The sequence below is a fragment of the Streptomyces similanensis genome, from assembly GCF_039543625.1.
Classification (GTDB): Bacteria; Actinomycetota; Actinomycetes; order Streptomycetales; family Streptomycetaceae; genus Streptomyces; species Streptomyces similanensis.
Map to the genome: position 1 here is coordinate 1 of NZ_BAABKC010000019.1, position 55,947 is coordinate 55,947.

56 protein-coding genes, 2 tRNA genes and 3 pseudogenes (1 of these 61 only partly in view) are annotated in these 55,947 nt (G+C 69.9%); 33 read left to right on the plus strand and 28 right to left on the minus strand.

Features of this window, described 5'->3' with window-relative positions:
• The 6 genes from ABEB07_RS06955 to pknB form a co-directional block, all read left to right on the plus strand.
• On the plus strand, positions 1-398 hold a 398-nt coding region (locus tag ABEB07_RS06955), incomplete at its 5' end, for an FHA domain-containing protein (RefSeq protein ID WP_345667459.1).
• A 10-nt stretch (positions 399-408) separates the two neighbouring features.
• Positions 409-933, plus strand: a complete 525-nt coding sequence (locus tag ABEB07_RS06960; RefSeq protein WP_176149746.1) for an FHA domain-containing protein FhaB/FipA — start codon at positions 409-411, stop codon at positions 931-933.
• A 140-nt stretch (positions 934-1,073) separates the two neighbouring features.
• Positions 1,074-2,618 (plus strand): Stp1/IreP family PP2C-type Ser/Thr phosphatase, encoded by a 1,545-nt coding sequence (locus tag ABEB07_RS06965; protein WP_345667460.1) that lies wholly within the window; start codon positions 1,074-1,076, stop codon positions 2,616-2,618.
• 27 nt (positions 2,619-2,645) lie between these two features.
• Positions 2,646-4,085 carry an FtsW/RodA/SpoVE family cell cycle protein gene (locus ABEB07_RS06970; RefSeq protein WP_176149745.1) on the plus strand — a complete coding sequence of 480 codons (1,440 nt, stop codon included), beginning with the start codon at positions 2,646-2,648 and terminating at the stop codon, positions 4,083-4,085.
• On the plus strand, positions 4,082-5,566 hold the full coding sequence (locus tag ABEB07_RS06975; RefSeq protein WP_345667461.1) for a penicillin-binding transpeptidase domain-containing protein: 1,485 nt from the start codon (positions 4,082-4,084) through the stop codon (positions 5,564-5,566). The genes ABEB07_RS06970 and ABEB07_RS06975 overlap by 4 nt, the downstream gene beginning before the upstream one ends.
• 171 nt (positions 5,567-5,737) lie before the next feature.
• Positions 5,738-7,759 carry a Stk1 family PASTA domain-containing Ser/Thr kinase gene (pknB, locus tag ABEB07_RS06980; protein WP_176149743.1) on the plus strand — a complete coding sequence of 674 codons (2,022 nt, stop codon included), beginning with the start codon at positions 5,738-5,740 and terminating at the stop codon, positions 7,757-7,759.
• 97 nt (positions 7,760-7,856) lie between these two features.
• Here pknB and ABEB07_RS06985 read toward each other — a convergent pair whose 3' ends face one another.
• From ABEB07_RS06985 to ABEB07_RS07005, 5 genes and pseudogenes are all read right to left on the minus strand, one after another.
• Entirely contained in the window at positions 7,857-8,594 is a 738-nt protein-coding gene (locus ABEB07_RS06985; protein WP_345667462.1) for a class E sortase, read from the minus strand.
• A gap of 15 nt (positions 8,595-8,609) precedes the next feature.
• On the minus strand, positions 8,610-9,707 hold the full coding sequence (locus tag ABEB07_RS06990) for a class E sortase (RefSeq protein WP_176149741.1): 1,098 nt from the start codon (positions 9,705-9,707) through the stop codon (positions 8,610-8,612).
• The gene (locus ABEB07_RS06995) at positions 9,704-10,342 is read right to left on the minus strand and encodes an aminodeoxychorismate/anthranilate synthase component II (protein WP_345667463.1); all 639 of its coding nucleotides are present in this window, start codon (positions 10,340-10,342) and stop codon (positions 9,704-9,706) included. Before ABEB07_RS06995 ends, ABEB07_RS06990 begins: the two co-directional genes overlap by 4 nt.
• Positions 10,339-10,537 (minus strand): annotated as a pseudogene (locus tag ABEB07_RS07000) (hypothetical protein). Before ABEB07_RS07000 ends, ABEB07_RS06995 begins: the two are co-directional and overlap by 4 nt.
• Positions 10,538-10,596: 59 nt before the next feature.
• Complete coding sequence (locus ABEB07_RS07005) at positions 10,597-11,382, minus strand: DUF881 domain-containing protein (protein WP_176149739.1); 786 nt, start codon at positions 11,380-11,382, stop codon at positions 10,597-10,599.
• A gap of 171 nt (positions 11,383-11,553) precedes the next feature.
• Between ABEB07_RS07005 and crgA the strand changes: the two genes are divergently transcribed.
• The gene (crgA, locus tag ABEB07_RS07010) at positions 11,554-11,808 is read left to right on the plus strand and encodes a cell division protein CrgA (protein ID WP_164587738.1); all 255 of its coding nucleotides are present in this window, start codon (positions 11,554-11,556) and stop codon (positions 11,806-11,808) included.
• A gap of 374 nt (positions 11,809-12,182) precedes the next feature.
• Here crgA and ABEB07_RS07015 read toward each other — a convergent pair whose 3' ends face one another.
• Positions 12,183-13,124, minus strand: a complete 942-nt coding sequence (locus ABEB07_RS07015; protein ID WP_345667464.1) for a rhomboid family intramembrane serine protease — start codon at positions 13,122-13,124, stop codon at positions 12,183-12,185.
• 147 nt (positions 13,125-13,271) lie between these two features.
• The gene (locus tag ABEB07_RS07020) at positions 13,272-13,823 is read right to left on the minus strand and encodes a peptidylprolyl isomerase (RefSeq protein WP_345667582.1); all 552 of its coding nucleotides are present in this window, start codon (positions 13,821-13,823) and stop codon (positions 13,272-13,274) included.
• A 337-nt stretch (positions 13,824-14,160) separates the two neighbouring features.
• Between ABEB07_RS07020 and ABEB07_RS07025 the strand changes: the two genes are divergently transcribed.
• The 3 genes from ABEB07_RS07025 (at position 14,161) to ABEB07_RS07035 (ending at position 16,511) form a co-directional block, all read left to right on the plus strand.
• A complete protein-coding gene (locus ABEB07_RS07025; RefSeq protein WP_164589077.1) occupies positions 14,161-14,862 on the plus strand; it encodes a DUF5324 family protein in 702 nt (233 codons plus the stop codon).
• A 178-nt stretch (positions 14,863-15,040) separates the two neighbouring features.
• Entirely contained in the window at positions 15,041-15,847 is an 807-nt protein-coding gene (locus ABEB07_RS07030; RefSeq protein WP_176149737.1) for an SAM-dependent methyltransferase, read from the plus strand.
• Between the two features lie 76 nt (positions 15,848-15,923).
• Positions 15,924-16,511: a hypothetical protein gene (locus ABEB07_RS07035; RefSeq protein ID WP_176149736.1), complete on the plus strand. Its 588-nt coding sequence runs from the start codon at positions 15,924-15,926 to the stop codon at positions 16,509-16,511.
• On the opposite strand, the gene ABEB07_RS07040 is transcribed toward ABEB07_RS07035, so the two are convergent.
• Positions 16,503-16,709: a glycosyltransferase gene (locus tag ABEB07_RS07040; protein WP_425588966.1), complete on the minus strand. Its 207-nt coding sequence runs from the start codon at positions 16,707-16,709 to the stop codon at positions 16,503-16,505. The genes ABEB07_RS07035 and ABEB07_RS07040 overlap by 9 nt on opposite strands.
• Before the next feature lie 1,201 nt (positions 16,710-17,910).
• Between ABEB07_RS07040 and ABEB07_RS07045 the strand changes: the two genes are divergently transcribed.
• Entirely contained in the window at positions 17,911-18,804 is an 894-nt protein-coding gene (locus ABEB07_RS07045) for a helix-turn-helix domain-containing protein (RefSeq protein ID WP_345667466.1), read from the plus strand.
• Between the two features lie 37 nt (positions 18,805-18,841).
• Here ABEB07_RS07045 and ABEB07_RS07050 read toward each other — a convergent pair whose 3' ends face one another.
• Both ABEB07_RS07050 and ABEB07_RS07055 read right to left on the minus strand, forming a co-directional pair.
• Positions 18,842-19,681 (minus strand): SAM-dependent methyltransferase, encoded by an 840-nt coding sequence (locus tag ABEB07_RS07050; protein WP_343235954.1) that lies wholly within the window; start codon positions 19,679-19,681, stop codon positions 18,842-18,844.
• A gap of 189 nt (positions 19,682-19,870) precedes the next feature.
• Positions 19,871-20,104, minus strand: coding sequence for a DUF397 domain-containing protein (locus ABEB07_RS07055; RefSeq protein ID WP_176149734.1), 234 nt, complete (start codon positions 20,102-20,104; stop codon positions 19,871-19,873).
• A gap of 544 nt (positions 20,105-20,648) precedes the next feature.
• On the opposite strand from ABEB07_RS07055, the gene ABEB07_RS07060 reads away from it, so the two are divergent.
• The 5 genes from ABEB07_RS07060 to ABEB07_RS07080 all read left to right on the plus strand — a co-directional run bounded on the left by ABEB07_RS07060 (position 20,649) and on the right by ABEB07_RS07080 (position 23,565).
• On the plus strand, positions 20,649-20,897 hold the full coding sequence (locus ABEB07_RS07060; RefSeq protein ID WP_176149733.1) for a hypothetical protein: 249 nt from the start codon (positions 20,649-20,651) through the stop codon (positions 20,895-20,897).
• Positions 20,898-21,071: 174 nt separating this feature from the next.
• Positions 21,072-21,248: a hypothetical protein gene (locus ABEB07_RS07065; RefSeq protein ID WP_176149732.1), complete on the plus strand. Its 177-nt coding sequence runs from the start codon at positions 21,072-21,074 to the stop codon at positions 21,246-21,248.
• A 133-nt stretch (positions 21,249-21,381) separates the two neighbouring features.
• Entirely contained in the window at positions 21,382-22,632 is a 1,251-nt protein-coding gene (locus ABEB07_RS07070) for a helix-turn-helix domain-containing protein (RefSeq protein ID WP_345667467.1), read from the plus strand.
• A 97-nt stretch (positions 22,633-22,729) separates the two neighbouring features.
• Positions 22,730-23,107, plus strand: coding sequence for a hypothetical protein (locus tag ABEB07_RS07075; RefSeq protein WP_345667468.1), 378 nt, complete (start codon positions 22,730-22,732; stop codon positions 23,105-23,107).
• Positions 23,104-23,565: a hypothetical protein gene (locus tag ABEB07_RS07080; protein ID WP_345667594.1), complete on the plus strand. Its 462-nt coding sequence runs from the start codon at positions 23,104-23,106 to the stop codon at positions 23,563-23,565. Before ABEB07_RS07075 ends, ABEB07_RS07080 begins: the two co-directional genes overlap by 4 nt.
• 259 nt (positions 23,566-23,824) lie before the next feature.
• On the opposite strand, the pseudogene ABEB07_RS07085 reads toward ABEB07_RS07080, so the two are convergent.
• Both ABEB07_RS07085 and ABEB07_RS07090 read right to left on the minus strand, forming a co-directional pair.
• Positions 23,825-24,037: pseudogene (locus ABEB07_RS07085) on the minus strand (helix-turn-helix domain-containing protein); the annotation flags it as partial.
• Positions 24,038-24,412: 375 nt separating this feature from the next.
• A tRNA-Ala gene (locus ABEB07_RS07090) sits at positions 24,413-24,485 on the minus strand.
• 183 nt (positions 24,486-24,668) lie between these two features.
• On the opposite strand from ABEB07_RS07090, the gene ABEB07_RS07095 reads away from it, so the two are divergent.
• Entirely contained in the window at positions 24,669-25,217 is a 549-nt protein-coding gene (locus tag ABEB07_RS07095) for a helix-turn-helix domain-containing protein (RefSeq protein ID WP_176149729.1), read from the plus strand.
• Positions 25,218-25,295: 78 nt separating this feature from the next.
• On the plus strand, positions 25,296-26,984 hold the full coding sequence (locus tag ABEB07_RS07100; protein WP_345667470.1) for a serine/threonine-protein kinase: 1,689 nt from the start codon (positions 25,296-25,298) through the stop codon (positions 26,982-26,984).
• A 111-nt stretch (positions 26,985-27,095) separates the two neighbouring features.
• Here ABEB07_RS07100 and ABEB07_RS07105 read toward each other — a convergent pair whose 3' ends face one another.
• Together ABEB07_RS07105 and ABEB07_RS07110 are read right to left on the minus strand one after the other, a co-directional pair.
• Positions 27,096-28,526 carry a hypothetical protein gene (locus tag ABEB07_RS07105; protein WP_425588967.1) on the minus strand — a complete coding sequence of 477 codons (1,431 nt, stop codon included), beginning with the start codon at positions 28,524-28,526 and terminating at the stop codon, positions 27,096-27,098.
• A gap of 249 nt (positions 28,527-28,775) precedes the next feature.
• A complete protein-coding gene (locus tag ABEB07_RS07110; protein WP_003999697.1) occupies positions 28,776-28,904 on the minus strand; it encodes a DLW-39 family protein in 129 nt (42 codons plus the stop codon).
• A 325-nt stretch (positions 28,905-29,229) separates the two neighbouring features.
• Between ABEB07_RS07110 and ABEB07_RS07115 the strand changes: the two genes are divergently transcribed.
• Positions 29,230-29,595, plus strand: coding sequence for a DUF6344 domain-containing protein (locus tag ABEB07_RS07115; protein ID WP_345667472.1), 366 nt, complete (start codon positions 29,230-29,232; stop codon positions 29,593-29,595).
• 192 nt (positions 29,596-29,787) lie between these two features.
• Here ABEB07_RS07115 and ABEB07_RS07120 read toward each other — a convergent pair.
• From ABEB07_RS07120 to ABEB07_RS07130, 3 genes and pseudogenes are all read right to left on the minus strand, one after another.
• Positions 29,788-30,054: pseudogene (locus ABEB07_RS07120) on the minus strand (SCO3870 family protein).
• Between the two features lie 132 nt (positions 30,055-30,186).
• Positions 30,187-31,230, minus strand: a complete 1,044-nt coding sequence (locus ABEB07_RS07125) for a helix-turn-helix domain-containing protein (protein ID WP_345667473.1) — start codon at positions 31,228-31,230, stop codon at positions 30,187-30,189.
• Positions 31,227-31,847 (minus strand): hypothetical protein, encoded by a 621-nt coding sequence (locus ABEB07_RS07130; RefSeq protein ID WP_345667474.1) that lies wholly within the window; start codon positions 31,845-31,847, stop codon positions 31,227-31,229. Before ABEB07_RS07130 ends, ABEB07_RS07125 begins: the two co-directional genes overlap by 4 nt.
• Before the next feature lie 638 nt (positions 31,848-32,485).
• Between ABEB07_RS07130 and ABEB07_RS07135 the strand changes: the two genes are divergently transcribed.
• The gene (locus ABEB07_RS07135) at positions 32,486-33,385 is read left to right on the plus strand and encodes a nuclease-related domain-containing protein (RefSeq protein WP_345667475.1); all 900 of its coding nucleotides are present in this window, start codon (positions 32,486-32,488) and stop codon (positions 33,383-33,385) included.
• On the opposite strand, the gene ABEB07_RS07140 is transcribed toward ABEB07_RS07135, so the two are convergent.
• Entirely contained in the window at positions 33,358-34,047 is a 690-nt protein-coding gene (locus ABEB07_RS07140) for a YdcF family protein (RefSeq protein WP_345667476.1), read from the minus strand. The two genes, ABEB07_RS07135 and ABEB07_RS07140, sit on opposite strands and share 28 nt — an antisense overlap.
• Positions 34,044-34,838 (minus strand): GntR family transcriptional regulator, encoded by a 795-nt coding sequence (locus tag ABEB07_RS07145; RefSeq protein ID WP_345667477.1) that lies wholly within the window; start codon positions 34,836-34,838, stop codon positions 34,044-34,046. Before ABEB07_RS07145 ends, ABEB07_RS07140 begins: the two co-directional genes overlap by 4 nt.
• 154 nt (positions 34,839-34,992) lie before the next feature.
• On the opposite strand from ABEB07_RS07145, the gene ABEB07_RS07150 reads away from it, so the two are divergent.
• The 13 genes from ABEB07_RS07150 (at position 34,993) to ABEB07_RS07210 (ending at position 42,948) form a co-directional block, all read left to right on the plus strand.
• Positions 34,993-35,322, plus strand: a complete 330-nt coding sequence (locus ABEB07_RS07150; RefSeq protein ID WP_345667478.1) for an SCO3933 family regulatory protein — start codon at positions 34,993-34,995, stop codon at positions 35,320-35,322.
• A gap of 2 nt (positions 35,323-35,324) precedes the next feature.
• Positions 35,325-36,665 carry an FtsK/SpoIIIE domain-containing protein gene (locus ABEB07_RS07155; RefSeq protein WP_345667479.1) on the plus strand — a complete coding sequence of 447 codons (1,341 nt, stop codon included), beginning with the start codon at positions 35,325-35,327 and terminating at the stop codon, positions 36,663-36,665.
• Positions 36,666-36,679: 14 nt separating this feature from the next.
• On the plus strand, positions 36,680-36,859 hold the full coding sequence (locus ABEB07_RS07160) for a hypothetical protein (RefSeq protein WP_345667480.1): 180 nt from the start codon (positions 36,680-36,682) through the stop codon (positions 36,857-36,859).
• Between the two features lie 5 nt (positions 36,860-36,864).
• A complete protein-coding gene (locus ABEB07_RS07165; protein ID WP_345667583.1) occupies positions 36,865-37,539 on the plus strand; it encodes a DUF2637 domain-containing protein in 675 nt (224 codons plus the stop codon).
• Positions 37,540-37,558: 19 nt separating this feature from the next.
• On the plus strand, positions 37,559-37,744 hold the full coding sequence (locus tag ABEB07_RS07170) for a mobile element transfer protein (protein ID WP_164582488.1): 186 nt from the start codon (positions 37,559-37,561) through the stop codon (positions 37,742-37,744).
• A gap of 16 nt (positions 37,745-37,760) precedes the next feature.
• Positions 37,761-38,072 (plus strand): SpdD protein, encoded by a 312-nt coding sequence (locus ABEB07_RS07175; protein WP_345667481.1) that lies wholly within the window; start codon positions 37,761-37,763, stop codon positions 38,070-38,072.
• 5 nt (positions 38,073-38,077) lie between these two features.
• Positions 38,078-38,626, plus strand: coding sequence for a GGDEF domain-containing protein (locus tag ABEB07_RS07180; RefSeq protein WP_345667483.1), 549 nt, complete (start codon positions 38,078-38,080; stop codon positions 38,624-38,626).
• 17 nt (positions 38,627-38,643) lie between these two features.
• Positions 38,644-38,883, plus strand: a complete 240-nt coding sequence (locus tag ABEB07_RS07185; protein ID WP_345667485.1) for a hypothetical protein — start codon at positions 38,644-38,646, stop codon at positions 38,881-38,883.
• A 91-nt stretch (positions 38,884-38,974) separates the two neighbouring features.
• A complete protein-coding gene (locus ABEB07_RS07190) occupies positions 38,975-39,157 on the plus strand; it encodes a hypothetical protein (RefSeq protein WP_345667486.1) in 183 nt (60 codons plus the stop codon).
• Positions 39,154-40,218, plus strand: a complete 1,065-nt coding sequence (locus tag ABEB07_RS07195; protein ID WP_425588968.1) for a DNA cytosine methyltransferase — start codon at positions 39,154-39,156, stop codon at positions 40,216-40,218. The genes ABEB07_RS07190 and ABEB07_RS07195 overlap by 4 nt, the downstream gene beginning before the upstream one ends.
• Positions 40,215-41,606 carry a replication initiator protein RepSA gene (gene repSA / locus ABEB07_RS07200; protein ID WP_345667488.1) on the plus strand — a complete coding sequence of 464 codons (1,392 nt, stop codon included), beginning with the start codon at positions 40,215-40,217 and terminating at the stop codon, positions 41,604-41,606. The genes ABEB07_RS07195 and repSA overlap by 4 nt, the downstream gene beginning before the upstream one ends.
• Positions 41,603-41,791 (plus strand): helix-turn-helix domain-containing protein, encoded by a 189-nt coding sequence (locus ABEB07_RS07205; protein ID WP_345667489.1) that lies wholly within the window; start codon positions 41,603-41,605, stop codon positions 41,789-41,791. The genes repSA and ABEB07_RS07205 overlap by 4 nt, the downstream gene beginning before the upstream one ends.
• Positions 41,791-42,948: a tyrosine-type recombinase/integrase gene (locus ABEB07_RS07210; RefSeq protein WP_345667490.1), complete on the plus strand. Its 1,158-nt coding sequence runs from the start codon at positions 41,791-41,793 to the stop codon at positions 42,946-42,948. The genes ABEB07_RS07205 and ABEB07_RS07210 overlap by 1 nt, the downstream gene beginning before the upstream one ends.
• A gap of 55 nt (positions 42,949-43,003) precedes the next feature.
• On the opposite strand, the gene ABEB07_RS07215 is transcribed toward ABEB07_RS07210, so the two are convergent.
• The 9 genes from ABEB07_RS07215 to dnaA form a co-directional block, all read right to left on the minus strand.
• A tRNA-Ile gene (locus ABEB07_RS07215) sits at positions 43,004-43,080 on the minus strand.
• 126 nt (positions 43,081-43,206) lie between these two features.
• On the minus strand, positions 43,207-43,944 hold the full coding sequence (locus ABEB07_RS07220; protein WP_176149726.1) for a DUF3566 domain-containing protein: 738 nt from the start codon (positions 43,942-43,944) through the stop codon (positions 43,207-43,209).
• 18 nt (positions 43,945-43,962) lie between these two features.
• A complete protein-coding gene (gyrA, locus tag ABEB07_RS07225; RefSeq protein WP_176149725.1) occupies positions 43,963-46,557 on the minus strand; it encodes a DNA gyrase subunit A in 2,595 nt (864 codons plus the stop codon).
• Between the two features lie 42 nt (positions 46,558-46,599).
• Entirely contained in the window at positions 46,600-48,684 is a 2,085-nt protein-coding gene (gene gyrB / locus ABEB07_RS07230) for a DNA topoisomerase (ATP-hydrolyzing) subunit B (RefSeq protein ID WP_345667492.1), read from the minus strand.
• Positions 48,685-49,077: 393 nt separating this feature from the next.
• A complete protein-coding gene (locus tag ABEB07_RS07235; RefSeq protein ID WP_345667493.1) occupies positions 49,078-49,710 on the minus strand; it encodes a DciA family protein in 633 nt (210 codons plus the stop codon).
• On the minus strand, positions 49,707-50,864 hold the full coding sequence (recF, locus tag ABEB07_RS07240; protein WP_176149723.1) for a DNA replication/repair protein RecF: 1,158 nt from the start codon (positions 50,862-50,864) through the stop codon (positions 49,707-49,709). Before recF ends, ABEB07_RS07235 begins: the two co-directional genes overlap by 4 nt.
• Positions 50,865-50,916: 52 nt before the next feature.
• Positions 50,917-51,792 (minus strand): phosphogluconate dehydrogenase (NAD(+)-dependent, decarboxylating), encoded by an 876-nt coding sequence (gnd, locus tag ABEB07_RS07245; protein ID WP_164586605.1) that lies wholly within the window; start codon positions 51,790-51,792, stop codon positions 50,917-50,919.
• A gap of 188 nt (positions 51,793-51,980) precedes the next feature.
• Entirely contained in the window at positions 51,981-53,111 is a 1,131-nt protein-coding gene (dnaN, locus tag ABEB07_RS07250; RefSeq protein ID WP_164586607.1) for a DNA polymerase III subunit beta, read from the minus strand.
• Positions 53,112-54,154: 1,043 nt separating this feature from the next.
• Positions 54,155-55,947 carry the 3' portion of a chromosomal replication initiator protein DnaA gene (gene dnaA / locus ABEB07_RS07255; protein WP_345667494.1) on the minus strand. The gene runs 271 nt beyond the window's last position, so only the last 1,793 of its 2,064 coding nucleotides appear in the window; its start codon lies beyond the right edge, outside the window; the stop codon is at positions 54,155-54,157.

Genomic DNA, 55,947 nt, shown 5'->3' on the forward strand with positions numbered 1-55,947 from the left:
CCGCCGCGCCGCCCGCGGCCGCGCCCCCCATGCCGTCCGTGCCCCGGCCCGGCGGCCGCCCCGGCGGGTACGGCTATCCGCCGGCCGCCGCACCGCGGCCCCCGCAGGCCGGCGGCCGCACCCGCTACTGGATCGAGATCAACGGCACCCGCCATCAGATCTCCCGCCCGACGCTGGTGCTGGGTCGCAGCACCGACGCCGACGTGCGGATCGACGACCCCGGCGTCTCGCGCCGGCACTGTGAGATCCGGACCGGAACGCCCTCGACGATCGCGGATCTCGGGTCCACCAACGGCATCGTGGTGGACGGGCAGCACACCACCCGCGCTACGCTCCGCGACGGCTCGCGGATCGTCGTGGGCAGCACCACCGTTATCTATAGGCAAGCCGAAGGGTGAACCGGGGGCAATGTCAGAGCTGACCCTCACGGTCATGCGGCTGGGTTTCCTGGCCGTACTGTGGCTGTTCGTGATCGTGGCCGTGCAGGTCATCCGCAGCGACCTGTTCGGTACGCGCGTCACCCAGCGGGGGGCCCGCCGGGAGGCGGCCCGGCCGCAGCAGGCCGCCGCGCGGCAGGCGCCGGCGCAGCCCCCGCAGCAGCGCGACCGCCAGGGCGGCGGAGGCCGCCAGCGCCGCAACGCCCCCACCAAGCTCGTGGTGACCGAGGGGACCCTCACCGGCACCACGGTCGCGCTCCAGGGCCAGACCATCACCCTGGGCCGCGCGCACGACTCCACCATCGTGCTGGACGACGACTACGCCTCCAGCCGCCATGCCAGGATCTATCCGGACCAGGGCGGCCAGTGGATCGTCGAGGACCTCGGTTCCACCAACGGCACGTACCTGGACCGGTCCCGGCTGACGACTCCGACGCCGATCCCGCTGGGCGCGCCGATCCGCATCGGCAAGACCGTCATCGAGCTGCGGAAGTAGTGCTACGTCATGAATGAGCGCGAGCGGAGCGAGCACGCAGCGGCGGCCGGCACCCTGGGCCGCGGCGCGCTCCCGACCGGAGGGTGGGCAGTGTGGCTCGACACGATCGGCTGTACCCGGAGCCGACGGGCGAGGTGCGCATGAGTCTGTCACTGCGCTTCGCCGCCGGATCGCACAAGGGCATGATCCGCGAGGGCAACGAGGACTCCGGCTACGCCGGCCCCCGGCTGCTCGCGATCGCCGACGGCATGGGCGGCCAGGCCGCCGGCGAGGTCGCCTCCTCCGAGGTGATCTCCACCATCGTCCCCCTCGACGACGACGTCCCCGGCTCGGACCTGCTCACCTCCCTCGGCACCGCCGTGCAGCGCGCCAACGACCAGCTGCGCGCCATGGTCGAGGAGGACCCCCAGCTGGAGGGCATGGGCACCACGCTCACCGCCCTGCTGTGGACCGGCCAGCGCCTCGGCCTGGTGCACGTCGGCGACTCGCGCGCCTACCTGCTGCGCGACGGCGTGCTCACCCAGATCACCCAGGACCACACCTGGGTGCAGCGTCTGGTCGACGAGGGCCGCATCACCGAGGAGGAGGCCAGCACCCACCCGCAGCGCGCCCTCCTGATGCGCGCCCTCGGCAGCAGCGAGCACGTCGAGCCGGACCTGTCCGTGCGCGAGGTCCGCGCCGGCGACCGCTACCTGATCTGCTCCGACGGCCTGAGCGGCGTCGTCTCCCACCAGACGATGGAGGAGACCCTCGCCAGCTACCAGGGCCCCCAGGAGACCGTGCAGGAGCTGATCCAGCTCGCACTGCGCGGCGGCGGCCCCGACAACATCACCGTGATCATCGCCGACGTCCTCGACCTGGACACCGGCGACACCCTGGCCGGCCAGCTGTCCGACACCCCGGTCGTGGTCGGCGCGGTCGCCGAGAACCAGAACCACCTGCACGACAACGGCATCATGCAGACCCCGGCCGGCCGCGCCTCGGGACTCGGCCGGCAGGTTCCCGGACAGGGCGGCGGCGGCGAGTTCGGCCCGCCCGGCTCCGGCGACGACGCCGGCTACGCCCCCACCGGCGGCTTCGCCGGCTACGGCGACGACGACTTCGTCAAGCCGCGCAAAGGCCGCCGCTGGCTGAAGGTGTCGCTCTACAGCGTGCTCGCCCTCGCCGTCATCGGCGGCGGCCTCTACGGCGGCTACCGCTGGACGCAGACGCAGTACTACGTCGGCGCCCACGAGGACCACGTCGCCCTCTACCGCGGCATCAGCCAGGACCTCGCCTGGGTGAAGCTGTCCAAGGTGGAGACGGAGCACCCCGAGATCAGGCTCACCGACCTGCCGGACTACCAGCAGAAGCAGGTCAGGGCGACGATCACCGAGGGCAGCCTGCAAGAGGCCCGCAAGAAGGTCGACGAGCTGTCCGTGCAGGCCTCCGCGTGCCGCAAGGAGGCCGAGCGCCGCGCCGTCGAGAGCCAGAACAAGCCCAAGCCGACCACGAGCAAGGCCGGCGTCACGGGAACCACTCGCACCGCCTTCACGTCCAAGGCGACACCGGCACCGAACCAGTCGACGTCGAAGTCCCCGTCGTCACCGTCTCCGTCCACGTCCGCGACCGCGCCCACACCCAGCCCAGGCCCCACTCTCTCGGAGGAAGAGCAGAAGGTCGTCTCGGCGTGCGGTAAGCAGTAGGCAAGCCGTGAGAGGCCCTGTCACACGATGAGCAGTACTTCCAACCCGTCGACGCACCACACGTCCACGATCGGCGCCATCGGCGCGCCGAGCCGCCGCAACACCGAGCTGGCGCTGCTGGTCTTCGCCGTCGTCATCCCGGTGTTCGCCTACGCCAACGTGGGCCTGGCCATCGACGGCTCGGTGCCCTCGGGCCTGCTGAGCTACGGCCTGGGCCTTGGTCTGCTGGCCGGCGTCGCCCATCTCGTCGTCCGCAAGTTCGCCCCGTACGCGGACCCGCTGCTGCTGCCGCTGGCCACGCTGCTCAACGGGCTCGGCCTGGTGTGCATCTGGCGGCTCGACCAGTCGAAGCTGCTCCAGTCGCTGCCCAACTTCTTCACCGCCGCGCCGCGCCAGCTGCTGTACACCGCGCTGGGCATCGCGCTGTTCGCGGTGGTGCTGATCTTCCTCAAGGACCACCGCGTCCTGCAGCGCTACACCTACATCTCGATGTTCACCGCGCTGATCCTGCTGGTCCTGCCGCTGGTCCCGGGGCTCGGGGCCAACATCTACGGCGCCAAGATCTGGATCAACATCCCGGGCCTCGGCTCCCTCCAGCCCGGTGAGTTCGCCAAGATTGCCCTGGCCGTCTTCTTCGCCGGCTACCTGATGGTGAAGCGGGACGCGCTCGCCCTGGCCAGCCGCCGCTTCATGGGCCTCTACCTGCCGCGCGGCCGTGACCTCGGGCCGATCCTGGTCGTCTGGGTCATCTCGATCCTGATCCTGGTCTTCGAGACCGACCTCGGCACCTCGCTGCTGTTCTTCGGCATGTTCGTGATCATGCTGTACGTCGCCACCGAGCGGACCAGCTGGATCGTCTTCGGTCTGCTGATGTCGGCGGCCGGCGCGGTGGGCGTCGGCTCCGTCGAGCCGCACGTCCACCAGCGGGTGGAGGCGTGGCTGAACCCCCTGCACGAGTGGAAGCTCAGCCGGCAGGGCGTCTACGGCCACTCCGAGCAGTCGATGGAGGCCCTGTGGGCCTTCGGCTCCGGCGGCACCCTCGGCAGCGGCTGGGGCCAGGGCCACTCGGACCTGATCAAGTTCGCCGCCAACTCCGACTTCATCCTCGCCACCTTCGGCGAGGAGCTGGGCCTGGCCGGCATCATGGCGATCCTGATCGTCTACGCCCTGATCGTGGAGCGCGGCGTGCGCACCGCGCTGGCCGCCCGCGACCCGTTCGGCAAGCTGCTGGCCGTCGGCCTGTCCGGCGCCTTCGCGCTCCAGGTCTTCGTGGTGTCCGGCGGTGTCATGGGTCTCATCCCGCTGACCGGTATGACGATGCCCTTCATGGCCTACGGTGGTTCGTCGGTGCTGGCCAACTGGGCGCTGATCGGGATCCTGATCAGAATCAGCGACACCGCCCGCCGCCCGGCCCCCGCCCCCGTCTCCAACCCCGACGCCGAAATGACCCAGGTGGTCCGCCCGTGAACAAGCCCCTGCGCCGGATCGCGATCTTCTGCGGACTGCTGGTCCTCACGCTGCTCATCCGCGACAACTGGCTCCAGTACGCCAAGGCCGACAGCCTCAAGAACGACGAGCTGAACCGCCGGGTCACCATCGCCCGCTACTCGGTGCCGCGCGGCGACATCATCGTCGGCGGCTCCCCGATCACCGGGTCCGTGGAGACCAAGAGCAACGGCCTCAACGACCTGAAGTACAAGCGGACGTACAAGGACGGCCCCATGTGGGCGCCGGTCACCGGCTACGCCTCGCAGTCCTTCGGCGCCACCCAGCTGGAGAGCATCGACGACGGCATCCTCACCGGCAACGACGACCGGCTCTTCTTCCGCAACACCCTGGACATGCTCACGGGCAAGCCGAAGCAGGGCGGCAACGTCGTCACCACCCTCAACGCCGCCGCGCAGAAGGCCGCCTACAACGGCCTCAAGGACCGCGGCAAGGGCGCGGTGGTGGCCCTGGAGCCGTCCACCGGCAAGATCCTGGCGCTCGCCTCGTTCCCGTCGTACGACCCCTCGTCGTTCGCCGGCGCCTCCAGCGCGGACGGCAAGGGGTGGAACAAGGTCCAGAAGAAGACCGACCCGAACGACCCGACGCTGAACCGGGCGCTGCGCGAGACCTACCCGCCGGGCTCGACTTTCAAGGTGGTCACGGCGGCCGCCGCGCTGGAGAACGGCCTGTACACCTCGGCCGAGCAGCACACCGAGTCGCCGGACCCGTGGATCATGCCGGGCACCACCACCCCGCTGCCCAACGAGGGCAGCATCCCCTGCAAGAACGCCACCATGCGCGAGGCGCTGCGCTGGTCCTGCAACACCGTCTTCGGCAAGATCGGCGCCACCCTGGGCAACGAGAAGATGCTCGACGAGGCGAAGAAGTTCGGCTTCGACAGCGAGCAGTTCACCCCGGTCCGCTCCAACGCCTCGGTGTTCTCCGACAAGATGGCGCCCTCCGAGGTCGCGCAGTCCTCGATCGGCCAGTTCAACACCGCCGCCACCCCGCTCCAGATGGCCATGGTGGTCTCGGCGGTCGCCAACGACGGCAAGCTGATGAAGCCGTACATGGTCGACAAGCTCACCTCGCCGAACCTCGACACGCTGGAGCAGACCCAGCCGGAGCAGATGAGCCAGCCGCTGTCCTCGAAGAACGCCCAGATCCTCCAGTCCATGATGGAGACGGTCGTCACGGACGGCACCGGCAAGAACGCCCGGATCGGCGGCGGCGTCACCGTGGGCGGCAAGACGGGCACCGCCCAGCACGGCGTCAACAACAGCGAGAAGCCGTACGCCTGGTTCATCTCCTACGCCAAGACCAGCGACGGCAGCTCGCCGGTCGCGGTCGCCGTGGTCGTCGAGGACAACTCCGCCAACCGTGACGACATCTCCGGCGGCGGCCTGGCCGCGCCGATCGCCAAGAGCGTCATGGAGGCGGTCATCAACTCCAAGAAGTGACCCCTGTCACGTCCCCTTCGCATCGGTGCACGTTGCGATACCGGTCCTGTATCGGGTGACGAGCTTGGCCAGGTCACACAGAGCGAGCCGGGTACGGTAGGCCCGGACGGCAGTCTCCGGCCGCGCGCGCCCGCGCCGGCCGGGACCGACGGAGAGGGCTGGTAGGGAACTATGGAAGAGCCGCGTCGCCTCGGCGGCCGGTACGAGCTGGGCCATGTGCTCGGCCGTGGTGGCATGGCGGAGGTGTACCTCGCGCACGACACCCGCCTGGGCCGCACCGTGGCGGTGAAGACGCTCCGCGCCGACCTGGCGCGCGACCCTTCCTTCCAGGCCCGGTTCCGCCGGGAGGCCCAGTCGGCCGCCTCGCTCAACCATCCCGCGATCGTCGCGGTCTACGACACGGGCGAGGACTACATCGACGGGGTCTCGATCCCGTACATCGTGATGGAGTACGTCGACGGCTCCACGCTCCGTGAGCTGCTGCACAGCGGCCGCAAGCTGCTGCCCGAGCGGGCCATGGAGATGACCATCGGCATCCTCCAGGGCCTGGAGTACGCCCACCGCAGCGGCATCGTCCACCGCGACATCAAGCCGGCCAACGTCATGCTGACCCGCAACGGCCAGGTCAAGGTCATGGACTTCGGCATCGCCCGCGCCATGGGCGACTCCGGCATGACCATGACGCAGACGGCCGCGGTCATCGGCACCGCCCAGTACCTCTCGCCGGAGCAGGCGAAGGGCGAGCAGGTCGACGCCCGTTCGGACCTGTATTCGACGGGTTGCCTGCTCTACGAGCTGTTGACGGTCCGTCCGCCGTTCGTGGGCGACTCCCCGGTCGCGGTGGCCTACCAGCACGTCCGCGAGGAGCCGCAGCCGCCGAGCGTCTTCGACCCCGAGATCACGCCCGAGATGGACGCGATCGTGCTGCGCGCGCTGGTCAAGGACCCCGACTACCGCTACCAGTCGGCCGACGAGATGCGCGCCGACATCGAGGCCTGCCTCGACGGCCAGCCCGTCGCGGCCACCGCCGCCCTGGGCGCGGTCGGCTACGGCGGCTACCCCGACGACCAGCCGACGACCGCGCTGCGCTCCGACCCGGGCGCCGGGGCCGCCACGACCATGCTGCCGCCGATGCACGCGGACGACGGCGGTTACGGCTACGACGACCGCCCCGACCGCCGCAACCGGCAGAAGAAGTCGAACACCTCGACCGTCCTGCTGATCGTGGCCGGTCTCCTGGTCCTCGTCGGCGCCATCCTGATCGGCAAGTACGTCGTCAGCGGCCACGGCGTGAACGACGACACCCTCAAGGCGCCCAACTTCGTCGGCAAGACCTACGCCGACGCCCAGCGCTCGGCGGAGAACGTCAGCCTGAAGCTGGGCCAGCCCACCCGCAAGCCCTGCGACGACCAGCCCAAGGGCAGCGTCTGCGCCCAGGACCCCGCGGCCGGCACCGAGGTCAAGAAGGGCGACACGGTCACCCTGACCGTGTCGACCGGCGCCGCCAAGGTGCAGGTCCCGGGAGTGGGCGGGCTGAGCCTGGACGACGCCAAGTCCAAGCTGGAGGCCGACCCGTACCACCTCAAGGTCGAGGTCCAGTACCAGGAGTCGACCGAGCAGGAGAACACCGTCCTGGAGCAGAAGCCGGTCAACGGCCAAGAGGTGGAGAAGGGCTCCACGGTCACCCTGACCGTGGCCAAGGCGGCGGCGAAGGCGACCGTGCCGGACGTCCGGGGCAAGTCCTGCGACGAGGCCAAGGCCGCGATGCGGGACAACGACCTCGTCGGCAACTGCACCGACGTTCCCACCACCGACCCCAACCAGGACGGGAAGGTCATCGAGACCGTCCCGAACGCCGGCACCTCGGCGGACAAGAACTCCCAGGTGGCCATCCACGTCGGCAAGCTGCAACAGCAGCAGAAGCCCGTGCCGGACGTCCGCAACCAGACGCTGGGGGCCGCCAAGCAGATCCTGGCCCAGAACGGTTTCACCAAGGTCCAGGTCCTCGGCAGCCAGGACGACAACGCCCACGTCATCCAGCAGAACCCGCAGCCCGGCCAGCAGGTCGACAACCCCGGTGACACCCAGGTCATCCTGACCGCCATCGGCGGCGGGGGCAATGGGGGCAACGGAGGCAACGACAACGGCGGCGGCGACAACCGGGGCGATGACAACGGCGGCCTCTTCGGCTGACCGCCCGGCCCGACGGACGAACGGAGCCCCGGCGCCCTCCTCGGAGGGCGCCGGGGCTCCGTCGTGGCGGGGCGCGACGAGCGCGCCGCTTACCGGCTCACCGCAGTTCCTCGGGCGGGGTCCGCTTGGCGTCCACCTCGGCCACCCGCACGAGTTCGCCCCAGACGACGTAGCGGTAGCGGGAGGTGTAGACCGGGGTGCAGGTGGTCAGGGTGATGTAGTGGCCGGGCTTGGCGACGCCCGACTCCTCGGGGACCTGGGAGAGGACCTTGACGTCGAACTTCGAGGTCTGGGGCAGGATGTCGTAGACCTTGTAGACGTACCACTTGTCGCGCGTCTCGAAGACGATCGGGTCGCCCTTCTCGATCTTGTCGATGTTGTGGAACTTCGCGCCGTGCCCGTCCCGGTGCGCGGCCAGGGAGAAGTTGCCGTCCTTGCCGGTCATCGGCAGCGTCGCCTTGACCGGGTCGGTGTAGTAGCCGGCCACGCCGTCGTTCAGGACGTCCGTCGAGGCGCCCTTCTTCACCAGGACCTCGCCGTTGCGCATGGCCGGTACGTGCAGGAAGCCGATGCCGTCCTTGGTGTCCAGTGCGCCGGGGCCGGGGGCGGCGTGCGCCCACTGGTCGCGGACCTTGTCGCCCTGCCGGTCGGCCCTGCGGTCCGCTATGACATTCGTCCACCACAGGGAGTACACGACGAACAGGCCGAGCACCAGGCCCGCCGTGATGAGGAGTTCACCGAGGACGCTGACCGCCAGGGCCAGCCGGCCGCGGCGGCGGGGCGCCGCCGGGCGGTCGTCGGTGTGCACTGCCGTGTCGTCCGTGGTCGCTGCCACTGTCGCATCTGCCCTTTAACTGACGAGCGCATCCGGCTTGCCCTTGCTGCGCGGCCGTTCCTCGACCATCTTGCCCCAGACGATCAGCCGGTACTTGCTGGTGAACTCGGGGGTGCAGGTGGTGAGCGTGATGTAGCGGCCGGGCCCGGTGAAGCCCGACCCCTTGGGGACCGGGTCCAGGACGCTGGTGTTGGCCGGTGACGTCACCGGCAGCGTGCTCGTCGTCCGGTAGACGAAGTACGTGTCCTGCGTCTCGACCACGATCGGGTCGCCGGCCTGGAGCCTGTTGATGTACCGGAACGGCTCGCCGTGGGTGTTGCGGTGGCCCGCGAGCCCGAAGTTGCCGGTCTTCGCGTCCGGCATCGCCGTGTTCAGGTCGCCCGGCCCGTAGTGGCCGACCATGCCCTTGTCCAGGACCTTGGACTTGCTGGTGCCCTCCGCGATCGGCACCACCACGTCCAGCTTGGGGATGTGCAGGATGGCGAAGCCCTGCCCCGGCTCGAACGTCCCCGGGCTGCGCCGGCCGCTCGCCCAGTCGTCCTGGAGCTGGTGCGCCTCGTTGCCCGCCTGGGCGTGGGCGCGGACGTTCGTCCACCACAGCTGGTAGGTGACGAACAGCAGCATCACCACGCCCGTGGTGATGAACAGCTCGCCGAGGAACCGGCTGACGAGGACGCCCGGTCCGGGCCGGCTCGCGCGCGCCCGGCGGCGGGCCTCCACCCGCGACAGCGGCGCCGCGGCGGCCGCGTTCCCCGGCGCTGCTCCTCCGGCCGCGTCCGCCGGGCCCTGGCGGCGGCCGTGACGGCGCTTGGCGGCCTTTCTGCGGGCCGCCCGGCCCTCTCCCGGCGCTCCGGTGACCGGGGTGCCGGACGGGGCCGCAGAGGCCACGGGAGGCGGCCCGGGGATCCGCAGCGCCATCGTCTCCTCGTCGACGGCGGCGGGCGCGTGCGGGGACAGGCCGTCGGACGGGGGCCGGGCCGCGTGCCTGGCGTGCGGCGCCGCCGAGCCGTGCGGGTCGTGCGGCGCCGGGGCGTACGGCCCGCCGGCGGCGTCGTACGCCCCCGTGCCGTACCGGTCGGCGCCGGACTCGCGCTCGGGGCGCAGCGCGGTCACGCCGTGGCCCTGCCCACCACCGGGGCGAGCCCCGCCGACCTCGCCACGGCCCCCTGGTCGCCGCACTCCGCCAGCCAGTTGGCCAGCATCCGGTGCCCATGCTCGGTCAGCACCGACTCGGGATGGAACTGCACGCCCTCGACGGGGAGTTCGCGGTGCCGCAGGCCCATGATGATGCCGTCGTGGGTGCGGGCGGTGATCTCCAGCTCGGCCGGGACGGTCGCCGGCTCGGCGGCCAGCGAGTGGTAGCGGGTCGCCGTGAAGGGCGAGGGGAGTCCGGCGAAGACGCCCTTGCCCCCGTGCTCGACCGGCGAGGTCTTGCCGTGCAGCAGCTCGGGCGCGCGGTCCACCACGCCGCCGTAGGCCACCTGCATCGACTGCATGCCCAGGCAGACGCCGAAGACCGGGACGCCGGTGGCCGCGCAGTGTTGGACCATGTCCACGCACACGCCGGCCTGCTCGGGCGTGCCGGGACCGGGCGAGAGCAGCACGCCGTCGAAACCGTCCTGGGCGTGCGCCGTCGACACCTCGTCGTTGCGCAGCACCTCGCACTCGGCGCCCAGCTGGTACAGGTACTGGACCAGGTTGAAGACGAAGCTGTCGTAGTTGTCGACGACGAGAATCCGCGCACTCACTGGTTGTCCACCGTCACATCGTTGAAGGGAAGCAGCGGCTCGGCCCATGGGAAGACGTACTGGAACAGGACGTAGACCACGGCCAGGACCAGCACCAGTGAGACCAGTGCCCTCGCCCACGCGTTACCCGGCAGATGCCGCCAGATCCAGCCGTACATGCCGTCCCTTCCCGTCTCGCCACGGCACCGGATTCACGCCGTACCGGACCAGACTAGCGGCGCGGAGTCCTGTGTTCCCCGGCCTGTGGACAACGGCTACACCACGGGCTGGGCGTAGTGCAGGTCGACGGTGCCGGAGTAACCGGGAAGGGTGACGGCGCCGTTCTCGGTGACCTTCCAGCCGAGCCCGTAGACGTTGACGTACACCATGTAGTTCTGGATCGCCGGGGAGTCGGCGAGCGCCTTCTTCAGCCGGTCCGGGTCGCCGACGGCCGTGATCTTGTACGGCGGCGAGTAGACGCGGCCCTGGAGGATCAGGGTGTTGCCCACGCAGCGCACGGCGCTGGTGGAGATCAGCCGCTGGTCCATGACCTTGATGCCCTGGGCGCCGCCGTTCCACAGCGCGTTGACCACGGCCTGGAGGTCCTGCTGGTGGATGACGAGGTAGTCGGGCTGCGGCTCGGGGTAGCCGGGCAGCTTGGCGGTGGCGTTGGGCGGGGCGTCGTTGAGCGTGACGGTGACCGCCTCGCCCTTGACCGGCTGCGTCCCGGCCGCCTTCTCCAGGCCGGTGAGCCGGCGGTCCTGCGCGCTGGTGCTGCCGTCGTCGCTCTCGGCCAGGGACTCGACGTCGTCGCGCAGGGCGGCGTTGGACTCGTCGAGCTCCTTGTTCTTGCGGCTGCGCTCCTGGATCAGGTCGGACAGCTTCAGCAGGGAGGTGTCCGTACGGATGTTCGTGCCCTTGGCCGTGTCGAAGCTGGTGAAGAAGATCAGCCCGGCCAGCGCGAAGACCGCCACGGTGAGGATCCGCACGGGCGGGAAGCGGCGTGCGGGGGCGGGTTCGGTGCCGGGGCCCGTCCCGGGGGAGTCGGCGGAATTGCTCAACGTACCCTTATCTCCTTAGGCGCCGCGGAAGCACTACGCTAACGGACGCCCCGGGGAGCGCCCGTCTCCCCTTGCAGTCCCCTCGTAGTTCCCGTAGTCCCCTTGTACGCTGCCCCGGAGCCAGTCCAGTTCCCTGCGCGGCCACGCAGCGCATCGACAGGAGAGACCCTCGTGCCGAAGTCACGTATCCGCAAGAAGGCCGACTACACGCCGCCGCCCTCGAAGCAGGCGGCGGTCATCAAGCTGGAGAACCGCGGCTGGGTGGCGCCGGTCATGCTGGCGATGTTCGTCATCGGGCTGGCCTGGATCGTGGTCTTCTACGTGACCGACGGCTCGCTGCCCCTCGACTCGCTGGACAACTGGAACATCGTGGTCGGTTTCGGTTTCATCGCCGCCGGGTTCGCCGTCTCCACGCAGTGGAAGTAGCGGTCCGTAGGCGCTTCCGCGATGCCTTCGGACCAGTGAAACCGCAGGTCAACGGCGGTGGAACGAGGAGTTCCACCGTGCGGTGAGGGCAGCTCTGCCCAAGGTTATCCGCTGAGTTATCCACAGGTTGCTCGAATTTCCACACACCGCCTGGGGAAAACTCCGACGATCTGTGGATAACCAGTCCGCCATTGACGCCGGTACGACTGTCACACCACGCTTCGGCAACCTGTTCGCCCCCTGCCTGACCTGCGCAGATCCAGGTCAGCAGCAGGGGGCACAGTCGTTCCCGCACACTGTGCACAAGATCCGGCACACACTGTGGACAACGGCGCACACGAGCGGGCCCGGCGGGCCGTCCGGAGCGGGCCGCCTCAGCTGAGCTGGGCCGTTCTGAGCACGGTCAGCACGACCACCGCGGCCAGCACCACGGCGCAGGTGCCGTACTGGACGAGCGCGCGCCGCTCGCGCGGGGCGTGGACCATGGCGTAACCCACCACCACACCGGCCACCAGACCGCCGATGTGGGCCTGCCAGGCGATGCTGCCCCAGCCGAAGGTGATGACCAGGTTGATCACCAGCAGGGCGATAACGGGCCGCATGTCGTAGCGGAGCCGTCGCATCAGCACGGCGGTCGCGCCGAACAGGCCGAAGATCGCGCCGGAGGCGCCGAGCGAGGGCTGGTTCGGGGCGGCGAGCAGATAGGTGAGCGCGCTGCCGGCCAGCCCGGAGACGAAGTAGAGCGCCAGATAGCGGGCCCGGCCGAGGGCCGCCTCCAGCGGGCCGCCGATCCACCACAGGCTGAGCATGTTGAACAGGATGTGGAAGTAGTTCTCGTGCAGGAACATCGCGGTCAGCAGCCGGTACCACTGGCCCTGGGCGACGCCCTCCACCGAGTTGAACTGCGGGACGAAGGCCTGGCCGAGGAGATCGAACCGGTCGGTGAAGGCGTCCCCCATCGACATCTTGACCAGGAAGAAAGCCAGGTTGAGGCCGATCAGCACCTTGGTGACCAGGCGCGGGTCGGCCGCCACCGAGCCGCCGGCCAGGGTGCGCGGCCGGGAGGCGGCGGGCGAGACGCCCGTGCCGTGCCTGCCGCGCGCGCACTGCGGGCACTGGAAGCCGACGGAGGCGTCCACCATGCACTCGGGGCAGATCGGCCGTGAGCAACGGGTGCAGCTGATGCCGGTCTCGCGGTCCGGGTGGCGGTAGCAGGTGGGCAGGGACCGGTCGCCGTGCGGCGCCGGGTCCGCCGGGCCGCGGCCGGCCGGGCCGTGGTCCGCCGGGCCCTGCGGGCTGCCTGGTGCCTGGTCCATCGGGTCCCCTCGGGTTCGTCTGCGTCGTGGGCGGTACGGGGCGCCGCCCCGGGTGCCGCGGGCAACGCACCGCCCCGCTCATCCTTACGGACGAGCGGGGCGTTTGGTTCCCTCGTGCCGTGCCCCGCGGGGACGGCACGACGGCGCTCAGACCTTCTTGACCTCGCCGGGCAGGTCGCCCTCGACGACGACCGACTCGATGACGACGTCCTCGACCGGGCGGTCGGTGCGCGGGTTGGTCTTCGCGGCCGCGATGGCGTCCACGATCTTCTGGCCGGCCTCGTCGGCGACCTCGCCGAAGATGGTGTGCTTGCGGGTCAGCCACGCCGTCGGGGCGACGGTGATGAAGAACTGCGAGCCGTTGGTGCCCGGGCCCGCGTTGGCCATCGCCAGCAGGTACGGCTTGTCGAAGGCGAGGTCCGGGTGGAACTCGTCCTTGAACTGGTATCCGGGGCCGCCGGTGCCGTTGCCCAGCGGGTCACCGCCCTGGATCATGAAACCGCTGATCACCCGGTGGAAGACCGTGCCGTCGTACAGCTTCGCCGTGGTCCGCTCGCCGGTGGCGGGGTTGGTCCACTCCCGCTCGCCCTTGGCGAGTTCCACGAAGTTGCGGACCGTCGCGGGGGCGTGGTTCGGCAGCAGCCGGACCTTGATGTCGCCGTGGTTGGTCTTCAGGGTGGCGTAGAGCTCGGCCACGATCTGCCTTCCGTTGTCCTCCTGTAACCCCCCGATCCTCGCACGGTGACCGCCGTGGGTCGCCGAGCGGCCTCTTCCCGGGGGGCATTCGCCGGAATCGGTTGCGCGGATGCGGGCGAGTCTCCTCGGGTCGGGAGCGCGGCGCGGCGATCCGTGGCATTGTCGTCGGGAAGCTCCCGTTGTCCTGTTTTCCTCTGCTATAGCACTGGAAAACAACACTGCCGAGTTCTCGCACGTGACCCGGATGCCCGTGCACACATGCCTCCGGGCCCGTTGACAGGCATGATCCGTAAAAGGGTGGACAGTCGATTTACCGTACGCCACCGAGGAGGAGGAACCCGTGACCCGCATCGACAGCGTGCGCGCCGCGACCGGCTCGGCGAAGGACAGCGTGCTGCACGCCGCGGAAGTGGTGGCGCCCTACGCCGACACGGCCAAGGAGAGGGCCGCGCTGTACGCGCACGAGGCCCGCGTACGGCTCGCGCCGAAAGTGTCCCTCGCCGCCGACCAGGCCCGCGTCCAGTACGGCGCCTACGTCGCACCCCGGCTCGAACAGGCCCGGGCGCATGTGCCGCCCAAGGTCGACCAGGCCGCCCAGGAGGCCGCCGAGCGGACTCGCCGGGCCGCCCGGCAGGCCGCCGAGTACTCCAGGCCGAGGATCGAGCAGGCGAAGGCCGCGGCCGGGCCGGTCGCGGACGAGGCCGCCGCGCGCGGCGCCGCCGCCCTGGTCGCGCTGCGCGGCCAGGTGCCGGCCGACAAGATCCAGAAGCTGGCCCGCAAGCAGTGCCGCCGGTCCCGGACCGGCCGGGTCGTGAAGGTGTTCGCCGTGGTGGGCGTGCTGGCCGGCGGCGCGTTCGCGGCCTGGAAGTGGTGGGACAAGCAGGCCAACCCCGACTGGCTGGTGGAGCCGCCGGCCGCGACCGAGGTACCCGAGTCCGGCGCCCGGCTGACCGCGGTGGACGGCACCGGCGAGACGGTGCTCGACCCGGAGGTCCAGGCCAAGGCGGCCGAGGACGAGGTGGACCGCGACGAGCAGGGCTGACGCCGGCGCGATCCGGCCGACGTGACAGGGGGGCGGCCCGGAAACTCTCGGTTTCCGGGCCGCCCCCCTGTCACGGACGACGTCACGGATGACGCAGCTCAAGGCCCCGCCATGGCCCCCAACGGGGCTTTTTCCACAGCCTTATGACACCGCGTCGACCGTGTGTGATGCTCTGCCCATGACTGAATCACGTGGTGACTGGCGGGCCCGCCTGCAGACCGACCGGCCGCATTCGGCGCGGGTGTGGAACTACCTGCTCGGCGGCAAGGACCACTACCCGGTGGACAGCGAGACCGGCGACCTGATCCTGAGCGCCTTCCCCGAGATCGCCGCGATCGCCCGGCAGCAGCGCGCCTTCCTGCGGCGGTCGGTCCGCTTCCTGGCCCAGGAGGCCGGGGTGCGCCAGTTCCTGGACATCGGCACCGGCCTGCCCACCGCGGACAACACCCACGAGGTGGCCCAGCGCATCGCCCCCGACAGCCGGATCGTCTACGTGGACAACGATCCCATCGTGCTGGCGCACGCCGAGGTCCTGATGCGCTCGACCCCCGACGGCGCGTGCGCCTACCTGGACGCCGACGTGCGGGACACCGACCGCATCCTGGCGCGGGCGGCCGACACCCTGGACTTCACCCGCCCGGTCGGCCTGGTCCTGCTGGGCATCATCGGCCAGCTCTCCGACGACGAGGACCCCGCGCGCGTGGTGCGGGAGCTGACCGCCGCCCTCCCCCGGGGCAGCTACGTCGCGCTCAGCGACGGCACCGACACCAGCGAGACCCTGAAGACCGCGATCGCCGCGTACAACGGCCAGTCGGCCAACTCCTACCACCTGCGGCCCGCCCACCAGATCGAGTCCTTCTTCGACGGCCTGCGCCTCCTGGACCCCGGCCTCGTCAAGACCGGCCACTGGCGCCCCGACCTCTCCACCGCCCCGACGGCCCCGGAAGAGGGGTACGCGGTGTGCGGGGTGGGGATCAAGGAGTAGCACGGGCCGTGGCCGTCGAACACTACGAGCACGGCGGGTGCTGCGGGTGCCGCGAAAAGGATCGGGAGGACGCTTGATGCCTCTTGCCCGCCGCCGTCCTCGGTGGCGCCCGCTCGGCGCCGCCGCCCTGCTGCTCATGCTCACCGGAGCGGGCTGCTCGAACGCCGTGGGCCACGGCGACGATTCCTCGCGGGCGCGGAGCCCCCGACCGACGGCCACCGTCCTCGGCGTGGACGAGGCCCGGAAGAAGGCGAAGACCGTGTCCGGTCAGGTCCTCGACCTGATCGACATCCAGGCCGGCGAAGTCACCGAGCCGGGCCCCAGCATCGCTCCCTGCGGTCAGGACCCCGATCACCTCTACAGGACCGTGCACCCCTGGTCGGTCCGTGGCGTCTCCGAGGACGAACTGAAGGCCGGGTTCCAGCGTCTGCGGGCGGGTCTCCCCGGGAAGGGATGGAAGATCGTCCAGTACGGGCCGAACAAGAGCCCGTCCAAGACCCTTGAACTGACGGCGGACTCCCGGAGCGAGCCCTACTCCGTGAACGCCGAACTATGGGTGTCGAATCCGGCGACCGGCGCCGAGGAGGACCCGAAGATCCTGCTGAACATCGTCTCCGGCTGCCGACGGGCCCCTGCGGGCACGGACCTCTCCACCTCATACTGAAAACACCCCCTGACAGCGTTTCCGCAGGTCATGGGAGTAATGCTCAGGCGGCAGCCCTTCGGCAGCCTGCCGGGACCTTTCGACCCAGTTCGGCCCGCACTGGTGGACCACGTTCGCGGCGGACAGCAGCCACGGCGGAACCTCACGCATCAGGCCGTTGATCTGCTCGCCACCCTGCGCGCCACCGGTGATGTACACCGTGGGCAGTGCAGGGTGGTGGGCCCTCCACCTCGATCGTGGACAGCTCGACACTGGATCTACCTTGCGCCGGCCGCCTTCGAACAGAGAGCAACCACGCTGGCCATCGCCGCATGACAACCGGTGTCCACGATCAAGGCGGAAGCCCCCGGTGCCGGGCCACCTGTACGGATATCAGCTCGCGCACGGGGGATTCCCCGTCTCGGCTGGGGAACCGACAGCCCGACCGTGTGCCACACCTGTGACAACCACTCCTGCCAGCAGCCGGCGCACCTTCGGCTGGGCACGGCGGCGGAGAACCGCGCCGAGTGGGCGGCCCGCCGGCGTGATAGCACGAGCGGATGACCCGGCCGGCTTTCGCCGTTGGTGAGGCTATCCGGCATGGTCGACAGGAACGGTGTGGACCGGTCGAAGCGGGGCCTGCTGTGCATCACCTTCACGTCCCGCATCCGCTCCCCGCCGATTTGGGCGAGATTGCCGAACAACGTCCGCTGGTGCAGCGCCTCCACCTGCCGGCCGTAGCCGAGGGCACCGAGGGCACCGAGGGCACCGCGTTCCACCGGATGGCGGCGGAGACCAACGGCGATGCCCTGACGCCGCCAACGGGTCGAAGACGGCAGGCGAGGAGACCGAGGCAGGCTCCAGTGGGCAGCTGCCAGGGCGGCACGTTCGACTGCGCACGGTATGCGATGAAATGCGCTCCGCGAACAGGTCGGCCGCTCCTCCGAGGAGCCGCTCCCCCTCCAGGTGGAGGCCATCACGGATCGGCTCCGACAGTGGGGTATCCCTGTGTCGAGCGCTACCTCCTCCTCCGCGCCGCCCGGGCGCCCGAGAATCACCTCAGGGTGCCCGCGCCTGTCCACTTCGACAGCAGCGACCAGACCGCACTGCGGCGGGAAAGAACGGGTGCGCGCTCACCCAGAGGCTACGTTTCGGCCAACCGTGACCGAAAGGGGCCTCCGCTCAGTGCAGTTGCATAAATGAGCTGGGTCGCTTCCCCGCTCCGCTGACATGAGCACACAGGCGCCGCGCGGGTACATCACATGCCGCCACCAGCGGTTTCCTAGGGCAACCTCACCACTCGAACAAATTGACGCAATTGAGTCGGTTATCCGATTTGCTGTGTACCACTTGCTGATGTGCTGCACGCTTGTTGTCGCGTCCAACTCACGCAGCAGTGGTATTCACTCAAGGAGACCAAGTGGGAGCCCAACCGCAGGCTCGACGGCAGGTTCGACAACTCCACAAGGCCGTGCCCAAGGCGCAGCACATGGTAGTAGGTCGTGAGTTGCGGAGGCTCCGTGAAGCGCAGGGTCTGTCCCAGAGGGAGGCCGCTGACCTACTGGGGGTCAAGAACTACACCGTCAGTCGTAACGAGACGGGTGAGACCCCCTGCAAGCCGGCGGTCGTACGCGAGGCGCTCAAGATTTACCGGGCGACCCCCGAGGAGGAGGCGCACCTTCTGGAGGTCCTGGAGAACGCCAACCGCCGCCGCTGGTGGCAAGGATCGGAGTGGCGGGGGGTGGTCAAGCAGAAGCTGCTCACCCTGGTGACGCTGGAGGAGAGCGCCAAACTCATCCGGGTCTACGACCGCGACCGGGTACCCGGGATACTCCAGACCGCCGATTACGCCCGCGCCGTGATCCGCCTGGGGATGGAGGGGGCCCCTCCGGAAGAGATCGACAAGCGAGTTCAGTTCCGGCTCGAGCGTCAGGCACATTTCCAGGAGTCCCAGTCGACGCGCTACCTCTGCCTGCTCGACGAAGTGACCCTCATCCGAGGGTTCGGATCCAAGGAGATCATGCGGGGCCAGCTCCGCCGCCTGGCCGAGCTGGCCGACAACCCGCGATTCAGCCTGCACATAGTCGAACTGTCGCGTCTGAACACGCCGACCGGTATCGGGCAGACCATGTTATTCGACTTCGAGGAGGAGCTGCTCCCGACGGTTCTGTACGAGGAGCGTCATGAGAGCGGTCTCGTCTGCCAGGAACCGGACGAGGTGGATCACCGCAGCAAGAGCTTCGACCGCCTTTTCGAGGTCAGCCTGTCCAGGAAGCGTTCGAAGCAGCGGCTCCTTGACATGCTCGCCAAGTAGCAGCACTCAGGCCGCGGTAACTCCGTGAAGAACTCGGTCACTTCTTCAGCGCGACACCCGCGTAGAGAGAGGCGTCGGTGTCCGTAGCCAAGCTGGGGCCGCTGGCCGGCGCCGGGCGCCAGCGGTGGGCGACGACGAGACCGGGATCGACCAGCTCAAGGCCATCGAAGAAGCGCAGCACCTCGGCATGGGAGCGCACCTGTGTCGGGGTGCCCTTCTGCGTGTAGAGATCCACGATGGCCTGCCAGGACTCCGGTGCGAAGTCACCGGTGCAGTGGGTCAGGCTGAGGTACGAACCGGGCGTGAGCTCGGCAAGGAGCCGGGTGACGACCCCGTGAGCGTCTTGATCGTCTGGGACGAAGTGCAGCAGCGCGTGCAAGGTCAGCGCGACGGGCTCCTCGAACGAGATGCAGCCGTCCTCCTTCACGGCCGCGATGACCGCTTCGGGATCGGTGACGCTGGCATCGATGTAGCTCGTCTCGCCCTCCGGAGTGCTGGTGAGGAGCGAATCGGCGTACGCCAGGACGATCGGGTCAGTGTCGACGTACGCCACCTTGGACTCCGCGTCCACCGCTTGTACCACCTCGTGGAGGTTGGGCGCGGTGGGGATGCCGGTGCCGATGTCGAGGAACTGACGGATGTTGCGCTCCGCGGCGAGGAAGTGCACGGCGCGGTGCATGAAGGCACGGTTGATACGGGCCGCCGTCACCACGGCGGGGAACTGCCGGATGACGGCGTCAGCCGCCTCTCGGTCGACTGCGTAGTTGGTCTTGCCGCCCAAGTAGTAGTCGTACATGCGGGCGCTGTGTGGCCGATTTTGGCCTAAGTCAGTCGCTTCCTCGTCTGAGGACCCGGCCTTCTTACCGGCGCCATCCACGTGGACACCCACCCCCCTGTCGCTGTGACACTGGCCTGCCGTGATGGGAACTAGCCAAATAACACATACAGTTGCACGTCACACATGATGGCCTGTCAGCCGCGACGGTTCCAGAGCAGCCGTAAGCCTTTGACGTGATGTTGTTCGGTAAGGCCACCTCGGCGGGCGCGAGGTGGCCGAATCATCACCTCAGGGCCGACCAGTGGCCATATGACCGTTCACCAGCGCGGCGACGAAAGTCTCCAAGGTCCAACGGTCGACGGAAACCACAGGCCCTTGGATGCGCTTGGAGTCGCGGAAGGCCACCACCTCACCCAACTCTGCCAACTCGACACAGTCGCCGTTGTGGTCGCTGTACGAACTCTTCCTCCAGGTGAGCTTTGTGCCCTCATGCCCGACTCGCACGGTGCTCGGCTGCGCCATAACGCCACCTCCGTGATCTGTACTTCCCCGTTCCAGGTATGCAATTGCATGCCTGCGATTGGTAGGAGTATGACCATTCGCCATGATGGTTATGCCTCGTCGCAGAGGAGATTCGAGTCCGGGGGAGCGCCACGCACGCAAGTGCACGTGGTTGCCAACTTCCTTCCGTACCGTCGCGTCGAGCCGGCACCAGATCTCAACAGTGCGCGTGCGAACAGGGGAATATGCGTCGGACAAATGTTCCTAGGATATCGAAAGGCGCTTTGACCTGGCCAAATGTCGGAGTCTCGACGTGGAGCAGGCACCAAAAACGGCGGGTTGCCGCCCCTGCGCCCTGGGCACGGAAAACGGAGGCGCCATTCGCCCGCGAGCTGCTGCACGCTGAGGCGCACGAGGGGCGCAATTCCCATGCGGGAAGGGGGCATTAGGCGCACTACTGTCTGAGCCAGCTGATCAGCTGATCAGCCGCAGGACCCTGGCTGCACAGTTTCGAGGCCGTCGCCGCCAGGGCCCTGCGTTTGCTCCGACCAAAGGAGATACGTCCATGACGCCCTCTTTTGCCCGTATAGGCGCCAAGCGAAGCGTGCGCGCCCGTGCGCAAGAGGCTAGCAGCCGCCTTCAGCGCGGATTCTGCTCGGTCTGTCTCACCCACCAGATGGATCTGGTTACTCAGATGTACGGCGTAGTCCTTTCGCTGCGGGAGCCGCCGGCGTCATCAGTCGATCACATCACGGCGGTGCTGAATCTGATCTCTTACGGCTACCAGCTCTACCGTGGGTTCAAGGAAAGCTAGCGCAGGCCCGGCGGTCACCCCGCCCGTACGGAGTGACCGTCGGCGTCCTGTTCCTTGAGCCGGGAGAGGCCGCCCGTCCAAACGCACACATGCCCTTGTTGCACTGCATAAGGGATCTGGACCCGGCGCCTGTCACCAGCGGGATGAACGAGTTCGGGTAAGCGCAGCGACTTCATGGCGATCACGGAGCGGCTCGACAAGGAGGTGAAGGAGGAGCGCACCCAGCGGGAGCTGCTGACGCGCGCCTACCTTGATCTGTTCCAGTGGGCTCGGCGGGTGGGCCCGGACACGCCGGCCGGTCCGGCGCCCGAGCCGCCGACCGAACTCGACCTGACGCCCTGGTACCTGTGACCGCGGCCCCGTCCTCCTTCGGGAGGGCGGGGCCGCTTTCGTCCTGCCCGGGACAGATCTCAGCAGGGCCACCACGAAAGGGTCTCGCCCCATACCCTGACAGTGACGAGCTGTAACAGAGAGGGGCGAGACCGTGTCATCCGACGCTACCCCGGACCCGTACGCCAACCCGCTCGCATTCGGTCAACGGATGCAGATTCTCCGACAGCGCCGGGGTATGAGCCGGCCAGTCCTCGCCGGACTCCTCGACAGAAGTCCGTCGTGGGTGAAGCAGGTGGAGAACGGCACTATCCACACGCCGGCGCTGCCGGTGATCCTGCGTATCGCCGAGCTGCTGCGCGTCCGCAACCTGGCCGACCTCACCGGGGACCAGAGCATGAGCGTCGACCTGTTCGTGGGCCCCGGCCACCCGAAGCTGGCGGCCGTGAAGGCTGCCGTGGACGCCTTCCCCCTCACCGCCGACCGGCCGGCACCGCCCACTCTGCACCTCCGGCACCGGCTCGACCGAGCCTGGACTGCACGCCACGAAGCGCCGAACCACCGTGAGGTCATCGGCGGACTGCTGCCCGAGTTGATCCGCGATGCCCAGCTCGCCGCCCGTCAGGCTGAGACCGGCGGCGATCGCCGCGCGGCGCAGGCCGTCCTCTCCGAGGTGTACAGCCTCAGCCAGTTCTTCGTGGCCTACCAGCCCGACGCCGCGCTGCTCTGGCGCGTCGCCGAGCGTGGCATGATCGCAGCGCAGGACAGCGACGATCCCCATGCCATCGGTGTCGCCGCCTGGCTGACCGCCCAGGCCCACCGCGACTCCGGCCCCGCCCACTTCGACGCCGCGGACGCCGTCACCCTGGACGCACTGCGCTACCTCGAACCTCACCTGCCCGACGCCGAGGACCACGTCCTGGCCATCGCTGGGGCGCTTCAGTTCGAGGCCGGCTACACGGCGGCGCGGCGCGGCGAGACCGGCGCGGCGTGGGGGTGGTGGGACAAGGCAGAGAAGACCGCCCGGAAACTGCCCTCGTCCTACTTCCACCCGGTCACCTCCTTCGGGCAGGCCATCATGGGCGCGCACGCGGTCACGGTCGCGGTCGAACTGCACCAGGGCGGCGAGTCGGTGCGGCAGGCCGCGCGCGCGGACAAGACCGTCATCCGCTCGCGGCCGCGGCGGGCCCGGCACCGGATCGAGGAGGCCCGCGGCTACCAGCTCGACGGGCAGCCGGACACCGCGCTGGCCACGCTGGACAAAGCGCACGAGGCGGCGCCGGAGACCATCAAGTACAACGGCTACGCCCGGCGGATCGTGCTGGAGGAGACCGAGGCGAGGAATCCGGAGAGACGGCAGCGTGCCTCCGAACTCGCCGTGAAGCTGGGCCTGCTGGCTGCCTGACGAGGCGAGGGGGCAGGATTCCTGCCCCTCCCCTCCGTTCCGGGCCTCTACGGTCGCGTATGTGAGACAGATCACCGCGATTGTGGAGGCCTCAGCCATGGCGAGCGACGCCTTAGCCAGGACGAACATCCCCCTCGACGTGCTCAAGGTGCTGGGCCTCCCCGACCTGGACACCGTCAGCGCCGACCAGTCGCGCGGCGCGACTTGTGTGTGGTGCCAGGTCCGGCTCGTCGGCGCCACTGCGGTCGACTTGGGCGAGCGGATGGGGCTTCCGGCCGGCGAAGAGGCCGACCTCTTCGAGCCCGAGAAGGAACTGGTGCGCTGGTACCCGAGGGCCTGCCCCAAGTGCACCGCCGACCGCGCGCACAAGGGCCTCTTCGCGCACACCCCGGCGTGCGAGCAGTGCGTCGACGGGGCGTCCCTCTGCCCGGCCGGACGAATCCTCTACCGACTGGTGCGGGAGGGGCGCCGGTGACCGTGCTGCCTCCCGAGGAGCTGCATCGTCTGCACCAGCTCATCACCTGGGAGTACCCGCCGCCGACATCGTTGGCGCTCGAAGGCCGCGCGTGCACCTGGTGCGGCACCGCGACCGACGAGTCTGCCATCAGCATGTCGCCGCTGGACCCGTGTCGCGTCTGCCTCACCTGCTACGCCGGACAGCTGGCCTGGTTCGCCACCTGGTACGACTGGCACAGCCACGTCCTCGGATGCGCCCACTGCCAGCACGGCCGCACCTGCTACGTCAGTCGCGGCCGGCGCACCCTGCACGAGCTGACCGTCGAAGCCGCGCACCGAGAGCTGATCTGCTTCTCGTGTCACCAGCCTCTGGGAAACACCGAGCCGGCGCTGCCCGTCCTCTGGATGGGCGACTCACGCGACTACCCCGGCTACGTCGACGCCCCCTGCCTGACCAAGGAGGCGGCCGCCCGATGATCTGCGACCACTGCGACCGGCCCATCGAAGGCACACCCCAGGTGATCCCGATCGACTCCCCGTCAGGGGCGGCACCGGACGTCCACCTGTGCCCCACCCCGTGCGAACCGGCAGTGCCCCGGCAGACGGCGCCGGCGGGCCGCCACTGAACTCCCCGCCCCGGCACGACGGTGCGCCGGGACCGGGCAGGGCCGAGGCCCCTGCCGCCGGCGGAAACACGGCGGCAGGGGCCTGGTCGCGTGAATGACTCTGCGGGGCTGACTCCGATGGCGACGGCGAGGCGGATGAGGGTGTCGGTGGTGGCCGACTGCTGGCCGGCTTCGATGCGGACGACGGATGGTCGGTCGGCCTCTGCCGCCAGTGCCACCTGCTCCTGAGTCATCCGGGCGTGGAGTCGGGCGGCCCGGATGCGGTCGCCCACTAAGCGCCGGCGGGCGAGAACCCAGTCCGGTGGGGGCGAGGGGGATGGCACTCGCCCACGGTGAACCTTTCAAGATCGAAAGCCTGTAGGGGGCTGGCCTACATCCGAAGATCTTGCAGGGTGGCCGGGCGGGTTCGGACCGTAGCTCGCCACTTGGTCGCCCCCCGCCGACAGTTACGGCGGGGGCCCGAGCCTGTGGGTCCAGCCTCCCCGGCCGAATCCACAGGATGAGTGCGAGCGCGCGTCTGGTCGCACGTGGGGAGACGGCCAGCCCTCGCACGGATGACCTTACTTTCAGGTAAGAGGACTCTCAGTATCTCTCCCGAGTGAAGATCACGGGGGATGTGGACTCTATGTGGATTCCGGTCACAGAGAGACCCCCCGCCCAACCGGGCGGGGGGTCTCTGACCTGCGCGTTACTACCTGTGGAGCCTAGGGGAGTCGAACCCCTGACATCTGCCATGCAAAGACAGCGCTCTACCAACTGAGCTAAGGCCCCGCGAGGGAAGCATCCAGCCGGAGGAATCGTCCACCGGTCGGGTGCCGCAGACCAGAGTACCGGGTCACCCCCCCGATCTCGCAAAAAGATTGGGGGTCCCCGCGACCGACCACGCTCCGTAAGATGCTCCGCGTGGTTCGCTACAGCGAACCGCCGTACTTGGGGAAGCGATGGGGAGACGCAATGGACGCCGCACAGCAGGAAGCCACCGCCAGGGCGCGGGAACTGCAGCGGAACTGGTACGGGGAGCCGTTGGGGGCGCTCTTCCGTAAGCTCATAGACGATCTCGGGCTCAACCAGGCCCGGCTGGCGGGGGTGCTGGGGCTGTCCGCCCCGATGCTGTCGCAGCTCATGAGCGGCCAGCGCGCGAAGATCGGCAACCCGGCGGTCGTCCAGCGGGTGCAGCTGCTCCAGGAGCTGGCCGGCCAGGTGGCCGACGGCAGCGTCAGCGCGGCGGAGGCGACCGAGCGCATGGACGAGATCAAGCGCTCGCAGGGGGGCTCCGTACTGAGCAACACCACGCAGACGACCAGCACTTCGGGCGCCCCCACGGTCAAGCGCGTGGTCCGCGAGATCCAGTCCCTGCTGCGCTCGGTGGCCGCCGCCGGCGACATCATCGAGGCGGCGGACAGTCTCGCGCCGGCCCACCCCGAACTGGCCGAGTTCCTGCGGGTGTACGGCGCCGGCCGCACCTCCGACGCCGTCGCGCACTACCAGCACCACCAGAACTGACCCCCCGGCCAGGGGTCGCGGCACGCGCCGCGGGGGAGGCAACGGGGGTGACCGCAGGGGGAGGAGCGACGCGCAGCCATGGGTGAGGTCTTCGCCGGCCGGTACGAACTGGCCGACCCGATCGGACGCGGCGGTGTCGGCGCGGTCTGGCGCGCCTGGGACCACCGGCGCCGCCGCTACGTGGCCGCCAAGGTCCTCCAGCAGCGCGACGCCCACTCCCTGCTGCGCTTCGTCCGCGAACAGGCGCTGCGCATCGACCACCCCCATGTGCTCGCCCCGGCCAGCTGGGCCGCCGACGACGACAAGGTCCTGTTCACCATGGACCTCGTGGCCGGCGGCTCGCTGGTCCACCTGGTCGGGGACTACGGCCCGCTGCCCCCGGCGTTCGTCTGCGTCCTGCTCGACCAGTTGCTGTCGGGACTCGCCGCGGTGCACGCCGAGGGAGTGGTGCACCGCGACATCAAGCCGGCCAACATCCTGCTGGAGGCCACCGGCACCGGTCACCCGAGACTCCGGCTCTCCGACTTCGGCATCGCGATGCGGCTCGGCGAACCCCGGCTGACCGAGACCAACCTCGTGGTCGGGACGCCCGGTTACCTCGCGCCCGAGCAGATGCTGGGCGCCGAGCCCGACTTCCCCGCCGACCTGTTCGCCACCGGACTGGTCGCCCTCTATCTGCTGCAAGGCGCCAAGCCGGACGCCAAGGCGCTCGTGGAGTACTTCGCGGAGCACGGAACACCCAGCGCGGCCAAGGGCGTTCCCGAGCCGCTGTGGCAGGTGGTGGCCGCCCTGCTCCAGCCGGACCCCGACGCCCGCTTCCGGACCGCCACAGGGGCGCGCAAGGCCCTCGCCGCGGCCATCGAACTCCTTCCCGAGCCCGGCCCGGACGACGAGCTGATCGAGGTATTCGACCAACTCGGGCCGCTGCCTGTGGGGTTCGGCTCCGAGGGGCCGCTCCGGCGTAGCCCAGGAGTGGCGGTGGGGGGTGGTGGGGCCGCCCGTGGGGTCGTCGACGGCGGCGGTGAGGTCACCGGGACGGACTCCGGCGACATGGACTCCGGCGGGGCGTACACCGACGCTCCGGGGGGCGGCACGGCGAGCGGCGGCGTCTCCGCCGCCTGGTCGGCGACCGGCGGGAACGGTACGCCCGGGGGCGGTGCGGGCGGGTTCGGCGGCACCGGCGCCTTCCGCCGGTTGGACGACTCGGTGGGCTCCGACCCGCGGCACGGTTTCCGCCAGGACACGGGACCGACCGAGGCGGCCGCGGACCGGACGGACTCCCCCGCCCCGCCGTCCTCCCCGGGCGCGCCCGACCTGCCGTCGCCCCTCGACCCGTCGCTCCCCTTAGACACGTCGATCCCCTTCGACCCGTCCGACACGGGCGGCTTCCACCTGCCGCCACCGCAGGCCGCCCTCCCCCCGGCGCAGCACGCTACGCCGCCTCTGCCTGCCGTTCCCCCGCCCGCACCGCGCCCCGCCGCCACCCCGGCCACGGGTGTGCCCCTCCGTCCCGCGACCCCCGCCCCCGCACCGCGCCCCCACGGCGATGAAGCGTCCACCGCCTCCTACACCGCCGAGGACCCGCGCCCGTCGGCACCGGGGCGGCCGTCCGTACCGGGACGTCCGTCCGCACCGGGGCGGGCGGCGTCCCGGCACCGCGCCGCACGCCCCCGCCGCCCGGGTCCGCCCGCCAGAGCGGTGGTCCCGCTGCTGCTCCTGGCACTGGCCTGCTACGCCGTGGGCTTCTGGGCACTGAGCCGCCTCTGAGCCAGGCCGAAGGCCGCGCCGGGCGCACCTGCTGAGCCCCGCCGGGTACCCCCTCCGAGCCTCGCCGGAGGACCCGTCGAGCGGTCTACCAGGCGCCCGACCGCCGCCGGTCTACCAGGCGCCCGACCGCCGCCGGGCGACCAGCGTCCACCCGCCGAGGACGACCAGCAGGGCGGTCCCCGTACCGATCCCGCCCACGGCGAGCGCCCGCAGCGCCGCAGACCCGCCCGCCGCCCCGGCGGAACCAGCCGCTCCGGACGGCCCGAACGGCCCGGCCGGGGCCGCCGCGGCCCGGTCCGCGGCCGTGACCTCGAAGCGGTCGCGCGGCTCCGACCGGCCCGCGTAACCCGGCCCCGAAGTCGCCGAACCGCCCAGCCGCACCCGCAGCGTCAGGTCGTAGGGACCCGCGCCGAACCCGGCCGCCGTCTGGTCGGCGAGGTGCGCGACGAGGTAGTAGGAGCCGGCGAACCGCATGGCCTTCACCGGATCGGCGAAGCCGTAGCGGTTGGCGTAGTCGACGGGCGGCAGGGGCGCGAGCGCGGCGGACGCGCGCCGCCCGCTGTACCCGGCGTACGCGTCCTCCACGTAACCGCGCACCGGGTTGTAGAGCGACAGCGTCAGCGCGCCGTCGACGTAGCCGCTGCCGCCGGCGCCGCCCAGTTCGGCGACGACGTTCAGCTGCTGCCCCCAGTCGACCGGCACCCGGTAGAAGAGGGTCTGCCCGGGGCGTACCCCGGTCCGCCACACGCCCTGGCCGAGCGGGCTCGCCGTGGCGAACCCGGCGCCGCCCGCCCGGTCCGCCGCCCGGCCGCCGACCGGCTCGGGCCGGGCCGAGTCCCAGGTCCCGGGCGCCGTCGTCGCGCCGGTCCGGCTCAGGGCCGGCTCGGTGACGGTGGCCAGCTCCAGGGGCCAGGCGTCCGGCGACGCGCCGCTCGCGTCGATGCGCTCGACGAGCACGTAGTACGTGCCGGCGCCCTGGCACAGCGAGTGCCCCGGCGCGGCGTCCCGTCTGCCCCACGCGGAGACGGGGTGCGGGCTGCGGCTCGTGCCGAAGAGGGTGGCCTGGTAGGAGCAGGAGTCGCCGTGCCCGTCCCGCACCGACACCCGGACGCCGTCCGTGGCCGAGACGGTGCTGTCGGCGGCGGGGACGGCGGTGGCGGAGACGTAGGCGCTGGAGGCGGCGTCGAGCCGGAGGCGGTAGTAGAGCTTGCCGTCGCGCGGCAGCGCGCTGCGGTAGGCGCGGCCGGCGTCGAGCAGCGGGGCGTCCGCGGTGGTCGCCGCCCCGGTGACGGTCCGGGCGCCGCCGGTGAAGTCGTACGCTCCCGGCGCCCCGGCCGCGACCGCGGGCGGCCCCGGTACGGCGGCCAGCAGCCCCAGCACCGCCGTGGCGGCGGCCAGACGTGCGACGGCGGTGGCTCCGGAGAGGGCGGCGGCGGCCCGAGCCACGGCGCCGACACGCCGCGGGCGGCCGGCGCGCCGGGCCCGTCCCGCGCCCAGCGGGGTCCGGGCCGGAGTCCGCCGTGCCGCCACAGGCCGTCCCATCCCGCGCCACCCCTCGCGTCCGCCGTCGTCCCGCCGCCGCCCATCCTGCCCCGGGTGCCGTCGCGCCGTCCGCGCATTCCGTACGGGCGTCCAAAACGTACGCCTCACGAGACGCCCCCTACCCCGCGTGTCCCGCCGCCGCAACACGGGACGCGGGGGCGGGTCCTGCCGCTCAACGGATTACTCGCCCAACGCAAAACCCCGACCGCTCGGCGGTCGGGGTCTGTTCAGTATCTGATGTCGGGTGGTTCAGGAACCCGTGGGCACGGAGTCGGTCGCCTCCGTCCACAGGTCCTGCTCGGCGCGATCCGCCTGAATCTGGCGGTACACGAGGAGCCCGCCGATGGCGGCCAGTGCGACCAGGAGAAGCTTCTTCACCGCGCGACCTCGTCTTTCGTTGACGTAGGGGACCTCTGGCGCCCGACTATACACACCGGCCGATACCGATCGGTGACCTGCGTCGGCTCTCAACTGCCGGGCGCGCGCGGGCGGTAGGCCGGGGCGACCGGAGCGTGATCACGCCCGCACGGACCGTTACTTTGCCCGCCCTCCTCCTGTATGGGCACCTTTCACCCCGCATGCCCCCATCCGAGTGGTGTTCATCCGAAGATCGCGGCGCCACGGGCGTCGGTCCACCACTTCGCGGCCCTCATACACATGATGAGCAAAGTACGCAAATCGCCCAACCCGAAAGTGAGGGGCCATGGACCAGCACAAGATCATGAAGTTGTGGACAGCCATCGTCACCGCCTTCCTCGCGCTCTGCACGGCGCTCGGACTCATCACCACGACCGCCGGCGCGGCCACGGCCGCCCCCCAGCCCGAGACGGCGCCCAACAGCTCCACTCGGCTCCCGGCGCAGACGACGTCCTCGACCTGGTCCAGAAGTCAGACCCGGAGTTCCCGGTCACTGCCCCCCACGATGAAACAGCGGATCCGGGCTGAGGCCCACGGAAAGTCCCCCGGCTGCCGGCACCATCCACTGGCCGAGGCAGCGTCACTCACCGCCGAGACGGACAGCGCCGAATCCGAGCCACCGGCCCGGCCCACGATCCCTCTGCAACGCTGACGGCGCCGGCCCGGCCCTGCCGGAGCCCTCACCCGAACCCATGAGACAACGGCGGACTGCGTACAGCACACCACCGAAACCCAGAAGATCCCCGGTCGGCGCCGACCGGGGATCTTCTGTCGTTCCCCGCCGCACCCCCCGCCGCCCTGTCAGCCGCGGCGGGGCTTCGGCGTTGCTCGCCGTCGGCGCGCCTCAGCTCGCGTGCGGCCGACCGTCCCGCACCCACGTCACGACGGTCAGGACCGAGGTGACCTACATCAGGACGCTGAACGTGGCGACGGATCCGACGTACTGCTCGTAGCCGTCCGCACGGAGCTGGAGCGCCAGGGAACCGAGTGCGGTTCCGCCCCAGGGAACGCGAAAGACCCCCAGCCGGTATCGACTGGGGGTCTTCGTGCTGGTGGGGCTAACAGGATTTGAACCTGTGGCCTCATCCTTATCAGGTCGATCACAGCTCATCGGGAACGTCGATCAACACGTACCAGCCCAAGACTGATCCGTCCCCTGCTGTTCGGTGCCGACCGCTGGTGTACGCATCTGTTGGTGTCAACTGCTGATGTCAGATAACAGGAAGCGACTTGACGACTGAGCTCAGACTGCACGCAAACGACGTGTAGATGCGACAAAGAGGGTGTTCCGATCTGCATCCGAAAAGCCGGCCATCTCGGCAATCTCTTCCCGGTTAAGTCCCTTGTCGGCCATAGCTTCGCTGATCGACTGAGCCAGCACGGGGGCCTCTGGAGGAAGCTCATCACTTAGTGGCTCCCGCGTCCGCCAACCCCGACTACTTAGCGACTTGTACAGGTTTGTCCTCTTCGCTGACGTGATGACTTGCAGGTCGTATGCACGCTCAATGATGGCTTGCATCGACGTGCCCCACTCCCGCTTAAGGTCATGCAACCGACCCAGCGTGAGAGCTCTGAGCTGCGGGCGGATGACCTCTTCAGGCATCAGAAACTCCGCCGCGAAGCGAGTGGCTTCGTCTTCCATGGTCAGAGTGGGCTCAAAGGAGTGAAGGCATAGGTGCCCCAGTTCGTGCGCCATGGTCAGGCGAACTCGATCAACAGGTGCCGCTACGTTGATCATCATTACTGGATAGTCATCGATCCACTGAGAGAGCCCATCAACGCGTGTCGTCCCGAAGTCCTCGGCGAGGACGATGCAGCCGGCCGCTTCTACCCAACGGGTCAATGACCTAACGGGGCCAATGGGCATGCGCCACTGCATCCGAACCATGCGCGCAGCATCAGCGGCATCTGTGTCGATGGGATCAAAGGTCGGGATCCGCTGCTCCGCTCGGAGCGACACTTCTTCCATCAGGTGGCGGACGTGCATGCGATACATGTTCAGCCGGGCTTCCAGTTGGCGCCACGTGGTGGCCTTAGCCGTCGCCCGCTTACGCATGTGGGCGTCTACAGCCATCGCTCCGCGAACGGAACTAGCGCCCTTGAGGAATGGGACAGTTACACCCAAAGCACCTGCAAGCCGTGTAAGGGCGTCCGCCTCAGGCTCGCGCAGGTCGTTCTCATAGCGGGACAGGGCCGCTTGGGTCACCCCAGCGGCCTCTGCCAACTCTTCCTGAGTGAAACCAAGGGCCCGGCGAGCTGTGGTGATCGCTTCGCCGAGACTACTCATTTCGACCCATCCTCCGTTACTTCGTGCTTCTCAGGCGTAGGCACGTTGATCGACGGGAGCGAGGGCTCTGGTGCCGTGGGACGGACTGGCTGAACCGTGCTCCCAGTTTGACCGACATCAGGCAGAGGCACCAGCCAGACCACGTTGTCCTGGCCGTCGCGCAGTGACAGCACGGCTTCACCGATCTCGCGTGAGTCAGCTTCCCACTCGTACCCGGCGACTAGCCGGACTTCTTCCATCCCTGGGAACGTGTCTTGCACCCCTTGAGCGAAGAACTCGAGGGCTGTCTGAGTCGCGTAGCTGCTGACCTGGCCATCTTCACGATGCCGCTTGACTCGCAGACGATAGCTGACCCCCACCACGACTTCACGGGTGGGTTCCCCATCACTAAGAGTGACTCCAGGGTGCCCATCGAGCAGAACCGTGAGGTGTGCCCACAGGCGGTCGTGGATCCAGTTGGCCAGACCGCGTTCGCTCGCCTCTGCCACCCACGTTGGGTTCCAACTGCGGTAGGTGAGCAGGTCATCGGCCGCAAGCTTTACCGAGCGCGCCAGACCGTGAGTGACCTTCTCACCTATGCCTGACAGCACCTCTTGGGATGACGGGTACGAATTCATGCCGGAAAATATACCGGCAGAGATCAGCTTGTCCAGTAGATCGCTGCGGATTCCACCCTGTGGTGGTCCTCGTTGGTCCCGAGACCTGCTCTCGTCACAACCCGCACCCACTTCTCTTCCTCAGCCCCAAGCTCCCATCCCGTCCGCCGTCGACCCACACACCGTGGAGCGGGCGTGGCTCAGGGGCGTCAAGGTGGAGCGCGCCACTGTACGAACGACCTTGACGCCCCTGGGCCGCGTCTGCTCGGCTCTGCCTGGGTCGACGGTGGACGGGATGGGAGCCCCCCGCGCACGCCCCAACGTGCCCGCGGCCGGCGACGGTGCCCCCTCCCCCCGGTGCCGGCCGATCCCCCGCCGGAGGCATCGTCTTGACCGTTGGCCGCTCTATACGGTGATCGACTCATGGCCACCGGCCCTATCCACATGTGGGCGCGCGTCGGCGCAGCCCGCGCGGAGCGGGCCGAAGGCAGGAGCGGCGCGCGGAGCGGAGCCGGGAAGCGCGCCCGGCGGAGCGGAGCGCAGCCGGGGCTTGATGAGGTAGAGAAACCTGTAACAGCTCGCCTTGATGCGGTCTTGTCGCTCCTGCCTCCGACTGGTGGCATATGGGTGGGGTAGGCATGCACTGGGGAGGGCGGCTGATGAGCGATCTGACGGTGCATCCGTGGAGGCGGCACGGCAGGGATCGGCTCTACGTCAACCTTCCGGACGGAACCGCTGTCGCGTGGGCGGACAGAGTGACCAAGGTCGTGACGATCAAAGTGCAGAAGTACCGGGACGAGGCGTTAGCCCTGCTCCGACGGCACCTTGGTGACGGAATTACCGTTGATCCCGTTTCCGTCCATGATCAGATACCCGCTCGCCGTCCAACCCCCCCGGCACCGATCCGCAGGGTAGAGCGGCCGGCTTCCCTCCCACCACTGTCTCCCAGTGAGGATCTGGCAAGGAACCGTCCTGGTGCGGGCCTTCTGGGCATGTTCGCTGGCCGTGGCCCCTCGACTGCTCAGCGACTGCGTATGAAGCTCCTGCGGCAGTCCTCAGAGTGGGACACCTGGTATATCGGCCTGGAAGGAGAACGGCGGGTCGGGCGTGAGCTGGAACGCCTGGCTTCATCCGGTTGGCGTGTCCTGCACGGCGTCGAGAAGAGCAACGGTGGTGACATCGATCATCTATTGGTCGGCCCGGGTGGCGTCTTCACCATCAACACGAAGACGCACCGGGGCGCCTCTGTTTGGGTGGGCGACAGCATGGCCAAGGTCAACGGTGGCAAGCCTCATCCCTATGCCGCCGCAAGCAAGGCTGAGGCCAACTACGTCCGGGGAGTACTCGGGCGATACTGCGACTTCGCCGTGCCCGTTGAACCAGTCCTGGTCTTTGTGGGCGTCGCATCTTTGGATCGTTCCGCCACACAGTACGCAGTACGGATCTACCGCGAGCGTGAAGTGGCGTCACTCGGCCCGCTCGCCGGCAAGCTCACCGTTGACCAGGTAGAGCGTGTGTACGCCGTCGCCCGTCACCGCCGTGTCTGGCTGAAAGCCTGATCTTGCCCCTGCGTGTTCCGCAACAGACGGCTCGTGAACCCTTGCTGACACAACCGCTCGTAGGCGTCGATCACTTCGCTAGGTACATGCTGTCTGATCATGAATCCCTGCTCCGGGTAGATCATCAGCCGTTGCAGCGCGCCAACAAGCATGTCGATCACTAGGCGGGCGTCACCGATGGAGTCGGCGTACTGCTCGAACGTCATCGGGGTGGAAGCGCTGATGACCTCGACTTCGGGCCAGAGCTTGCGTGCGGTTGCGTACGCTCGCCGCTCCTCGTACGGCTTGCTGATCAGGAGCACCGAGGACACCTCGACGCCGGCCTCCTCCAACAGCTCTCGCGAGAACCGGATGTTCTCGCCCGTGTTACGGGCGCGCGGCTCCACGAGAATGGCCGTGCTCGGAACACCGAGTTCGAGCGCTCGTTCTTGGTAGTGGACGGCTTCCCCGCGGGGCATGCGTTCCCGCGTCGTGGGGCTGGTGGCGCCGGTGAACAGGAGCAGGGGGGCCATGCCGCGCTTGTAGAAGTCCACCGCCGTGTCGGCCACGCCCAGGTCGTGGCTGCCGAGTCCGATGGCAACCGAGCACGGTCGGGGTGAGTGGCCCATCTGGTGGTAGTCCCACACGCGCCGGGCGTCTGCCCAATCCTGTGTCGAGATCACTGCGGGTCTTCCCCGTCCTTTGCCGAGTCGGGCACCTTGAAGTCGTATTCCCACGCGAAGCGCGATGCCGCGTGTACCCCGATGGCGAACTCCACCACAGTGCCGGCCGCCGTGTAGGTCGTCCGGTGTAGCTCGACGACCGGTTCCCCCGGCGGTAGCTGGAGCTGCTTCACCTCGTCCGGCGTGGCGACACGGGCAAACAGTCGTTCCTGCATGTGATCGATCTCGTAACCCGCGTCGTACAACACGCGAAATCCGCCGCCCCGGCCGGCGGGCCCCGGCGTGGGGTCAACCAGTCGGGTTCCTTCGACATGCTCGGGCCGGTAGTAGCTCGTAAGCATGTGGGTTGGCTGGTCGCCTTCCTTCACCAGCCGCGCGCGTGCGTAGACCGGAGCGCCCGTAGAGAGGCCATGGGCCGCCGCCACCTCGGGTGACGCTTCAACGAGATTGACCGTCTGAGTCTGCTCGTTGCGGCGGTACGTCCGGCCGGAAGCCACGCGGTCCGCGATGAACGCGACCTCGTCCCCGTCCCGCCACTTGGCCTTGTCGTACCGAGCGATCCCGAGCCGCTTGAGTGGGACCTGTTGCCGCACGACCGTGCCGTGGCCTCGCGACGAGGTGACCAGACCTTCCGCTTCCAGTGCCTTGTAGGCAGCGTGAACGGTCGCCTTCGACCCCTCACCGGCATCGACCAGTTCCCTGATGTGCGGCAACCGCTGGCCGGGCGCGTACTCACCTCTCTTGATCTCTTCGGCCAGCTTGTCTGCCAGCTCTCGCCACTTGGGCGCCATCTCGAACCCCTCTCTACAGGGTCTAGTCAAGCAGAGTCCTAGGACTGTTGACAGTCCTAGGACTGCGGTGCACTATCTCCCTAAGCGCTCGTAGTCCTAGGACAGCGAGCAAGCGGCCTTTCTTTGGGCTGCTCAACGCAGACAGGGAGTACCCATGCCGTCGTTCAAGATCGACCTTTCGACCGCCATCGTGTTCGTGGCGACTGCGCCGGAACCGAAGATGGCTAACAAGAAGACCGGTGAGCGGGCCATGGACCGGGACACCGGTGCGGGTCTGTCGACCGTGGGCCTGCTCGTCTCGGACGACGGGGAGGGCAACCTCTACCAGGTCACCATCGCGGAGACGGGGCTCCCCGAGGACCTGACGCCGGGGACGCCGGTGAAGGTCGTCGGCCTCAAGGCGCGGGACTGGGAGAACACCTTCAACGGTGAGAAGCGGCACGGCATCGCGTTCCGCGCGGTCGCGGTCACCCCGGCGGTCTGATCATGTCGGACCTGTCCGTGATCCTCGACGCTGCGTGCGTCGTCGCCGGGGCCGGCGGTCTCGGCTACGCGAAGGTTCGCGCGCCGCGCGTGTACTGGTCGCTGGTCGGGCTGCCGGTCACCTGGGGCCGGTTCACCCTCTCCTACCGCTCCACGATGGACGTGTGCGGGCTGACGGTCCAGCCGTCCCGCTTCCGGGCCTTCGTCACGCGGAACGTGGCGCGGCGTGAGGTGTTGCCGGTCCCGCCGAAGATCCGCCGGGTGCGGGGCACGTCGACGGGGCTGCGGGTGACGCTGCGGCTTCCCGCCGGCCTGGAACCGGCCGACCTGATGGCCGCCTCCGAGCGGCTGCGGCACGCCTGGGGCGTCCACTCGGTGACCATCGCCGAGACCAAGCCCGGATACGTCCAGCTCCGCATGACCGGCTACGACGTGCTGCGCCGCGTCCGGATGCCCCGCACGGCACGCCCTGAGGGCTTGGCCGTGCCGGTGGCGTTGCGTGAGGACGGGACCGCGTTCGTCCGTGACTACCGCAAGGTGCCCATGGCGCTGACGCTGGGTGCGAACAGCTCGGGCAAGTCCGTGTATCAGCGCAACCTGATCAAGGGCCTGGCCGAGCTGCCGGTGGCGCTGGTCGGGATCGACTGCAAGCGCGGCGTCGAGCAGTCCGCCTACGCGCCCCGCCTGTCGGCCCTGGTCACCACCCCGGACGAGGCCGCCGCCCTGCTGGACGTCCTGGTGGCGGAGATGGGGGAGCGGTTCGACCTGCTGAGCGGGCACGGGGTCTCGGACATGTGGGACCTGCCCGAAGAGTTACGGCCGGTGCCGGTGGTCGTCCTGGTGGACGAGGTGGCGGAATTGTTCCTGATCTCCTCCAAGAAGGACGAGGAACGCCGGGAGCGGATCGTCACCGCGTTGATCCGGCTGGCGCAGATGGCCCGCGCGGTCGGGATCTACCTGGAAGTGTGCGGGCAGCGCTTCGGCTCGGAGCTGGGCAGGGGCGCGACCATGCTCCGCGCGCAGCTCACCGGCCGTGTGGTGCACCGGGTCAACGACAAGCAGACCGCCGAAATGGGCTTGGCGGACGTGGCCCCGGACGCGGTGATGGCCGCCGGTTTGATCCCGGCGGAGCGTCCCGGAACGGCGGTCGCCGCCGACTCCTCCGGGGGCTGGGCGAAGATCCGCACCCCGCACACCTCCCGCGCCGAGGCAGCAACGGTCTGCCGCCGGTTCGCGCACCTCGTCCCGGCCCTTCCCGCGCTCGCCCCGTTCCGCCCGCACGTGCCCGTGGACGCGCCGGTTGCCGGTCCGTCGCTGGTCAAGCCGCGTCTGGTCACGGACTGAGAGGGGCGTACGTCATGGCTCCGCGTAAGAACGCCAAGTCGAAGCCGGTGCTGTGCCCGGACTGCGACGGCAGGGGCGAGACCAGCGAGACCGTCCAAGTCGGCGCCCGCAAGGGCCGCGCCACCGACAACCTTCAAGCCGCCCTGTGCCTGTCCTGCCTGGGTACCGGCGAAGCACCCGCGGACGGGGCGTGATCGCCGTGAACCGCTCGATTCGTCCCGATGCCGTCCTGATCCAGGCTGTGATCGCCGGGGCGTTGTCGTTCGCTCACCTGCACGACTTGGCGGCGGCGGCTGGGCAGTCCGGATGGAAGGCGTGGGCCTACCCGGTCTCGGTCGATCTGCTGCTGGTCGCCGCCTGGCGTCGGCTCCGTGCCGGCCGGGACCGCTCCTCATGGACCTGGTTCGCCATCGCCCTCACGGCCTCGCTCGGCGCGAACGTCGCCACCGCCGGGCTCCTCGACCTGCACGACGTGCCGGCCTGGCTGCGCATCCTGGTCGCCGGATGGCCCGCCCTCGCCTTCCTCGGCGGAACCCTCCTCGTCCACTCGCCCGTACCCGCCCCGGCCGCCGCCGAGCTGGAGCCGGACGAGGCAGACGAGGAACCGGCGCCGGAAGTCGAGATACGCCGCACCGACACCCCCGAACCGGCCGCCCCGGCTCCCGTCCCGGCGCCTGAACTGGCCCCGGCACCGCCCAAGCCACCAGCCGACACCCCGGTCGTTCCGCCGGCGCTCCTCGATCACGCCCGGTCGATCGCCGAGGCGCACCGCCGCAGCACGGGGGAGCCGATCACCGCAGACGCGCTGACCGCCCGGCTCGGCCTGCCCGCTCCCACCTGCGCAGCCATCGCCGCACAACTCCAACTCGCCTGATCAGAAAGGAGTCCCCGCCGTGCGCCCGAACCGCTTCTACAACGTGATCCGCATCGGCCCGGTCAAGGTCGGCACCTACAACAACGGCCGTGGCCAGACCCGGCACACCGCCGCGTGCACCGCCCCCGGCTGCGGCTTCTCCACCGACCACCGCGACCGCTCCGCCGCCGAACTCACCGCCCGCACCCACCGCTGCGACACCTGACAGGAGGAACCATCCCGTGCTCACCCCGAAGTACCCGCCCCCGGACACCCCGCCCACCCTCCCGGCCCCGACGCCTCCCGCCGACCACCCGCCGGCCACGGCTCCCGCCCCGGCCCCGGCCGCCCCGGTTCCGGCCTCGAACCGGCCCACCGTCCAGCTCACCCCCGGCACCGCGCTCGCCCTGGTCGGCGGCGGCACCGCCGTGGTCCTGGTCGTCGGCGCGGTCCTCGTCTCCCTGCTCCTGGCCGTCGCCATCACCGGCGTCTCAGTCGCCGTGGTCGCCGTCGTGGTCCGGCTCCTCGTCAAAGACCTGAACCGGGGGCGGTGACACAGATGGACACGCACCTGATCGCGGCGGGCTTACCGGCCCTGGGCTGGGCCGTCCACGGCGGGATGCTCCTGCGCCGACTGGCCACCGCCCGCCGCGACCCGCTCACCGGCCTGCACACCCGCGCCGGATGGACCACCCGCGCCGAACACCTCCTGAACCGGCACCGGGACGCGCTGGTCGTCCTGGTCGACCTGGACGACTTCAAGGCCGTCAACGACACCCACGGCCACGCCGCCGGGGACGCCGTCCTGGCCGCCACCGCCCGCCGCCTCACCGACTGGTGCGGACGCCACGGCATCGCCGCCCGCCTCGGCGGAGACGAGTTCGCCGCCATCGTCACCGACCCCACCCGCACCCCCGGCCCGGGCGTCCTGCGCACCGCGCTGGCCCGGCCCGTGCCGCATGCCGGCGGTCTGCTCCCGGTCTCGGCCTCGGTCGGCTGCTGCCACCGCACCGACCTGCCCGTCCCCACCCTGACCGATGCTCTGTCCGCCGCCGACATTGACATGTACGCGGCAAAAGGACACGGCCGGCGCAACACCCACCACTGATCCCGAGAGGAAGATCCATGGGCATCTTCAGCCGCAAGAACAACGACACCGCCCCGGCCAACCCGCAGATGGCCGAGATGGGCCGTGAGTTCGCCATCGCCCGCCGCCACGGTGACCGCAAGACCATGCGCCGCATCGGCCGCGAGTTCACCGACACCGCCCGCGGCGACGCCGACACCACCTCGTTCCAGCAGGGCCAGGAGGCATACGACGCCTTGCCCCCGGTCAACCCGCCGCGCCGCAGCCGCCGACGCTGACGGCCCCGGGGCGGCTCTCTCGCCAAAGAACTGCCGCCCCGGCGCCTGGCCCCCTCATCAGATCCAACGGACCCATAAGGGAAGCCCTATCATGCCCCAGCACACCCCGAGCCCGCGTGTCTGCCGCGACTGCGACGGCCACGCCTCGGCCATGGTCACCACCGGCACCCGCCACCCGGACGGCACCCGCGCCACCCTCCGCGTTCTCTGCCCGGCCTGCAAGGGCACCGGGCACCGCGTCCCCGCCGCCGGTCTCGCCCGCGTTGGACGGTGAGTGCCTTGTCCACCCTCGACCTCTTCGCCGGCCCCGGCGGCTGGTCCCAAGGGCTGCGCGCCCTCGGCCTGACGGATACCGGCATCGATACCGACCCCGCCGTCTGCGCCACCCGCACGGCCGCCGGACGCACCACCATCCACGCCGACGTCGCCGACCACCCCACCGCACCCTTGCGGGGGAAGGTGTCCGGGCTGATCGGGTCCCCGCCCTGCCAGACGTTCAGCGCCGCCGGCCTGCGCGCCGGGAACACCGACCTGCCCCTGTGCCACCAGGCATTGGACGACCTCGCCCACGGACACGACACCCGCGGTGAACTGCGCGCCGCCTGCACGGACACGCGGTCCCTGCTCGTCGTGGAACCCCTGCGCTACGCCCTGGACCTGCGACCCGACTGGATCGCCCTGGAAGAAGTCCCCGCGGTCCTGCCCCTGTTCGAGCACACCGCCCGCCTCTTGGCCGGCGTCGGCTACTCGACCTGGACCGGCGTCCTCAACGCGGCGGACTTCGGCCTGGCCCAGACCCGCCGCCGCGCCTTCCTGATCGCCTCCCGCACCCGCCCCGCCCTGCCGCCCGAACCCACCCACGCCGACGGCGGCACCCCCACCGACCTGTTCGGCGCCGGACTCCCGCCCTGGCGGACCATGCTCGACGTCCTGGGCTGCCCGCCCGCCCTCGTCGTCACCCGCGGGAACCACACCACCGGCGGCAGCACCTTCCCCACCACCGGCCCCTCCTGGGCGGTCACCGGCCGCGCCCGCTCCTGGATGCTCAAGGTCGGCAACCGGCCCACCGCGACCCGCCGCCGCCTCGACCAACCCGCCCCGACCCTGCTGTTCGGCAAAGCCCTCAACCACGTCTCCTGGATCGACTCCGACGGCACCCCCGTCCGCCGCCTGGGCGTCGAGGAAGCCGCCGTCCTTCAGGGTTTCCCCGCCGACTATCCGTGGGCCGGCTCGCGCACCAAGCAGTTCCAGCAGATCGGCAACGCCGTCCCCCCGCCCCTGGCCACCGCCGTCCTGCGCACCGTCGCCCCCGCCGCATTGGAGGTGGCCGCGTGAGCGACACCACCACCCCGGCGGGCCTGGACCCGGTCACCCTCAACGACCTGCTGAGGCTGGCCCGGTCCCCCGGCTTCGACCGCATCCAGGACCAGATCCGCCGCACCGGCGGCTGCACCGACCCCATCCGCCTCCACGGGTCCACCGTCACCCGCGACACCGTGACCGGCCACGTCCTGCACTCCTACTCCACCTCCACCGAACCCGGCGGCGTCCTACGCCTGGCGTGCGGCAACCGGCGGGCCTCCCGCTGCCCCGCCTGCGCCTGGACCTACGCCGGCGACACCTACCACCTCATCCGCGCCGGCCTCGTCGGCGACCCCGCCAAAGGCACCCCCGACACCATCCGGGACCACCCGCGGGTCTTCGCCACCCTCACCGCCCCCTCGTTCGGCCCGGTCCACAACCGACCCGGCAACCGGCCCTGCCGCTGCGGCACCCGCCACCCCGAGGACGCACCGGTGCTGGGCATCCCGCTCGACCCGGATACGTACGACTACGCGGGCGCGGTGCTGTGGAACAACCACGCCTCCGACCTGTGGCGCTACTTCACGATCTACCTCCGCCGTGAGATCGCCAAGCGCGCCGGCCTCACCCAGAAGGCCGCCCACGAACAGTCGCGGGTCTCCTTCGGCAAGGTCGCCGAGTACCAGAAGCGCGGCGCCGTCCACTTCCACGCCGTCATCCGCTTCGACGGCCCCGAAGGACCCGACAGTCCGCCGCCGGCCTGGGCCACCCTCGACCTCCTCACCGACTCCATCCACGCCGCTGCCGCCCGCGTCGCCGTCGACGTGCCTCCGTCCGGCCAGCAACCGGCCCGCACGCTGCGCTGGGGCACCCAGCTCGACGTACGCCCGATCCGCGCCTTCGGCGACGGCCAGGAGATCACCGAACAAGCCGTGGCCTCCTACGTCGCCAAGTACGCCACCAAAGCCGCCGAAACCACCGGCACCGTAGACCGCCGCATCGGCAACAAAGAAGCCCTCGAACTCCTCGAAGTTCCCGACCATCCGGCCCGGCTCATCGCGGCCTGCCTCGACCTGCACCCGATCTACCCGGACCGGAAGTTGCGGGACTGGGCGCACATGCTCGGCTTCCGCGGCCACTTCTCCACCAAGTCCCGCCGCTACTCCACCACCCTCGGCGCCCTGCGCCAGACCCGCGCCGACTACCGCGCCGCACAACAACGCCATGCCCTCGGCCTGCCCGACCCGGACGACGAGGAAGCAACCACCCTCACCCTCGCCCACTGGACCTACGCCGGCCACGGCCACACCCCCGGCGAATCCTGGCTCGCCGCCACCATCCGCCGCGACATCCAGCACAACCGCGAAACCGCCCGCGAAGAGCTACCCGCCCTTCTCGACCGGGAAGGAGCCGCCGCATGACCACCGCCATGCCTGACCTGTTGACCGTCCCGGAGGTCATGGAACGGCTCAACGTCGGCCGTACCAAGGTCCACGACCTGATCCGCACACGTCGGCTGGTGTCCATCAAGGTCGACGGCTGCCGCCGTATCCCCGCGGACGCGGTGCGCGCCTTCATCACGGGGCAGATCGGTGAGGCTGCCTGATGGCCAAGCGACGGCCCAACGGCGGGGGCACCATCGCCAAACGCAAGGACGGTCGCTACCAGGGCGCCGCGTACGTCACCGACACGGACGGCAACCGCGTCCGGAAGTACGTCTACGGCGCGACCTGGGACGAGGCCAACGAGAAGCTCGGCAAGCTTCAGGAGCAGGAGCGGAACGGCATCCCGGTGCCCTCGCGGGCCTGGACGGTCGGTGAGTGGCTGGCCTACTGGCTGGAGCACATCGTCAAGCCGGAACGGGAGCACAACACCTACGTCAAGTACGAGTCCAAGATCAGGCTGTACCTGCTGCCGCACCTGGCCAAGAAGCCGTTGACCAAGCTCACGCCGGCGCAGGTCCGTACGTTGATGGCCGCGCTGAAGCGTGAGGAGGTCGGGGCCGCCACCCGCTTCGAGGTGCTGCGGGTACTGCGCAACGCCCTCAACCGGGCCATCCGTGAGGAGATCCTGACGCGCAACGTCGCCCTCCTGGTGGACATGCCCAAGGTGAGCAAGGACAAGGGCAAGGCGTGGAGCGCGCGTGAGGCTGTCGCCTTCCTGCGGGCGTCCCGTGCCCACCGCCTCTACGCGGCCTGCGTCCTGGTCCTCGTGCTGGGGCTCCGCCGCAGTGAGGTCCTGGGCCTGCGCTGGCAGGACATCGACTTCGAGGCTCGCCACTTCACCCCGGTCAAGCAGGTGCAGCGCGTCAAGGGCGTCGGCCTGGTCCTCAAGGATCTCAAGACCGAGTCCTCACAGGCGGTGCTTCCCCTCCCCGAGTTCTGCGCCCGCGCCCTGGAGGAACGGCGGGAGCTGCAAGAGCTGGAACAGAAGATCGCCGGTGAGCACTGGTCGCAGGAACCGGGCCATGACCTGATCTTCTCCTCGGAGCGCGGCGGCATGATCGACCCGGTGGGCTTCTCCCGGACCTTCGACCGCCTCGTGAAGCGCGCCGGCGTCCGACGCATCACGGTCCGGCTCGCCCGGCACACCTGCGGCACCCTGCTCGCCTTCCTGAAGGTGCACCCCAAGGTCGCCCAAGCCATCCTGCGGCACAGCCAGATCAGCATGACCATGGACGTCTACACCCACGTGGTGGGCGACGACGAGCGGGACGCGGTCGCGCTCCTCGCGGAACTTCTGGAAGACCCGCTCATCGGTTGATGTCAGCCGTGGATGTCAAAGACCCCCAGCCGGTACCGGCTGGGGGTCTTCGTGCTGGTGGGGCTAACAGGATTTGAACCTGTGGCCTCATCCTTATCAGGGATGCGCTCTAACCAACTGAGCTATAGCCCCGCCGCGCTCTGCGGTGTATGTCCCGCGCGCTGACTCCTGAAGATTAGCGCACGAGGGCGGCAGTCCCAAAATCGGTTGTCCAGGAGGCGTACCCGGGCCGTCGGCCCAGGTCACGAGCGCCGTCGCTCACTCGTCCTCGGCGAGCGTCAGCTCGATGCCGCCGACGAAGCCGGCCGAGAGGTTGTAGATGAACGCGCCGAGCGTCGCCAGCGCCGTCGCCAGGACGACGTCGATGACCGCGATGATCACCGCGAACATCAGGACGTGCGGCAGGGACAGGAAGGACTGCAGGTCGAAGCCGTTCGAGTCGTTCGAGCCGGTCGCCTCCGAGATCGTCCCGCCGACCGTCGAGAACACGCCCATCGCGTTCATGACCATCCACAGCACGGCCGCCGCGACGACCGTGCAGATGCCCAGCGCGATGGAGAGCAGGAAGCTGACCTTCATCACCGACCAGGGGTCGGCCTTGGCCACCCGCAGCCGGGCCTTGCGGGTGCGCGGCGTGGTCCGGGCGCCGGTGCGCGGCCGCCGCATGGAGCCGGAGCGGTCCGCGGCCCCGCCGCCGGCCTGGTAGGCCTGCGGCGGGTGGTACGGCTCCGCCGGCTGCTGCGGCTGCCGCTCGCCCGGCAGCGGCGAGCCGGGCCGGCCGCCCGCTCCCGGCTGGGCCTGGCGGCCTCGGGTGTCCGTCACCGTTCCCCCCTGGGGTCCATGAGAGTCGGGCGAGTGCTGATCCCCGGCCGACGGCTTGATCGGCTTCAGATTGGTCGTGTGCGGGTCGGCCGCACGCGCGGCGGAGCCACGGCCGCCGTCCGATTCCGTACCAGTGGAGGTACCGGCCGATCCGGCGCCCGTGGCTCCGCTCACGATGACTCTCTCCTCGTGCTACTCGGCCGAGGGCGCCTCGCCCTCGTCCGTGACCTCCGGCGCGACGCCGTCGGCGGTCTCGTCCACGGCCACGTCGCCGTCGACTTCCTCCGCCTCGCGTCCCGCCTCGGCGTTACGTGCGATGCCGACCACGGCATCGCGCTTGCCCAGGTTGATCAGTTGGACGCCCATGGTGTCACGGCCCGTCTCCCTGACCTCGTTGACTCGCGTACGAATCACACCGCCCGAGAGTGTGATGGCGAGGATCTCGTCGGTCTCCTCGACCACCAGCGCGCCGACCAGCGAACCGCGGTCCTCCACGATCTTGGCGGCCTTGATGCCGAGGCCGCCGCGACCCTGGACGCGGTACTCGTCGACCCGGGTCCGCTTGGCGTACCCACCGTCAGTGGCAGTGAACACGAACGTACCGGGTCGCACCACATTCATCGAGAGGAGTTGGTCCTCCTCGCGGAAGCTCATCCCCTTGACGCCCGAGGTGGCACGGCCCATCGGGCGCAGCGTGTCGTCCGAGGCGGTGAACCTGATGGACTGGGCCTTCTTGCTGATCAGGAGCAGATCGTCGTCGGCCGAGACCAGCTCCGCGCCGATCAGCTCGTCGTCGCTGCCGTCCTCCCGCTCGCGCAGGTTGATCGCGATCACACCGCCGGAGCGGGGCGAATCGTAATCCTTCAGCGGCGTCTTCTTGACCAGGCCGGCCTTGGTGCCGAGCACCAGGTACGGCGTGGCCTCGTAGTCGCGGATGGCGAGGATCTGGGCGATCGCCTCGTCCGGCTGGAAGGCCAGCAGGTTGGCGACGTGCTGGCCGCGCGCGTCCCGGCCGGCGTCGGGCAGCTCGTAGGCCTTGGCCCGGTAGACCCGGCCCTTGTTGGTGAAGAACAGCAGCCAGTGGTGCGTGGTGGAGACGAAGAAGTGGTCGACGATGTCGTCTTCCTTCAGCTTCGCGCCGCGCACGCCCTTGCCGCCGCGCTTCTGGGCGCGGTAGTCGTCGGCCTTGGTCCGCTTGATGTAGCCGCCGCGGGTGACCGTGACGACGATGTCCTCCTCGGCGATCAGGTCCTCGATGGACATGTCGCCCTCGTAGGGGATCAGCTTCGTCTTGCGGTCGTCGCCGTACTTCTCGACGATCGCGGCCAGCTCGGCGCTGACGATGCCCCGCTGGCGGACCGGGGAGGCGAGGATCTGGGTGTACTCGTTGATCTTCGCCTGGAGTTCGTCGTGCTCTTGGACGATCTTCTGGCGCTCCAGGGCGGCCAGGCGGCGCAGCTGCATCTCCAGGATGGCGTTCGCCTGGATCTCGTCGATCTCCAGCAGGCCCATCAGGCCGCCGCGCGCGATCTCGACGGTCTCACTGCGCCGGATCAGCGCGATGACCTCGTCGATGGCGTCCAGGGCCTTGAGCAGGCCGCGCAGGATGTGGGCGCGCTCCTCGGCCTTGCGCAGCCGGAACCGGGTCCGGCGCACGATGACCTCGATCTGGTGCGTCACCCAGTGGCGGATGAACGCGTCCAGGGAGAGGGTGCGCGGCACGCCGTCGACCAGCGCCAGCATGTTGGCGCCGAAGTTGGTCTGGAGGTCGGTGTGCTTGTAGAGGTTGTTCAGGACGACCTTGGCGACGGCGTCCCGCTTGAGGACGATCACCAGGCGCTGGCCGGTGCGCGAGGAGGTCTCGTCGCGGACGTCGGCGATGCCGCCGATCTTGCCGTCCTTCACCAGGTCGGCGATCTTCTGCGCGAGGTTGTCCGGGTTGACCTGGTAGGGCAGCTCGGTGACCACCAGGCACTGGCGGTTCTGGATCTCCTCGACCTCGACGACCGCGCGCATCGTGATGGAGCCGCGGCCGGTGCGGTACGCCTCCTCGATGCCCTTGCGGCCCACGACCAGCGCGCCGGTCGGGAAGTCGGGGCCCTTGATGCGCTCGATGAGCGCCTCCAGGAGGTCCTCGTGCGAGGCCTCCGGGTTCTCCAGGTACCACTGGGCGCCGGCGGCGACCTCGCGCAGGTTGTGCGGCGGGATGTTGGTCGCCATGCCGACCGCGATGCCGGCCGAGCCGTTGATCAGCAGGTTCGGGAAGCGGGCCGGCAGGACGGTCGGCTCCTGGGAGCGGCCGTCGTAGTTGTCCGTGAAGTCGACGGTCTCCTCGTCGATGTCGCGGACCATCTCCATGGACAGCGGGGCGAGCTTGCACTCGGTGTACCGCATGGCCGCCGCCGGGTCGTTGCCCGGGGAGCCGAAGTTGCCGTTGGAGTCCACCAGCGGCATCCGCATCGACCACGGCTGGGCGAGGCGCACCAGGGCGTCGTAGATCGAGGAGTCGCCGTGCGGGTGGTAGTTGCCCATGACGTCGCCGACGACGCGGGCGCACTTGTAGAAGCCGCGCTCGGGCCGGTAGCCGCCGTCGTACATGGCATACAGCACGCGGCGGTGGACGGGCTTGAGACCGTCCCGCACGTCCGGCAGCGCACGCGAGACGATGACGGACATCGCGTAGTCGAGGTACGAGCGCTGCATCTCCGTCTCGAGCCCGACGGGCTCGACACGCAGGACGAGTTCGCCGCCCTGCTCAGGGGTGACTGGAGTGTTCTCGTCGGCCATTGCTGGTGAGGATCCTTCCTGGTGCGGTCAGCTGAGACCGACTCAGATGTCGAGGAAGCGGACGTCCTTGGCGTTGCGCTGGATGAACTGGCGCCGGGCCTCGACGTCCTCGCCCATCAGGACCGAGAACAGGTCGTCGGCCTGGGCGGCGTCGTCCAGGGTGACCTGACCGAGGACGCGGTGCTCCTGGTCCATGGTGGTCACGCGCAGTTCCTCGGCGTTCATCTCGCCGAGACCCTTGAAGCGCTGGATCGAGTCCTCGCGGATCCGCTTGCCGCGCTGGCGGCCCATCTCGATCAGCGCGTCGCGCTCGCGGTCCGAGTAGGCGTACTCGATGTCGTCCCGGCCCCACTTGATCTTGTAGAGCGGGGGGCGGGAGAGGTACACGTGCCCGGCCTCGACCAGCGGCCGCATGAAGCGGAACAGGAAGGTCAGCAGCAGCGTGCTGATGTGCTGGCCGTCGACGTCGGCGTCCGCCATCAGGATGATCTTGTGATAGCGGAGCTTCTCGATGTCGAAGTCCTCGTGCACGCCGGTGCCGAACGCGGAGATCAGCGCCTGGATCTCCTGGTTCTGCAGGATCTTGTCGATCCTGGCCTTCTCGACGTTGAGGATCTTGCCGCGGATCGGGAGGATCGCCTGGTACTCCGGGTTGCGGCCGGACTTGGCCGAGCCGCCGGCGGAGTCGCCCTCGACGATGAAGATCTCGCACTTGGTGGGGTCGTTCGACTGGCAGTCGGAGAGCTTGCCCGGCAGGGAGGCCGACTCCAGCAGGCCCTTGCGACGGGTGAGGTCGCGGGCCTTGCGGGCCGCGACGCGCGCGGTGGCCGCCTGGATGCCCTTGCGGATGATGTCCGCCGCCTCGACCGGGTTGCGGTCCAGCCAGTCGTTCAGGTGTTCGTAGACGGCCCGCTGGACGAAGGTCTTCGCCTCCGTGTTGCCCAGCTTGGTCTTGGTCTGGCCCTCGAACTGCGGCTCGCTCAGCTTGACCGAGATGATCGCGGTCAGACCCTCGCGGATGTCGTCGCCCGTGAGGTTGTCGTCCTTGTCGCGCAGCAGCTTCTTGTCGCGCGCGTACTTGTTGATCAGGCTGGTGAGGGCCGCGCGGAAGCCCTCTTCGTGGGTGCCGCCCTCGTGGGTGTGGATGATGTTCGCGAAGGAGTACACGCCCTCGCTGTAACCACCGTTCCACTGCATCGCGACCTCGAGGGACAGACTCTTGTCCCGGTCCTCCGCCTCCAGGTCGATGACGGTGGGGTGCACCACGTCTCCCTTGCGGGAGTTGAGGTACTTCACGAAGTCGACGATGCCGCCCTCGTAGTGGTACGTGACGGACTTGACCTCGTCCTTCTCGTCGGCGCCCGCCTCGTCCGCCCCGGCGGTGGCCTTCGCCGAATCGCGCTCGTCGGTGAGCCGGATAGTCAGGCCCTTGTTGAGGAACGCCATCTCCTGGAAGCGCCGCGACAGCGTCTCGAAGGAGTACTCGGTGGTCTCGAAGATGTCCGGGTCGGCCCAGAAGGTGACCGAGGTGCCGGTCTCGGCGATCTCCTCGTGCTGCGCGAGCGGGGCCGTCGGGACGCCCATCTTGTAGTCCTGCGTCCAGCGGTGGCCGTCGGTGCGGACCTCGACGGAGACCTTCGAGGACAGCGCGTTCACCACCGAGACGCCCACGCCGTGCAGACCGCCGGAGACCGCGTAGCCGCCGCCGCCGAACTTGCCGCCCGCGTGCAGCACCGTCAGCACGACCTCCAGGGCCGGCTTACCCTCGGAGGGAACGATGCCCACCGGGATGCCGCGGCCGTTGTCGACGACGCGGACCCCGCCGTCGGCGAGGATCGTCACGTCGATCGTGTCCGCGTGGCCGGCCAGCGCCTCGTCGACGGAGTTGTCGACGACCTCGTACACGAGGTGGTGCAGACCTCGCTCGCCGGTCGAGCCGATGTACATACCGGGTCGCTTGCGGACCGCGTCCAGACCCTCGAGGACGGTGATGGCGCTGGCGTCGTACGAGGCCGTGACCTCACCACTGGAGGAGGCGGCGGCACCGTTCTCGCCGGCGTCGGTGGACGGGATGTTCTCGTTGGGGTTGCCGGAATCGGCCACGAAGCGCCCTTTCTGGCACAGCACGAGCCATGCTCGGCGGCGGGTTGCCGGAGCGGCTGCGGCATGTTGCGTTGGTAAGCCTTGATCAGCCTTGATCAGCGTTGCTCAGCTTTTCCCGGACGGTCCCCACGTTCGGGGCGGGATTGTCTTCCAGTCTACCGGTAGCGCCGACAGTGATGGGGGTTTGCGGGTACCTGAGTCCGCATGTGCCGCCCTGAACCGGTCTCGGCCGGGTCCCGATATGCGGAAGGGGGCTCAAAGAGGCTCACAGCGGCACTCAGCGCTTCCGGCCGTCAACCCTTCGCTACTCAGGGGTCAGGTAGGGATTCGCAAGGGCGTGCGGGTGCGCGACAGGCCGCACGCCGGGCCCCTCGTACGCCCCGCGCGACCCCTCGGGAACCGCCTGTGTGAGTTACATCACCCGTACGTGTCACCGGGTCCCGTGCTGCCCGGAGCACGCAGGGGACCGTGCCGGCGGACCGGGCCGCCGGGGCCGAAGACCTTGATCAGCCGGACCGCGCCCTGGCCGAGATCCTCGTTGAGCCGGGCGACGAGCGTCGGGGCGAGCAGCCGCAGGTTCGTCGCCCACGCCGTCGAGTCGCAGCGCACCGTCAGCACCCGCTCGTCCTCGTCGTAGCGCTCCGGCGCGCAGTGCTTGGCCACGTCCCCGCCGACGATCTGCGGCCAGCGGCCCATCACCCCGCCCACCGCGGCGGGAGTCTCCCAGCCGCGCTCGGTGATCAGCCGGTTGATCGCCGCGCCGAGCGCCAGGGGGTCGCGACCGTCGGCGCGCGCGCCGGAGCGCAGACCGCCGCGCCGCGCCTGCTTCCTCTGCTGCGCCGCGTCGCCCCGCGCGCGCGCCGCCTCCTTCGCCGCGCGCAACGCCACGCGCGCGAGGTCGACGCCGGAGGGCTCGGGGGTCTTCCCGGGAGCCTCGGCGCCCTTCGGACCCGCAGGGGCCTTGGCGGAGTGGCCGGCGGGCCGCGGTCCGGGCTCCGCCGCGGGGTCCGGTCGCGGCCGGCCGGCCGCCGGGCCGTGCTCGGCGCTCATACGCGCTCCACCGCCCCGCCCGCGACCGTGAACCGCGTCCCGGCCAGGACGTGCGGCACGTCGTCGTCCACCGCCGCGGTCACCAGGACCTGCTCGCCCGGCGCCACCAGCTCGGCCAGCCGCTCCCGGCGGCGGGCGTCCAGCTCGGCGAAGACGTCGTCGAGGACCAGCACCGGTTCGTTGCCCTCGGCGCGCAGCAGGTCGTACGAGGCCAGGCGCAGCGCCAGCGCGTAGGACCAGGACTCGCCGTGCGAGGCGTAGCCCTTGGCGGGCAGCTGGCCGAGCTTGAGGACGAGGTCGTCGCGGTGCGGTCCGACCAGGGTGACGCCCCGCTCGATCTCCTGCTTGCGGGCGTCGACGAGCGCCGCCGTCAGCTGCGCGTACAGGTCCTCGCGCGTATGGGCCTCGCCGGGCGCGGACGGCTTGTACTCCAGCGCGACCGGACCGCCGCCGGGCGCCAGCTGCTCGTACGCCTTGTCGGCCAGCGGTTGCAGCGTCGCGATCAGGTCCAGGCGCTGCGCCAGCAGTTCGGCGCCCGCGCGCGCGAGGTGCTGGTCCCACACGTCCAGGGTGGACAGGTCCGCCCCCAGGCTCGAATTCGCTCGCCCGGGAGGTGCCCCCGTCCGGCCGCCGTGCCGCCGGGCCAGCGCGGCGGACTTCAGGAGCGTGTTGCGCTGCTTGAGCACCCGCTCGTAGTCCGAGCGCACGCCCGCCATGCGCGGCGAGCGGGCCGTGATCAGCTCGTCGAGGAACCGCCGCCGTTCCCCGGGGTCGCCCTTGATCAGCGCGAGGTCCTCCGGGGCGAACAGCACGGTCCGTACGATGCCGAGCACGTCGCGCGGTCTGACCTGCGAGGACCGGTTGATCCGGGCCCGGTTGGCGCGGCCGGGGTTCAGCTCCAGCTCGACCAGCTGCTGCCGTTCGCCCTGGCGTACCTGGGCGCGGATCACCGCCCGCTCGGCGCCCATCCGGACCAGGGGGGCGTCGGAGGCGACCCGGTGGCTGCCCAGGGTGGCGAGGTAGCCGACCGCCTCCACGAGGTTGGTCTTGCCCTGCCCGTTGGGTCCCACGAAGGCGGTGACGCCCGGGTCGAGCGGCACCTCGGCCCGGGCGTACGAGCGGAAGTCGGCCAGCGACAGATGCGTGACGTGCATGGACCTTCGCCGGCCTCCTCCAGCGCTGTGGACCGCCGTGCGGTCCTGTGGACTACTTCTTCTCCACCGCGTGGCCGCCGAACTGGTTGCGCAGCGCGGCGATCATCTTCATCTGCGGCGAGTCCTCCTGGCGGGAGGCGAACCGCGCGAACAGCGAGGCCGTGATCGCGGGCAGCGGCACGGCGTTGTCGATCGCCGCCTCCACCGTCCAGCGTCCCTCGCCGGAGTCCTGCGCGAAGCCGCGCAGCCCCTCCAGGTGCTGGTCCTCGTCGAGCGCGTTGACCGCGAGGTCGAGCAGCCAGGAGCGGATGACGGTGCCCTCCTGCCAGGAGCGGAAGACCTCGCGGACGTTGTCGACGGAGTCGACCTTCTCCAGGAGTTCCCAGCCCTCGGCGTAAGCCTGCATCATCGCGTACTCGATGCCGTTGTGGACCATCTTGGCGAAGTGGCCGGCGCCGACCTTGCCGGCGTGCACCGAGCCGAAGTCGCCCTCCGGCTTCAGCGCGTCGAAGACCGGCCGCACCTTGGCGACGTTCTCGGCGTCGCCGCCGTACATCAGCGCGTACCCGTTCTCCAGGCCCCAGACGCCGCCGGAGACGCCGCAGTCCACGAAGCCTATGCCCTTGGCGGCCAGCTCGCGGGCGTGCTTCTCGTCGTCCGTCCAGCGCGAGTTGCCGCCGTCCACGACCACGTCGCCGGGCTCCAGCAGCTCGGCCAGGGCGTCGACGGTCGACTGGGTCGGGGCGCCGGCCGGGACCATCACCCAGACCACGCGCGGGCCCTCCAGCTTGCCCACGAGCTCCTCGAGGCTGTGGACGTCCGCGAGGTCGGGGTTGCGGTCGTATCCGATGACGGTGTGGCCGGCGCGGCGGATCCGCTCGCGCATGTTGCCGCCCATCTTGCCGAGGCCGACGAGACCGAGCTCCATCAGTTGTGTCCTTAGGGTTCCGACTGGCATGGGGGCACCCGCGTGCCCCGGCCGAGCCTAAACCCGGACGCTCGCGCACATCCGTGGGCATACGCGCTCATACGAAGGCGTACGCCCCGGCCTCGGACGGACCGTCGGCGGACCGGCGACCCGGGGTCGAACCCGCGCCGGCCGGACGCACCGGCGGCTCAGCCGCTCAGCCGCACCGGCATGATCAGGTACTTGTAGGCGTCGTCCGCCTCCGCGTCCACCGCGGGCCTGCCGCTGAGCAGGGCAGGCTTGGTGGACGTCGTGAAGGACAGCTGGGCCACCGGCGAGTCGATCGCGCTGAGGCCGTCCAGGAGGAACGTCGGGTTGAAGGCGATGGAGATGTCGTCGCCTTCGAGCTGCGCGTCGACCCTTTCCACAGCCTGTGCGTCGTCGCTGGAGCCGGCCTCCAGGATGAGCACGCCCTGCTCGAAGCTCAGCCGCACCGGGGTGTTGCGCTCGGCGACCAGGGCCACGCGCTTGACGGCCTCCACGAACGGGGCGGTCTCGATGACGGCGACGGAGTTGAACTCCGTCGGGAACAGCGTGCGGTACTTGGGCAGGTCGCCTTCGAGCAGCCGCGTGGTGGTGCGCCGGCCCGCGCCCTCGAAGCCGATCAGGCCCTCACCCGCGCCGGACCCGGACAGCGCGAGGATCACGCTGTCGCCGCTAGTGAGCGCCTTGGCGGTGTCCTGGAGCGTCTTGGCGGGCACCAGGGCGACCGCGGAGACGTCCGGGTTCTCCGGCTTCCACAGGAACTCGCGGACCGCGAAGCGGTAGCGGTCGGTGGAGGCCAGCGTGACCGTGTCGCCCTCGATCTCGATGCGGACACCGGTGAGGACGGGCAGCGTGTCGTCGCGGCCGGCGGCGATGGCGACCTGCTGCACGGCGGAGGCGAAGACCTCGCCGGGCACGGTGCCCGTCGCGTTCGGCATCTGGGGCAGCGCCGGGTACTCCTCCACAGGCAGGGTGTGGAGCGTGAAGCGGGACGAGCCGCAGACCACCGTCGCCCGTACACCGTCTGTGGAAATCTCCACCGGACGGTTGGGCAGGGCGCGGGAGATGTCGGCGAGCAGGCGGCCGGAGACCAGCACCGTGCCCTCCTCCTCGACCTCGGCCTCGACCGACACCCGGGCGGAGACCTCGTAGTCGAAGCTCGACAGGCTCAGCTGGCCGTCCTCGGCCTTCAGCAGCAGGCCGGCGAGAACAGGCGCCGGCGGACGGGCCGGGAGGCTGCGTGCCGCCCAGGCCACTGCCTCCGCGAGTACGTCGCGTTCCACCCGGATCTTCACCGTAAGCCGCCTCCTGCTGTTGCTCATGAGCCCTTCGACCCGGTGTCACCGCCCGCAGCGACGGGAAGAGCACCGGGGACCAGTCTGACGCACACCACTGACAGTAGGTGCCGGTCGGGGTCAAGTCGCTCCGAGGGGCAGCCGGGCTCGAGACGGCGAGTTGTGCACAGGCCCCGCTTCGAAACGAATTCCAGGCTCTCTCTAGTCGGGAGTAGTAGTAGGGCCTGTGGATACGGTGGATAACCACGTTTGCCCAGCTCAGAGCGGGAATTTTATCCACCGCCCCTGTGCATGGAGCCGGTGGACAACCGGGCGTCTCTGTGGAGAACAGAAAGTTCTGCACACCTCGCCCACAGGCCGAGGGCAGTTCTCCCCAGCTGCGTCCCCAGATTTACCCGGGTTTCCCACACCCCAATCCGGCAGCTTGGTGTGACGGCTTTCACTCGACGCGGTGACCGGGCCTCGCGCGTTGCCGAACAGTGGACAGCGGTGTGGAGAACGGGCCGATCATTGGGGACAACCGGCCACAGCCTGTGGGTTACCCGTGGACAACTTCCTCCACAGCCTGTGGACCGCCAAGTTGTCCACAGGCTGTGGAGATCCTTCATCCACGAATCCACAGGCACCTGAGCTGGGATGATGATCTCTCCACATCGCTGCCTGTGGAAGCAGTCTGGACAACTTCGCGATCCCCAGCATGTGGACGGAAAAAAGTCGCCGAATCTGTGGACGAAGGCCGTAACCCGGCCTGTAAATCGAACAGTGGAGGGCGACGGGGGCGCGGGTGCCTCGCCGGTCGGACCGCCCTCGGGGGTCGCGGGGGACCTCGGAGGAGCCTCGGGCGTCCTGGCTGAGCATCGCTGGGGCCTTGCAGGAGGTCCGCTGGGCGTCGTTGAGGCCCTTGCCGACCCCTGGTCGCGTGCCGGAGGCTCGGCGGGCGTCCGTTGGTGCGCGTGTCCGCCGGTGTGCGCGTCCGGGGACGGCGAAGGGCGCCCCGGAGGATCCCGGAGCGCCCTTCGCCGTGCCGGACCGGCCGGCGGCCGTCAGCCGTTCTTGATGCGGTTGGTCAGCTCGGTGACCTGGTTGTAGATGGAGCGCCGCTCCGCCATCAGCGCCCGGATCTTGCGGTCGGCGTGCATGACGGTCGTGTGGTCGCGGCCGCCGAACTGCGCACCGATCTTCGGCAGCGACAGGTCGGTCAGCTCACGGCACAGGTACATGGCGATCTGGCGGGCGGTGACCAGCTGGCGGCCGCGCGAGGTCCCGCACAGGTCGTCCACCGTGAGGCCGAAGTAGTCCGCGGTCGAGGCCATGATCGCCGGCGCGGTGATCTCGGGGGTCGAGTCCTCGCCGCCGGGGATGAGGTCCTTGAGGACGATCTCCGTCAGGCCCAGGTCCACCGGCTGCCGGTTGAGCGAGGCGAACGCTGTCACCCGGATCAGCGCGCCCTCCAGCTCGCGGATGTTGCGCGAGATCCGCGAGGCGATGAACTCCAGCACCTCCGGCGGGGCGTTCAGCTGCTCCTGCACCGCCTTCTTGCGCAGGATCGCGATGCGCGTCTCCAGCTCGGGCGGCTGGACGTCGGTGATCAGCCCCCACTCGAAGCGGTTCCGCAGCCGGTCCTCCAGCGTCACCAGCTGCTTGGGCGGCCGGTCGGAGGACAGCACGATCTGCTTGTTGGCGTTGTGCAGGGTGTTGAAGGTGTGGAAGAACTCCTCCTGCGTCGACTCCTTGTCCGCCAGGAACTGGATGTCGTCGACGAGCAGGATGTCCATCTCGCGGTAGCGCTTGCGGAAGCTGTCGCCCTTGCCGTCGCGGATCGAGTTGATGAACTCGTTGGTGAACTCCTCCGAGCTGACGTACCGCACGCGCGTGCCCGGGTACAGGCTGCGCGCGTAGTGCCCGATCGCGTGCAGCAGGTGCGTCTTGCCGAGCCCCGACTCCCCGTAGATGAACAGCGGGTTGTACGCCTTCGCCGGCGCTTCGGCGACCGCGACCGCCGCCGCGTGCGCGAAGCGGTTGGACGCGCCGATGACGAAGGTGTCGAAGAGGTACTTGGGGTTCAGCCGCGCGGTCGGCTCGCCCGGCCCGGGGGCCGGTTTGGCCGGTCCGCCCGAGGGACCGGACGTGCCGTGGCCGGGCTGGCCGGGACCGGCGTGACCGCCGCCCCGGGGGCCGGGGCCGGAGCCGGCCGGCGACTCGGGCCGCTCGCGGCGGCCGCCGTCGCGCTGGTCGTAGTCCCGCTGCTCGTAGTCGCCGCGGGAGGACTCGTAGTCGGAGCGCGCCTGGTCGTAGGGGGGGCGGTCCATCGGCCGCGGCCGGTAGTCCTGCTGCGGGGGATAGGCGTCCTTCGAGGACCCGTACGCGTCCTGGCCGCCGTAGGAGTCCTGGGAGCCGTATCCGTCCTGCTGGCCGTACGCGTCCTGCTGGCCGTAGCCGTCGCGCGTGCCGTAGGGCTCCTGGGCGGGCGAGGCGTACGGGTCCCGCTCCGGGAAGCCGAGCCGCTGCTGCTGCCAGCCGTAGTCGTCCTGGGCGGGACGCGGCCAGGCGCCCGGCTCGGGGCGCTGGTACTCGGCGTACTCCGAGGGGTAGGCAGGGCGGACGGTCGGCAGCGAGTCCGTGCCGTCGGCCGGCTGGGCGCCGCCGCGCGAGGGCGGCGACTGGTCGCCGGACCCGCCCTGGTCCCGGTCGCCGCGGCCGGGACGGTGGCCCTCGCCACGGTGGTCGGGCCGGCGGCGGCTGTAGCCCTCGTAACCGCCCTGGCCGCCGGGCAGCTCCTGCTCCTCATAACGCGGCGCGGGCGCCTGCGGTGCGGGGGGCTGGGACTCGCCGACCG

Bases quoted from the DNA above. Each gene is read 5' to 3' on its own strand.
- ABEB07_RS06960 (WP_176149746.1), top strand. From the start codon at position 409: ATGTCAGAGCTGACCCTCACGGTCATGCGGCTGGGTTTCCTGGCCGTA.
- ABEB07_RS06965 (WP_345667460.1), top strand. From the start codon at position 1,074: ATGAGTCTGTCACTGCGCTTCGCCGCCGGATCGCACAAGGGCATGATC.
- ABEB07_RS06970 (WP_176149745.1), top strand. From the start codon at position 2,646: ATGAGCAGTACTTCCAACCCGTCGACGCACCACACGTCCACGATCGGC.
- pknB (WP_176149743.1), top strand. From the start codon at position 5,738: ATGGAAGAGCCGCGTCGCCTCGGCGGCCGGTACGAGCTGGGCCATGTG.
- ABEB07_RS07015 (WP_345667464.1), bottom strand. From the start codon at position 13,124: ATGGACCAGGCACCAGGCAGCCCGCAGGGCCCGGCGGACCACGGCCCG.
- ABEB07_RS07030 (WP_176149737.1), top strand. From the start codon at position 15,041: ATGACTGAATCACGTGGTGACTGGCGGGCCCGCCTGCAGACCGACCGG.
- ABEB07_RS07035 (WP_176149736.1), top strand. From the start codon at position 15,924: ATGCCTCTTGCCCGCCGCCGTCCTCGGTGGCGCCCGCTCGGCGCCGCC.
- ABEB07_RS07055 (WP_176149734.1), bottom strand. From the start codon at position 20,104: ATGGCGCAGCCGAGCACCGTGCGAGTCGGGCATGAGGGCACAAAGCTC.
- ABEB07_RS07060 (WP_176149733.1), top strand. From the start codon at position 20,649: ATGACGCCCTCTTTTGCCCGTATAGGCGCCAAGCGAAGCGTGCGCGCC.
- ABEB07_RS07065 (WP_176149732.1), top strand. From the start codon at position 21,072: ATGGCGATCACGGAGCGGCTCGACAAGGAGGTGAAGGAGGAGCGCACC.
- ABEB07_RS07075 (WP_345667468.1), top strand. From the start codon at position 22,730: ATGGCGAGCGACGCCTTAGCCAGGACGAACATCCCCCTCGACGTGCTC.
- ABEB07_RS07095 (WP_176149729.1), top strand. From the start codon at position 24,669: ATGGACGCCGCACAGCAGGAAGCCACCGCCAGGGCGCGGGAACTGCAG.
- ABEB07_RS07100 (WP_345667470.1), top strand. From the start codon at position 25,296: ATGGGTGAGGTCTTCGCCGGCCGGTACGAACTGGCCGACCCGATCGGA.
- ABEB07_RS07105 (WP_425588967.1), bottom strand. From the start codon at position 28,526: ATGGGACGGCCTGTGGCGGCACGGCGGACTCCGGCCCGGACCCCGCTG.
- ABEB07_RS07115 (WP_345667472.1), top strand. From the start codon at position 29,230: ATGGACCAGCACAAGATCATGAAGTTGTGGACAGCCATCGTCACCGCC.
- ABEB07_RS07125 (WP_345667473.1), bottom strand. From the start codon at position 31,230: ATGAGTAGTCTCGGCGAAGCGATCACCACAGCTCGCCGGGCCCTTGGT.
- ABEB07_RS07130 (WP_345667474.1), bottom strand. From the start codon at position 31,847: ATGAATTCGTACCCGTCATCCCAAGAGGTGCTGTCAGGCATAGGTGAG.
- ABEB07_RS07135 (WP_345667475.1), top strand. From the start codon at position 32,486: ATGAGCGATCTGACGGTGCATCCGTGGAGGCGGCACGGCAGGGATCGG.
- ABEB07_RS07145 (WP_345667477.1), bottom strand. From the start codon at position 34,838: ATGGCGCCCAAGTGGCGAGAGCTGGCAGACAAGCTGGCCGAAGAGATC.
- ABEB07_RS07150 (WP_345667478.1), top strand. From the start codon at position 34,993: ATGCCGTCGTTCAAGATCGACCTTTCGACCGCCATCGTGTTCGTGGCG.
- ABEB07_RS07155 (WP_345667479.1), top strand. From the start codon at position 35,325: ATGTCGGACCTGTCCGTGATCCTCGACGCTGCGTGCGTCGTCGCCGGG.
- ABEB07_RS07160 (WP_345667480.1), top strand. From the start codon at position 36,680: ATGGCTCCGCGTAAGAACGCCAAGTCGAAGCCGGTGCTGTGCCCGGAC.
- ABEB07_RS07180 (WP_345667483.1), top strand. From the start codon at position 38,078: ATGGACACGCACCTGATCGCGGCGGGCTTACCGGCCCTGGGCTGGGCC.
- ABEB07_RS07185 (WP_345667485.1), top strand. From the start codon at position 38,644: ATGGGCATCTTCAGCCGCAAGAACAACGACACCGCCCCGGCCAACCCG.
- ABEB07_RS07190 (WP_345667486.1), top strand. From the start codon at position 38,975: ATGCCCCAGCACACCCCGAGCCCGCGTGTCTGCCGCGACTGCGACGGC.
- ABEB07_RS07205 (WP_345667489.1), top strand. From the start codon at position 41,603: ATGACCACCGCCATGCCTGACCTGTTGACCGTCCCGGAGGTCATGGAA.
- ABEB07_RS07210 (WP_345667490.1), top strand. From the start codon at position 41,791: ATGGCCAAGCGACGGCCCAACGGCGGGGGCACCATCGCCAAACGCAAG.
- gyrA (WP_176149725.1), bottom strand. From the start codon at position 46,557: ATGGCCGACGAGAACACTCCAGTCACCCCTGAGCAGGGCGGCGAACTC.
- ABEB07_RS07235 (WP_345667493.1), bottom strand. From the start codon at position 49,710: ATGAGCGCCGAGCACGGCCCGGCGGCCGGCCGGCCGCGACCGGACCCC.
- recF (WP_176149723.1), bottom strand. From the start codon at position 50,864: ATGCACGTCACGCATCTGTCGCTGGCCGACTTCCGCTCGTACGCCCGG.
- gnd (WP_164586605.1), bottom strand. From the start codon at position 51,792: ATGGAGCTCGGTCTCGTCGGCCTCGGCAAGATGGGCGGCAACATGCGC.